Below are 55433 nucleotides of genomic sequence, written 5' to 3' on the forward strand. Positions count from 1 at the left end.
CGTTCGGCGTTGAGCTGATCGCGCCGATCGCGATGGAAAACGGCCTGCGCTTCGCGATCCGCGAAGGCGGCCGCACCGTCGGCGCCGGCGTTGTCTCGAAAATTATTGAATAATCACGGTAGGCCGGGCTTCAGCCCGGCACACCGTTGAACTAAAGAAGGCCGTCCCACAAAGGGGCGGCCTTTTTCCTACAATGGACAAGCAAAGTAGATTTGATGTTTGTCGAATCAAAAAACGTCGCTCGCGTACATGCAACTTATTCTAGAAGTGTTTCCTTGACACTCTGCTGCTCATGCTCGAATACTCCGACTACCTTGGATCAAGATATAGTGGTTCAGAGTCAAAGGATTACATTGGATGCTTCAGCACACGGGATGTTACACAAAGGTGTATAAACCGAACGCACTTTTTATTTGCAATTTGGACTTTGAGGGTTCAGTAACTAATTATAGTTACACGGCGAACTGAGATGTCATCACACGAAAAGCTTGTGAAGCGTCTCAAGACGCGACCAAAGGACTTTAAGTGGACGGAAATGAAAAGGCTTCTTTCCCAACTCGGATACGAGGAATATGAGGGGCGAGGTTCTCGAAAGTGTTTTAGAGGAAACGGGCTGCCACAAATTCGGCTCCACGAACCACATCCTCAACCCACAATGAAGCACTATGCCGTTAAAAGTGTCTGTAAACTGCTGGAAGAAGCGGGTCTGATATGAGCGATATGAAATACAAGGGATACTTGGGATCCACAGACGTGGAGGTTCAAGACAATGTTCTGCATGGCAAACTTCTCTTCATCAAAGACCTAGTTACTTATGAAGCGAGTACTCCGTCGGAGCTTAGAACGGCTTTTGAAGAAGCTGTTGATGACTATCTGGAGGATTGCGCGGAGCGGGGCATTGAGCCTGATTCACCTTTCAAAGGGCAATTCAATGTGCGTGTCGCACCAGAATTGCATCGTCAACTTGCAGTTTGTGCACGTTCACATGGTAAATCCATGAATGAGTATGTTGCTGATGTTTTGCGTTGTCATGAAGAAATGGGAGAAAACGGCCAACTTAAATCGAAGGGTGAGCAACAGTTTATTCTGCTAGCCGCGCCCAACGTAGATACTTCGGTAGCGGAGGTAAAAAGCCGCGCCGTTATTTCAACTGGCCGTTCGCACGGAGCATCAGGTTGGGTTTCATCAGGTATGACCAATGCCAAGCATTAAATTCTTATCTGCTGTTCTGTGCGAAGAAGTACGTAGAGAAGCTAACGGGAGAGCCATTTTAATCGGTGCTGGAATGATCGGTCCAGAGCTGTCTGTCGAGCAAGAAACTGAAATTCCACGCATCGCGTTTTACGTGGAATCTGAAATTGTGGATTTGGAGGAAGTTTGGTTCCGACTAATATGTCCCGACAACGGCGATACACCAATAGAAGTGGATATGAGTTTTCAACCGATGCATCGAATAAGGGAAGAAAACTCTGTGGATTCGCCGCCTGAGGGGGCGACTATTGCTGCGGCCTTAGTCTTCAATAATGAAAGAGTGAAGTTTAAAGGGCCCGGTGTCTATGAACTGCAATACAAGATTGCAGGCGAAGATTGGCATTCAGTGAAAGACTTCCCTTTTCCAGAGGCGAGCGCTGAAAACTAAGTTTGGTATCCCCCTTGCCAATCTCCTCCAACCCCGTTGATACGCGGGAGTTATCAATAAGAACGTCAAGGCGGGGTGATTTCCGCCTTTTGGGTTCGATTAGGGTTAGCGATGCGTGTTTGAGACGTAAGACAAGCTCAGGGTCAGGACACGCTTGCCTCAGCCGCTGCTCGAACGGCCCGGATGTTCTCACCGTATACCTCGGGTTGATCCACTGAACCGCCCTTGAAGACAGCCGACCCTGCGACCAGCACGTCGGCCCCCGCTGCGGCAACCAAAGGCGCGGTTTTCGGGTCAACACCACCGTCAATCTCGATATGCACCGGGCGGTCACCGATCATGTCACGCAGCTTGCGAATCTTGTTGGTCATGTCGATGAACTTCTGGCCGCCAAAGCCAGGGTTCACGGTCATGACGCAGACCAGATCGGTCAGATCCAGCAGATGCTCGACCGCCTCGGCAGGCGTGCCGGGGTTCAGAGCAACACCGGCTTTCATGCCCGCCGCGCGGATGGCCTGCAGGGTGCGGTGGGTGTGAGGTCCGGCCTCGACATGGGCGGTCAGGATATCGGCACCTGCATCGGCATAGGCCTGAATGTAGGGATCAACCGGCGTGATCATCAGGTGAACGTCCATCACCGTCTTCACATGCGGGCGGAACGCCTTCACCGCCGGGGGGCCGAAGGTCAGGTTCGGCACAAAATGGCCGTCCATTACGTCCACATGGACCCAGTCAGCGCCCTGGGCTTCAATGGCTTGGATCTCGGCGCCGAAATTGGCGAAATCGGCGGACAGGATCGACGGAGCGATCTTGATGGTACGGTCAAAGCTCATGGTGGCCTCGTAAAAGCTGGAGAGTCGCGGTCGCATATACCTGCGTGCCGCCGCAATGGATAGCCCCTGTGGCTCTCGCGCCGTTACAAAACTTTCACCGCCCTGACACATAGTCGTTGAGCAGCGTCTGTAGCTGATCGCCAACATGAACTGGGGGTGGCACGTGCTGCGGATCGAGAAACTGACCAAACGCTTTGGTGAAAATGTAGCTGTGGACGCGGCGACGCTGGATGTGGACAAACCTTGCATGATCGGGATTATCGGTCGGTCGGGCGCGGGCAAGTCGACCTTGCTGCGGATGATCAACCGCCTGACAGATTCCAGCGAAGGTCGGATCCTGTTCGAAGGGCGTAATGTGACCCAGTTGAAAGGTCGCGACAAACGCGTGTGGCAGGCCGATTGCGCGATGATCTTCCAACAGTTCAATCTGGTGCCACGCCTGGATGTGGTCTCGAACGTGCTGCACGGCACGCTGAACCGCCACTCGACCCTGGCGACCATGTTCAACCTGTTCCCGATGAATGAAATTCACCGCGCCATCGACATTCTGGACCGTCTGGGCATTGCGGAACACGCGCCCAAGCGGGCCGAGGCCCTGTCGGGCGGCCAGCAGCAGCGGGTCGCCATTGCGCGCGCCCTGATGCAAGACCCCAGGATCATTCTGGCGGATGAGCCCATCGCCTCGCTTGACCCGATGAACGCACAGGTGGTGATGCAGGCGCTGCGCCGTATTCATGAAGAGGACGGCCGCACCGTCATCGCCAACCTGCACACGCTGGACACCGCACGCCGGTACTGCGACCGTGTGGTCGGCATGCGCGACGGGCGTATCGTCTTTGATGGACTTCCCGAACAGCTGACCACCGGCGTTGCCCGTGAAATCTACGGTGCCGATGCCAGCTTCTCGGAAGAGGCGACATCGACCGAGATCGAAACTCTGGATGCCACCCAGAAGGCCCTGATGGAAGCGGAAGCCACCATCTGAGCCACTAACCCCCTTTCATCGCCCGGTCCGATGAAAGGCCGGGGCAATCAAACTGGAGAGAGACAGATGAAAAAACTGATTGCTGCCTTTGCGGCGACCACGGCGCTGGTTGCGCCGGCCATGGCTGAGGAAATCAGCGAGTTCCGCATTGGTATTCTGGGCGGTGAGAACGCTCAGGACCGCCTGAACAACAATGAATGCCTGCGTGAATACACCGAAGAGGCGCTGGGCGTAGAAACCAAGCTATTCGCACCTGCCGATTATAATGGCGTGATCCAGGGCCTGCTGGGCGGTACCATTGACATGGCGTGGCTGGGTGCTTCGGGCTATGCGAAGACTTACCTGTCCGACCCAGAAGCGGTTGAGCCGGTTCTGGTTAAGGTGAATGTTGATGGTGGCTATGGCTACTACTCGGTCGGTTTTGCCCGCAAGGACAGTGGTATCACTTCGCTGGACGACATGAAGGGCAAGGCATTTGGTTTCGGCGACCCGAACTCGACCTCGGGTTACCTGATCCCGTCGATCGAAATTCCCGTGGCGACTGGCGCGACCATGGAGTCGGGCGACTATTTTGGTGAAGTGAAGTTCACCGGCGGCCACGAACAGACAATCGTTGCCGTGAAAAATGGTGATGTTGATGGCGGCGTGACCTGGGCCGATGGTCTGGGCAACTGGGAAGACGGCTATAACTCGGGTGCCCTGCGCCGCGCTGTTGATGCCGGTCTTGTCGACATGAACGACATGGTCGAAATCTGGAAGTCGAAGCCGATCCCGGAAGGTCCGGTTGTACTGCGCACAGGGCTGCCAGCCGACGTCAAAGAGAAAATGACTGCCTTGATGGCTGGTCTGCATGAAAAAGACCGCGACTGCTTTTATGGCGTAGCCGCAGGTGAAGCCAAGGCGTTCGAGCCGATCACGCATGGCGCCTACGAAGTCATCATCGAAGCACGCAAGCTGAAGTCCAACTAAGCGCGCATATCCAAAGATCGGGGTCCGGTGCCAAACCGGGCCCCATTTTTCCACTCAGGAGCATTCCATGACAGACCTGACTGCTGGGCCCTCGATCGTCGATCAGATCCGCGACGACTATACCGCGATGGCACGTCGCAAGAGGGTCTATGGTGGCATCCTTCTGATCCTGTTCGTGGCCATGATGGCCGCAGGTTTCCGCACGGCCGACAGCCGCAATGCGGGCAGCTTCATCGAGGGCTGGCACAGGATATTTGACTACCCGGCTGAGGTTCTGTCGGAGGCGTGGGAAAAGATCGCCGAGATGCCTGAAAACCTTTTTGAGTTCTTTCCGGCGCTGATTGAGACATTGAATATCGCTGCCGCCGCGACGCTGGCCGGTACAATTGTTGGGATGTTCCTATCGCTGATGTCGACGCGCGGCATGGCCTACTGGCCCACACTGATCCCGCTGTTTCGACGTATCTCGGACATCTTCCGAGCGATCCCGGAAATCGTCATCGCCTTGGTCCTGATATTCATTCTGGGTGGTGGCCCTGTACCTGCGATGATCGCCATTGCAATCCACACGGCTGGCGCGTTGGGCAAGCTGTTCTCTGAGGTCAACGAAAACGCGTCGCTAAAGCCGGTCGAGGGGTTGCAGTCGGTCGGCGCCAACTGGTCGCAACGCATGTATCTGGGCGTAATCCCACAGGTCGGACCGAACTATGTCAGCTACGCCTTACTGCGGTTCGAGATCAATATCCGCGCCTCGGCCATCCTGGGTTTCGTAGGTGCCGGAGGTCTGGGCTATGAGCTGCGCAACGCGATGTCCTGGGGGCAGGGGCGTTATGACGAAGCGGCTGCCATTTTCATTTTGTTGTTCGTCACAATCGTCATCGTCGATCAGATCTCAGGCTACCTTCGCGACCGTCTGGCTCACGGTTCGGAAAAAGGAGCCTCGGCATGAGTACCTTTGCAACTAATCTGACCACCGCTGAGCTAAAGGCAGAGGCGGACCGCCTGTTCAGTCGCAAGCGGGTGGTGAACTTTGGCCTGCCTGCAATGGTTCTGGTCTACTTAATTTACGTGTTCTTTGCCTTCGATGTGCCGGGGTTGGCTGCTCGTGCGAATTGGGAAAACGGCAAGACGCTGGTATCGGATAGCTACAGCTACAAAACCCATATCACGCGCGATAACCGCTCGGGCGAAGTGTCTGCGGCCATCGAAGGTGAGCGTAAGGGACGGTACTCCGAAGGCAAAGCGCCCGATTGGGTGTTGCTGGGCGAGACCACAGTGATTGATTTGGAAGATGGTCACGTCGTGCGTTTTGGGCCGGAAACGATTGAGTATGACATACCGGGCTATGGCGTCGTAAGGGCAACCCCATCCCGCTCAGCTGGTGTGCAGGCGCAATTGCCGACAGACGAGGCTCCGGACTGGATCAACGTCTCCAAGAACAGATTGGCGATCACCACGGATGCTGGTCGCCTGACCGTGACCCGCAACCGGTCTGAAGTGTTCCGATATTTCACCGGGTGGGAGCTGTTCTGGTTCACGCTCGATAGCCCCTATTATGGCAAATCCTTCCCTGAATTGGTTGGGCGCGCGGCGCAAGGTGAGGGCGGTGCAATACTGAAAGATTTCTGGACCAATAAGATGTGGCGGCATCAGGATGTGGCTTGGGCGATCTTTGAAACTATCCTGATGGCGTTTCTCGGCACCTTGGGGGCGGCCATGGTGGCCCTGCCGCTGGCCTTCATGGCGACGCGTAATTTTAACCCAATGAAATCCGTACGTTTTGCGACCCGTCGCGTGTTCGACTTTGTTCGGGGGGTGGACGCGTTGATCTGGACCGTGGTTCTAGCCCGTGCTTTCGGCCCTGGCCCGCTGACCGGGGCATTGGCCATTCTGGTTACGGATACTGGCACATTCGGCAAGATTTTCTCGGAAGCGTTGGAGAATGTGGACCAGAAGCAGATCGAAGGGGTGCAATCGACAGGTGCCAACGCGCCGCAACGATACCGCTTTGGCGTGATCCCGCAAGTGACGCCGGTGCTGTTGAGCCAATTGCTCTATTTCCTCGAATCCAACACGCGCAGCGCCACCGTGATTGGCGCGATCACGGGCGGAGGGATCGGTCTGCTGTTAACGCAGGCGATCATCACGCAGAAGGACTGGGAAGAGGTCGCGTATTACATTGTCCTGATCATTCTCATGGTGATGCTGATGGACTGGTTCTCGGGTTGGCTACGCAAGCGCCTGATCCGCGGTGAGACGAGAAAACAGAGAAAGCTACGCGATCCCAAAGCAAAACCGCTTTTACTGCCCTGAGTGGCGAAAAAGGATAAAAACAATGGCACGCCTTCGTCCGGACCAGCCGTTCATACATTCCGATTGCCAGATCACTGGCAGCAGCTTTGGGGAGTATGTAGAGATTGGAGCAGGCAGTCGCATCGCCAATTCGGTCTGGGGCGATTACTCCTATTGCGATCGGACCTGCGATATTGCCAATGCCGAGATTGGAAAGTTTGCCAATATTGCCAGTTTCACCCGGATCGGGGCGACCGATCATCCTTTGGAGAAGGCGTCTTTACACCATTTCCTGTACCGCTCGGCCGACTATTGGGATGACGCACAGAATGATCCGGATTGGTTCGCACATCGCGCCAGCCGCACAGCGAAAATCGGGCATGACACGTGGATTGGGCATGCGGCAATTATCAAACCCGAAGTGACGATTGGGCACGGAGCCATTGTCGCGACTGGAGCGGTAGTTACCAAGGATGTTCCCCCTTACACCATTGTCGGTGGCGTTACGGCTCAACCTATCCGCCGTCGTTTCTCCGAAGTGATTACCGCGCGGATGCTGGCCTTGGAATGGTGGGATTGGGACAACCAGCGTCTGCGCTCAGCGTTACCCGATTTTCGGACATTGAGCGCTGAGGCTTTTCTCGAAAAGTACGAGTTGACCGTCGCCTCGGCAGTGTGAAGGCTCCCGCACTTGCGGGAGCATCTGCTACGCCCAACGGGATGAGACCTCCGGTAGGAAGTCGAAGACAGGCGGAAAACCCACGCTGCCTATTCGTCATTCACGGTCAAGGTAACGCGCTCTCCGGCGAAAACAGTGCGCCCGTATTCAACGGGTAACCCCTCCAGATTGGCGTTGATACCTGCCGAGAACAGCACGGGCGCACCCTGAGGTAACCGTAGATGCAGCGCCTGTGTTGCCGTTGCAGCCCTTGCCGTCAACCGAGTTGAGGTACGCGTATAGTCGGTGACGCCACAGCGGTGCAGCGCCTTGGTGACAGAATTCGTATCTTGTAGCGCTTCGAGGATATTGGGCAGGCGACCTGCTGGGAAAATGCTTTGAAACAGGGCAATGGGCTGCCCATCAGCAAGCGACAGCCCGTCATAGACGTGCACCGCATCGCCCTGAGCAATCTGCAGTGCGTCTGCCTCAGCTTCATCTGCCGCGCGCGTTGTCAGGGACAGGATCGTCTTGCCCGGTATCTTGCCACTGGCCGAGATGCTTTTGTGGTACCGGACCCGCTTGCCGATCGGATAGTCGGTTGGCTGCGTGGCCACGAATACTCCTGCGCCGCGCCTTGAGTGCACTAACCCTTGTTCTGCCATCTCTGACAAGGCGCGCCGGACCGTGTGCCGGTTGACCCCGTGCTGCGCCGCTAGCTGTGCCTCGGTCGGCAGCCGATCGCCAGTGCGAAATCGCCCTTCGGCTATGTCCGAGGTGAGGCTCAGCGCGATGCTTTTCCAGATCGGGGTTTTGCTCATGTCATCAAACTTTCACACACCCGCGATTGCGAGTCATTCCCTTGAGGTGTAACATTTGTCTAGTTGTATAGTTCACATGGACAACCCGGCCAAGAGGTTTTGATGGCGGATCAACGGAACATTGCGCAGACCGCGCGCAAGGAGTGGATGGGCTTACTGGCCCGAGCCCCGGAAGAGGCTCTTATGACGTTGTGGGGCGAATTCGAAACGCCCCCCAGATTTGACTGGCTTCGCAATCCAGAGGTGGGTGGTGTGATGGTCCGTGGACGGACTGGTGGCACTGGCACGCCGTTCAATCTGGGTGAAATGACGGTCACGCGGTGTTCGCTGGTATTGCAGGACGGCACAGTGGGGCATGGCTATGTGCAGGGGCGCTCCAAGGGTAAGGCTGAAGTTGCGGCGCTGATTGATGCCTTGATGCAAACCGAAGCCGCCACAGAGGTCCGAGCGCAGATTATCGCGCCGCTCAGCCAGCAGATGCAGGCATCCAAGACGGCGCGGGCGGCCAAGGCAGCGGCCACCAAGGTCGAATTCTTCACAATGGTTCGGGGAGAGGACTAATGAGCGCCCAAACCCGATTCTCTGGCGGTTTCCAGAACGCACCAGTCGATGCGGCCCACGCCTTTCGTGCTGCCATGACAGTTATGGCCCGTCCAGGTCAGATCCGCACGGTCGCCGGTAGTGTGCCGCCGGCCCCCTTGTCAGTGGCGGCTGGAACGTTGTTGCTGACGCTCTGTGACCCAGAGACCAAGGTGCATTTGGCTGGCAAAGCCAATACGGACGCAGTGCGACAGTGGCTGGCCTTTCACACCGGGGCTCTTCTGTCGGACGCGACCGAGGCGGATTTTGCAGTCGGAACCTGGCAAGATCTTGGTCCCTTGGATCAGTACCGCATTGGCGCGGCTGAATATCCCGACCGGTCGGCGACCTTGATCGTTGAATGCACCAAGCTGCAACAGGCGGGCGCTGCGCTGTCCGGACCGGGGATCAAGGGCACGGCTTTTCTCTCATTGCCGGATGTCCCGCGGTTTCAGCGCAACGCGGCGCTCTATCCGCTGGGGTGTGATTTTTTCTTCACCTGCGAGGACAAAATCGCGGCCCTGCCGCGCAGCACGCAGATTAAGTTGGAGGGCTAGGCCATGTACGTTGCTGTAAAAGGCGGTGAAAAGGCCATCGAGAACGCTCATGCCTGGCTGGCCGAAGAACGACGCGGATCGACCGACATTGCCGAGTTGAGCATCGCGCAAATCCGCGAACAGTTGAGCCTGGCTGTAAACCGGGTGATGGCCGAAGGGTCCTTGTTCGATCCCGATCTGGCGGCATTGGCGATCAAACAGGCGCGTGGTGATCTGATCGAAGCGATTTTTCTGATCCGCGCCTATCGCACGACTTTACCGCGGTTCGGTTATTCGAACCCGGTGGAAACGGGTCAGATGACCTGTGACCGCCGCATCTCGGCCACCTTCAAGGATGCGCCAGGTGGGCAGGTTCTGGGGCCGACCTTCGACTACACGCACCGATTGCTGGATTTCAAACTTGCGGCTGAAGGAGAGGTTCCCGATGCACCCGAAGGCCAACCTCGGACAGAGCCGACACCACACATAACCGAGTTTCTGCAAGGTGAAGACATTATTCAGGACGAACCGGTCAGCGACGCCATTCCGGGTGACCTGACCCGTGAACCGATGGAGTTTCCGGCCGGTCGGCCCTTGCGTTTGCAATCGCTGACGCGTGGGGATGAGGGTTTTGTTCTGGGCATGGCATATTCGACTCAGCGTGGCTATGCCCGCAACCATGCCTTTGTTGGCGAGTTGCGCATCGGCAAGGTTGCGGTTGAGATGGGCATCCCTGAACTGGGCTTCGCGATCGATATCGGCGAGGTTGAGCTGACCGAATGCGAAACGGTGAACCAGTTCACGGGCTCCAAGACCGAACCGCCGCAGTTCACGCGCGGCTATGGTCTGGTTTTCGGCCAATCAGAACGGAAGTCCATCGCCATGGCGCTGGTTGACCGCGCGCTGCGCTGGAAGGAACTGGGCGAGGACAATCTGGGTGCCCCCGCGCAGGATGAAGAATTTGTTCTCAGCCACGCGGACAACATCCAGGCCACCGGATTTCTCGAGCACATCAAACTGCCACATTACGTGGATTTCCAGTCTGAGCTGGAACTTGTCCGCAAGCTGCGCCGCGAAGCCGAGGAGCGGATTGCGCCAAAGGAGGCTGCGGAATGAGTTCAGTCGCCTTCGAGATAGTCCGTGCGCGCGCCGACGCCGTCCGATTCTGTCGTATTGCGGTTTGCTCTCTGCCGCGCCGTAGAGTCGTACTCCCCTCGGCGAAGCTTAATGAAAATGGAGATAAGTCTGGCGGACATCGCCACGAGGATGAGCATTGCGATTGCGACAACCCAGATCTCGGTACTCATTCAAAACCCTTACCTAGTTCACATTACAATAACGGGTATTTCTATGTCTGAGTACAACTTTGCATATTTAGACGAACAGACCAAGCGAATGATTCGTCGGGCCATTCTTAAAGGTTTGGCTGTGCCCGGTTATCAGGTGCCTTTCGCCAGCCGCGAGATGCCGATGCCTTATGGCTGGGGCACAGGCGGAGTGCAGGTTTCGGCCGCGACGCTGACACCGGAAGATACATTCAAAGTGATTGATCAGGGCGCGGATGACACGACGAACGCAGTCTCGATCCGCAAATTCTTTGAGAACACCGCAGGTGTTGAAACGACCGAGGAAACCGAAAAGGCAACGGTCATCCAGACCCGTCACCGCATCCCCGAGGCAAAGCTGAGCGAAGATCAGATACTCGTCTATCAGGTGCCGATCCCTGAACCTCTGCGCTTTCTGGAACCGCGCGAGACCGAGACGCGCAAGATGCATAGCCTCGAGGAATATGGGCTTATGCACGTGAAGCTGTACGAGGATATCAGCCAGCACGGTGCGATTTCGACGTCGTACGCCTATCCGGTGAAAGTGTCGGGGCGCTATGTGATGGACCCATCCCCGATCCCGAAATTCGACAACCCCAAATTGGAAATGGAAGCGATCCAGTTATTTGGGGCGGGGCGTGAGCAGCGGATTTATGCAGTGCCGCCGCATACGAAAGTGGTGAGCCTCGACTTCGAGGATTACCCGTTCGAGGCCACAAAGGCCGAACACCCCTGCGACCTATGTGGGGCCGAGGACAGCTATCTGGACGAGGTGATCATGGATGACGCGGGCAAACGGATGTTTGTCTGTTCGGATACCGATTACTGCCGGTCCCGCCGCACGGCGGGCCATGCGGGCCGATTGGCCGAGGAGGGCGCGGCATGACACCGCTGTTGCAAGTCAAAGGTATCGAGAAACGCTATGGTGCGCGGATCGGCTGCACGGATGTAAGCTTCGATCTCTACCCCGGTGAGGTGATGGGGATCGTCGGAGAAAGCGGGTCGGGCAAGTCGACCCTGCTGAATTGTATGGCGGGGCATCTGGAGCCTGATGCGGGTCAGGTTGTCTTTGACACCCGAGCTGGTGGGCCGATGGATACGGTGACTATGCCCGAACCGGAACGTCGGATGCTGGGGCGCACCGATTGGGCTTTTGTCCACCAGCACGCCCGAGATGGGCTGCGTATGTCAGTGAGCGCGGGCGGGAATATTGGTGAGCGCCTGATGGCTGTGGGCGACCGCCACTATGGCGGCATCCGTAACAAAGCGATCGACTGGCTGGACCGCGTCGAGATCGAAGAAGGCAGGGTGGATGATCGTCCCACAGCTTTCTCCGGTGGAATGCAACAGCGCCTGCAAATCGCGCGCAATCTGGTCACGGGACCTCGGCTGGTGTTCATGGACGAACCGACTGGAGGGCTGGATGTATCAGTTCAGGCACGGCTACTGGACCTGCTTCGCGGGTTGGTACGTGAAATGGGCTTGAGCGCCATTATCGTTACTCATGACCTGGCCGTGGTGCGCCTGTTGGCGGATCGGCTGATAGTGATGAAAAGCGGTCATGTGGTTGAGGCTGGTCTGACTGATCAGGTGCTGGACGATCCGCAACATGCCTACACGCAGTTGCTTGTGTCCAGCGTTCTGCAGGTTTGAGTATTTTTGAAAAGATGAAGTGCGATGATTGAGCTTAGAGACGTCAACAAGAGCTTTACCCTGCACAATCAGGGCAGTGCAGTGATCCCGGTGATGGAAGGGGCATCGCTGAAGGTTGCGCCCGGTGAATGTGTGGCCCTGACCGGGGCATCGGGGGCAGGTAAGTCCACCCTGATGCGCGTAATCTACGGAAACTACCTAGCGGCCTCGGGTCAGGTTTTGGTCGCCGGTCTGGATGTGGCACAGGCCGAGCCGCGCGAGATTCTGGCGCTGCGACGCGAGACTTTAGGCTATGTAAGTCAGTTCCTGCGCGTCGTGCCGCGTGTTCCTACGCTGGAGGTGGTGGCCGAACCGTTGTTGGCCGCTGGATGCGACAAGACTGAGGCACTGGACAAGGCGGCGTCCTTGTTGGCGCGGCTCAATATCCCTGAGCGTCTATGGAGGCTCAGCCCGACGACCTTTTCCGGGGGGGAGCAGCAACGGGTGAATATCGCCCGTGGCTTTGCGCATGAGTATCCGGCGGTGCTGCTTGATGAGCCTACGGCCTCGCTGGATGCGCAGAACCGCGAGACTGTCTTGTCGCTGATCGAAGAGGCCAAGACGCGCGGGACTGCGATCGTGGGTATCTTCCACGACGTCGGCGCGCTCGAACGGGTCTGCGACCGTGAGATCAACGTGTCGGAATTCACCCCCGGAGTGGAGGCATGACCCTTGCGCCAGTCATCGCAGTTGTTGGCCCTTCCGGCGTTGGCAAGGACAGTGTGATGGAAGCGCTCGCAGCGTCTTCGCCCGGTATTCATCGGGTGCGCCGGGTGATCACACGGCCCGAGGGGGAAGAGGGTGAAGATTTCGACCGGGTATCTGCTGAGCGTTTTCGGCAGTTGGTTGCCGAGGGTGCCTTTGCCCTGCACTGGCTCGCCCATGATCTGTTCTACGGGGTGCCCAAGCGTATCGAAGACCTCAGGCAACAAGCGGATGCGGTATTGGTGAATTTGTCCCGTTCGGTTCTGATGCACGCGCAGGAAGAGTTTGGTGATTTGATCGTGATTTCACTGATTGCGGATCCGGATATTCTGGCACGGCGCTTGTCGGCTCGTGCGCGAGAGAATGCGACCGAACAGGCGCGACGTCTGGCCCGCGCCAAGGCCCCTCTGCCTGACGGGTTGACCCGAGTGATCGAGATCGACAACTCGGGACCGCTGGACGCCACGATCAACGCAATCCTTACGCAGCTTCAGCCGGAGAGGGCGTAGCGATGGATCAGGTGAAACCGGCCATCCGCAGCCTCACCCACCAGAGCCAGATCTTTGATTTGAAACGGGGTGGGCAGCAGGGGTGCCAGTTGCGCTTGCAGCGCGTCCTGAGTCGCCACCAGCGTGGGTTTGTCCAGCTTGCCGCTGAGGGTAATGTGAAACCGAAAGGACCCAATCACATATGGATAGCCCCATTGCACAAGGTTGGCGTCCTGTTCCGCCGACAGCCCGTTGGCGCGACGACGGTCCAGCTCGGCCAGTGGCGCAGGGGCGCGAAAGCCGTCAAGATCGCGCACGCAGGCTGCGGCCAGGGTGTTCAAAGCGGTTTCATCTCCTACTGGGCGCAAGGCCAGAAAACGACCCAGGCGTGCAATCTGCAACCCGCCCAGCGTGACGGCGGGCTGCGTGGCCGCAAGCCGCGTGCAGGCCTCGGACAATGCCTCAATCGTTTGCCCTTCGTGCAGGCGGAAGGGCGGCTTCATCGTTGCATGCAGCCCATATTTTCGCGGCACATCGGTCACGGCTGCTACGTCCACGCCGTCGACCACTGGATGGTCGCAGGTCCTACCCGCCTCCATGTCCCAGCCCAGCCAGTTGGTGGTGAATTTCGTCCATTCCGCGTCTGCGGGTGGCGCAAAATAGATCGCGTATCGCGTGAATGTCACAGTGGCCTCCTATGTGTGGCCTTGCCAATAGCTCAAATCGTGTGAAGTTCAGATGACAGAAGAAACGATCCTTGCCAATGCCACGCTTGTTCTTCCGAATGAGACGGTGACCGGCAGCGTCCGCATTGTTGGAGAGACCATTGCCGAGGTTGACACCGGCCCGACGGTTCCAGCAGGCGCGGTCGATTGCGGGGGTGATTACGTCAGCCCCGGTCTGGTCGAATTGCACACGGATAACCTTGAGCGCCACATCCAGCCGCGCCCCAAGGTTGATTGGCCCCACGCTGCGGCGATTTTGGCTCATGATGCAGAACTGGCCAGCACCGGGATCACCACCGTGTTCGACGCGATGCGCATTGGCTCGATCCCTAGCGGCCAGCGCTACAAAAGGTACGCTCGCGATTTGTCGCGTGAGCTGTGGCAGTTGCGTGAACAGGATGCCCTGAAGATCAGCCACTTTCTGCACCTGCGGGCCGAAGTGTGCTCGGAGACGCTAGTGGATGAGCTGGACGAATTCAGCACTGAGGATCGCGTTGGTCTGGTTTCGTTGATGGATCACACGCCCGGGCAGCGGCAATTTCGGAATATGGCGCAGCTGGAGGCCTACATGAAAGGCAAGCACGGCATGAATGATGACGAGTACCTGCAGCATGTGGCGCACCTCAAAAAGCTGCGCGAGCGTAATGGTGACCGGCATGAAATTGAAACAGTGAAAGCCGCTAAGCGATTTGGCGCGATGCTGGCCAGCCATGATGATACCACGGCTGAACAGGTCGCGGTGTCGGCAGGTCACGGTATCAAACTGGCCGAGTTTCCAACCACGGTTGAAGCCGCCCGGACCTGCCATAACCACGGTATCAAGGTCATGATGGGGGCGCCCAACGTGATCCGCGGCGGATCGCATTCCGGCAACGTGGCCGCGCAGGAACTGGCCGAACTGGGCCATCTCGACATTCTGTCCTCGGACTATGTCCCTGCGGCGTTGCTGCTGTCAGCCGTGCGACTTGGAGAGGAGTGGCGAGATATGGCTAGGGGTTTGCGCACTGTAACGCAGGCCCCCGCACAAGTTGTCGGATTGCAGGACCGAGGTGAATTGCGTGCCGGTGCTCGCGCGGATGTGATCCGGTTCCGTCTGCGCGAAGGTGCGCCCGCGCTGAACGGCGTCTGGTCGCGCGGGCGGCGTGTGGCCTGATCAGGCCCGGTAGAACAGGTAACGGTCTGGCGCGATGGTGTCCGGGCCGCTTATCTGTTCGAACCCAACCAGAGGCTGACCCGAAATCAGCAACCCTCCGGGTCGCATCACCTGCTTGATCAGAGGGCTGAGGCGTGAGGCTTCGGCAACGTCCTCTTCCTTGATACCGCGCCCGAAATCGTAATGGGCCAGCGCGATGCTTGTGCCACCAGCGGCCAGTTTTTCCAGCATGGGTTCCGCTTCGCCCTGCAGAAAGTCCTCAGCCGGAGGGGTGCTGGACGGGTGGCACTGCAGCACCCGGTCCATCACCCATATGCGCCGGTTGGACAGGATTTCCCGCAGGTGGTCGTAGGTGCGGCCATTGCCCAATCCCATATCCAGAACATCGCCTTCCATATCGCTGATCTGCGCGACGGCCCAGTTCAGCCCGTCGCGTTGCGCCGTCAGGCGGCGTAGCATGGAATCCAGTCGGCTCATTCAGGTTCTCCGGTTGGTTCTGTTGGTGCGACCCAAGCAAAGCCGGGGCCGTTCAGAAGGCGGCGCAGCAATGCCTCGGTAAAGGTCCAGATGTCCTGATCATGGACCAGATGATGGGTCAAGACGCCGAAAGGTTCGGCGTTGTCGGTGCGTCCTTCGCGTCGTTCGCGCAGCAGGTTGGCAGTTTGAGCAATCAACCTGTCCGCAATGATCAGCCCTCGTGTGCCACGCCAGTCGATCGGGTCCAGATGGGTGTTGATCTGCTCCAGACCGGGCGCCGGATTTCTGACCTTGCGCGGTGTCGCGGTTGAAATAATGCGATAGCCCAAACCCGGCAGCTCCTGCACCACCTCGGGTGCGATACGGTTCCACGGTGGGACAAACATCGGGCAGAGCCTGTTTTCGAACTGAGATTGCAGCCGCTTAAGCCCGGCCCGTGCATCGTCAAGAATATCGTTCATCGGGCGGTGCAGGCGAAACTCGGATTTCTTCTCGTCCGGCAGTGCGTGGTTTTCATGCGCCCAGCCATGTACCACGGGAATAAGTGTTGCGTGGTGCGCGACGTGATCGATCAGCGATTCATTGGCATCGCGGGGAATGACTGCAAGGTGCACCGGTACACCTAAAACCTGTGAAAGCTCTGCCAATGTCTCAAGTTGCGGTGTCGCAGAAACTGCATCGTCGTCACGCCACCAGACAGGAAGGGTTAGCCCTTCGGCCATCCAAGCGTTCAATTCAGTATCCAGAGGGCGCCAATCCATTGTCATGCCTGCCCTCTAAGTTTCACTGCTATCTCAACCGTTCGGGCGGCTCCGTCAAAGCCCTGTGTGGGAACCGGGCGCGGGCCGCTGGACATGACTGCATCAACGGCGCGCGCCAGAACGTCTCCGTTAAGTTCCTTGCTGGGCAGCACGTCGATGGCAGGCAAGTTGGATAAGCTCTGCCCGCGCAAGCTCTGCTCAACTTCCTTGCCATCGTCAAATGGAATGAAAACTGCGGGTGTCCCTGACTGCAAAATATCCAGTGCGGTGTTGTAGCCGCACATACTGACCGAGGCCGCAGCAAGCGGTAGCATCTGGCGGAAATCGGGGCGCACAGGTTCCAATGTCACCGGGGCATCACCGATGAGCTTATTTAATTGGTCAATACGCATCCGCGCATCCTGCCCGCCGACCAACAAGCGCCAGCGCCTGTTGGGCATCTTTCTGGCGGCCTCGATGGCCGCGTGAAAGATCGGTTGACCTACCGATCCACCACCAGCGCTGACAAGAATTTCGTCCTTACCCACCAAATCACCATGAGGCACCGGGGCTTCGGGCGCTACAAAACCCGTATAGAGCAAACGCTGTCGTAAGTGGTTTGTAACTGGCCAACTGATGTCTAGGGGAACAACGCTTTGATCCGAATGAACGAGGATGCCGTCGTAGTATTGCTCGATAATCTCCGCCGTACGTTCCGCTTTTGAGGGTTTGGAAGGCGGCGCCAGAATGTCTCGGATCGAACCCAGAATAATCGGTGGACGTGGCAGGGTTTGTGCTGCCTCCAAAGCCGCGTTGAATTCGGCCGCCAGTGATCGGCGGCCAAAGGGAAACAGCTCTGTGATCAGAATGTCCGGCGCAAAGCTCTGAATGGCTTCGACCAAAGCCGTCTCACGCGCCTTCAGGTAATCTGCATCCGCGACCTCACCGCTTTGGCTTAAAAGCGTTGTGAAATCGGTGCCGTCCGAGCGGAGAGGCGGCAAGCCCAGCACCGTTATGCCCGCACTGTCCAATTGGGGTGCTGGCATCCCACCCGAGACGACAAAAGTCTCGTGGTCGTTGTGAACAAATGCCCGGCCCAGTGTCAGCGCACGGCTGAGATGGCCCGTACCCAGTAAATGAGTGACAACGATCATCACCTTCATTGGGATGCCCCGGTTTTGATTAGGCGGATAGGCTCCGGCAGAGGAGTAAGCGTTGTCATATCAACGATATAAAGTCGGTTGCGCTTGATCTTAAAGGGCGCAGGGCCGTCGAAATCCCACCCCCAGGCGCGTGCTAGAATGACGCGCATAATACCGATATGGCAGACGGCGACCGTGTCGCTTTTCAATCCGTCCAGCCAGGGTTTCAGTCGGTTCCAAACCTCGGCTGGGCTTTCACCGTTTGGCGGGCGGAAATTCCAGCTCCAGTCTTCAATATGCCGATAGCCGCTGTCCGGATCGGCAATAAGGTCCACTCCGCGCAGGCCTTCCCAATCGCCCCAGTTCATCTCGGTCAACGCGCTCTTGGTCTGCGGCTCTCGCCCGGCAACCAGACGCGCCGTTTCACTGGCGCGCAACAGAGGGCTGGACCAAAGGTCCGCGCTCTCCCACGGTTCGGGCAGGCGCGTAGCTGAAAGTTCTGTTCGGGCCTGATCATCCAAGGGAATATCGCTACGCCCCTGAATTCGTCCTGCGCGGTTCCAATGAGTGTGCCCATGTCGCAGCAGAGCCAATTGGGTCATCGAGTGGCCTCCACCAATGGTCGCACAGCTTGCCAGAACCTGTCGGTTGCAGCAGGCAGCAGGTGACGTTCCGCCACATGGGCGCGGGCCTTCGCCCCGATTGCCAGCCGAAGGGTGCGATCTTGCAGCAGGGTACGCAATCTGGCAGCCAGACCTTCAGCGCCATCATCGACCGACGGGTAATCCGATGGGGCCAGAACGTCCCGCACGCCTGGCCGGTCTTGGGCAACTACGGGCAGGCCGCTGGCTTGGGCTTCCAGATAGATCATCCCGTAAGCTTCATTCACACCGGGCCACACCAACAAAGAGGCCGCACCATAAAGTGCCTGCAACGTGTTGCGGTCGCATTGGCCCAGAAAGCGGACTTTGGCTCCGAAAGGGGCCATTAGTGCCTCGACATCAGCTCGCGCCGGACCATCACCTGCGATATCCAACGTCCAATCGCCATCCAGTTGGGCCAACGCGTCGGCGAGTAAGGTGTAAGAGGCCAATTTGTCGCCATGCCGCATCATTCCGACCGTCAGCATTGGACCTTCTGATGAGGAAGCAGACGGCAAGTCTGTCAGCGGCAGAAACGGGGGAAGCTCTACAAGCCGTTGGTCTCCGAACCGTTCCCGTTCCAAAGTGATCAGATCGTTGGCGGTGTGGTAAAAGATCACCTGAGCCGCGTCGCAGGCCTCATGAGCGGCCTGCGCAAACCCGGCCCAAGGGCCATTCAAACGGCTTGTTGCTCGGGTGCTTTCCAATTGGACATAAGGGATGTTCCGGGCCTTACACACAGTCGGTCCCAATAGATCGGGCGCTTTGTAATAGTTGTGATAAGTCACCCAGAGGGCAGTTTTCGATGGCAGTTCGGCAATCAGACGCTGGGCCTCTGCCGCGGCCTCTGTACGCAGTGCTGCCTGCACCTGGGCGTCCCCTGTCTTGTCATACACGCGCAGTCGAGACACCAGGTCGACCGCATCGCCCTGCGCTGAAATCGCCTGCATCAAGTTGCGGGCCATTTCCCGATCGCCAGATGGCACCGGATTGTCCGGGGCTTTCATCGGGGTGTAAAACGCGACCCTCGCCATCACTCTGTGTCCGAACCCAACGCGCGCAACCGCTCGGACAGGCGTGCGATGCCCGGGTCCATGCGAAATTCGGTAATCAGTCGGTCATAAGCGGCCGAGGCCATCGATGCGGTCTGATCCGGCGCTGCGGCAAGTCGGCTAATGGCAGTGGCCAAAGCGCCGGGGGCGTCATCGGACAGGACCCCATGCGTGCCGGTTTCAATGAATTCGGGGATGGCAGAAACCGGCGTCGACAGAATCGGCAGCAACTGAGACGCGGCCTCCATCAGAACGTTCGGCAGTCCGTCACGGTCTCCGTCCTCGGCAATACGGCTGGGAAGTACGAACAGGTCGGCCGCGCGCATGGCCGCGATGACTTCGGGCTGGTCGCAGGCACCTTTCCATGTAATCCGGTGCGATAGGCCAGCGGCCTCAGCCTGGTTTTTCAACGCATCACCTAGCGACCCGCCACCAATATGCGCCCAGTGCCAATCGAGCGTTTTCGGCAGTCGTGCGAAAGCATCGATCAATCGGTCAAAGCCCTTTTTCTCGACCAGACGCCCAACAGACAGCATGTGAAAAGGTCCGTCCGGTGCGCGTAAGGCACGGTTAGGCGGGGCAGGAAAGCGACCAAGGTCTAACCCGTGGTAGATCAGATCAACCCGAGATGGGTCATCTGCCAAGCTGCGCAGATGCTCGGCCCCGAAAGCAGTGCATGTTGCACCGAACGCCGCGCCGTGCGTGCTGGCTTGAAGCTTTTCGACCTTTTCCCATACGGGCGAGGTCCAAATGTCCTTGGCATGTGCAGAAAAGCTCCAAGGCAGGCCGCGCATGATCGCGGCATAGCGCGCGACCGAGGACGGCGTATGCATGAAATGCGCGTACATCACCTGCGTCACGTCGGGAAGTTCTGCGGCCAGAACGCAAGCCTGACCGAACCGGCGGATGCGGTTATGGGTCGGATCACGGCGCAAGTCGGCGCGCCAGATCCGGTAAGCTTCGGCATAACCCGGCAACGCCTGCGCTGCATGCCGTGCGGCCCAGACGCGTTGCGGTTCCTGATACAGATATTCGGGCAGGTAATGCACCTGACCCTGAAAGCGGTCGTGCAGTGGGTGGCGCTTTACATCTGTTGGATGGCGTAGAGACCAGATGTCAAAACTGTGCCCGGCTTCTTGCAGGGCGACTAGTTCTTGGGCGATAAACGTCTCGGACAGGCGCGGCCATCCTTTGACCAGCACCGCCAGTTTCGGCTGAGCTGTCGTCATCCGGTGGCCCGTTCCTGTTCCCGGTTCAGCAATGCGTCCACGCGATCGGTGACGTAGTCCAGCCCGTCCAAAAGCCCGTCTTGAATGGCCTGCGATGGCAACGGCTGCTGCGGCAGGTTGCGTATCGCCTCAATCATTGCATCCGGTGTCAGGCCGTCACGGGTTTCGTCGAGCATTCGGACAAGCCCCAGATCCTCGGCCTGCGAGGCGCGGATCCACTGCTCCAGCCGTGGTGTCGTGCGCGGCACTATGACGGCGCGTTTGTCGAACGAGAGCACCTCGCAAAACGTGTTGTAACCGCCCATGCAGACGACGCCGGCAGCCCCGGCAAACAACGTTTCGATTTGGGATTCGAATCCAACGGCGGTCACTCGTCCATTCAATGCAGCAACGCGGGTTTCGAATTCCTCGCGCAGCTCGCCGGACAGGAAGGGGCCATATACCAGCACCGCGCGGGGTGATAGTGTCGGATCTTTCTCATAGGCCGACAGGACAAGGTTCACCATCGCCTTGCCATCGCCGCCGCCGCCAGGTGTGATCAGGATATAAGGCTGTTCCGGAGGCTCGCCCACTGGACCCAGATCGCGGCGCAGATATCCGGTCCAGTGAATACGCGATTGTGCTGCGTGGCTGAGCGGCAGGCCCTTGGTCGGGTCGTAGATCGAGCGCAGACCATAGACCCAGATTTCGTGGTAGAACCGTTCGGTTGCTGTCAGCGCTTCCTTGCGCTCCCATTCAGCGGCTAGAACTTCGGGCTCGTCCAGCACGTCGCGCAAGCCCAGAACCAGTTTGGTGCGTTGCGAATGCAACAGGTGTTCCAGCGTCGGGAAAAGCTCTCCGCGAAAGCCGGTTGGCTCTTTGTCGACGACCAGCATATCGGGATCGAATTGCTGAACGGCGGTCTGGATCAGACCGGCACGCAGTTCGGTCACCTCTTCGATTCCCATGCCGATGGTCCGCGCCGCGTAAGAGCCATCGGCGCGTTTGGTTACGCCTGGCAGGCGCACGTGATCGACCCGGCGTGGAAAGGTAAACCTGCCAGCTACGGGCGATCCCGTCAGGATCAAGGCCGAGGCTTCTGGGTTGGCCTGTGTAATGGCCGCAGCCAAGGCCCGCGACCGGCGCAGATGCCCCAATCCGAATGTATCGTGGCTGTAGAACAGAATGCGCGGCGCGCGGCCGGTTATGGTATTTTGTATTCCTAGGCTCATGCCTTCGCCTGTCGTGTTTCTGTGTCCAAATCCGCGCGTTTATCCCGTTACCGTATTATCTTTGGTGCCGCTTGCCAAAGGGGGTGTCAAGATTGTGCAAATTCGTCAAACATGGCGAAATGGCAACATCTGGTGCGCCCGGGGGGCGTCACCCACTGTGCCTGACGTTGATCTTACTATTCCACCCATATTACAGCATCGGTCATATTCAGTTTTTTCAAGGTTGGAAACACTCTTGTCGCACCCCTTGCAGCGTGAACACGAAATGACACGATCTCAGGACGCGAAAGGCTGAATATTTGAATATACTCAGGCGCTTCTGTACCCTGCTGTGCAACTTGCGAATTGGATAGGCTGTTCGATGAAATTCAAACTCATAGCTGGAATTGCCCTGGTTTTGTGGGCATTCGCAGCGGTCTTCGTCACCGCAGCAGCGGCGCAGACGCCATTTATCCCTGGATACAACACGGGTTCCGATACTGAGGCTGATTCAGCCCAGGAAGGAGATCTAGCCGCCGCGATCAAAGCTGCGACCGAAGCCGGTGCCAGCGTGATCGTCATCGACAGCACCGGACAGGTTGTGTCCTCGGGCAGTCAGACCGGTGCTGCGGATGCAGGACCGCACGATCCAATGGCGGACGGTTCACAGCTCATGAAGGCGCAAGAGAAGTTTTCGGATTTCCGCGCATCGATGGAATCGCGCCTGCAAGCCTTGCCCTATTCGATATTCGAAGTTCAGTACATATTACGTCAGACCAGCCCTGACGGACGAATCCAGACCTATGTCGAGGTGCTGTTCTGGAACATCCTGTTCCTTTTGTTGGGGCGCTGGTTGTCGACCGAGATATACGGCAAGCGTATGGCCAAAAAGCTTGTCGTGGCGCGGTCCAAGGAAAACCCGCAGGGCTATCGGGAAAAGATGCCGTTTTTGGTGTTCCGATTTTTTATGGGCGTCGGAGCTACGATTTTTGCGATGCTCATGGCCCTTATCGTTGGGTACCTGTTCTTTGGCGAGGCTGAAAATATCTCGATCCAGTTCACGGTGACGGCGATTTTCACCGCCTTTTTCCTGTCGCGCACGGTGTCCGACCTGTGGCGCATGGTGTTGTCGCCATACCTCAGCCAATATCGTCTGCCGCCCTTTTCTGACAGGGACGCGAAAATTCTGTATTTCTGGGCCTCTGCGCTTGCGACCTATGATATATCGGTCGTTCTGTTTTCGACTTGGGTTGCCGATTTCGGCTTGAACTACAACGTCTATGCGATGGTCTATGGCAGCCTGACCATGTTCGGTGCATTGGGCAATGTGCTGATGATCCTGTTCAACGCCCGCGCCATTTCCAACGCCATCCGCGGGGGGCGGGCACCGGATCAGGTTTCTTGGATCTCGCGTTTCATCTCATTCGCCTGGGCGCCCGTGCTGATCGTGTATATCGTCTTCAGCTGGTTCAAACTGGCGGTTGATCTGGTGCTGGAGAATGAGAACTCGCTGCCGATCGTGGCCAGCAGTTATTTGATATTCATGTCGGTGGTCGTGGCTTATGGGGCGATGAACTACCTGTTGGAGCGGTATTTCGACCGCAATCGTCAGATGGAGGACCTGAACGCGGCGGTTGAGGAAGAGGTCGAAGAGCCCACCGAGACACCCGAGGCAGAAATGCGCCAACATTCGATCCTGACATACGAGGATCTGGCCCGTCGCGTTGCGGGTATTCTGGCCTTTGTCGTTGGCCTATATGCGCTGGTGGTGATCTGGAACCCCGAAACCAGTTGGAGCGAAGACCTGCCAATTGACCGGGCGCTGGATGTGATGATCATCCTGTTTATCGGATATATCCTGTTCAATTTTTTCCGCATTTGGATCGACTCGAAAATTGCCGAAGAGGTCGACGATGGCAGCGAAGAGGCCGAATTGGGTGATGAGGGCGGTGAAGGCGGGCAAAGCCGTCTGGCCACGTTGCTTCCCCTGTTCCGCGGGGCGATTCTGGCCGTTGTTGTAGTCACCATTGTTCTGATCGTGTTGATGGAGTTGGGTATCAACGTCAGCCCGCTGTTCGCTGGCGCTGGTGTGGTAGGTCTTGCTGTTGGTTTCGGCTCGCAGACACTGGTGCGCGACATCTTTTCCGGGGCGTTCTTCCTGATGGACGACGCTTTCCGCAAAGGGGAATACATTGACATCGGTGACGTGAAGGGGACTGTCGAAAAGATTTCGGTTCGTTCCTTCCAATTGCGGCACCATCTCGGGGCACTGAACACGATCCCCTTTGGCGAGATCAAGGTGCTGACCAACTATTCCCGCGATTGGGTGATCATGAAACTCCCGTTGCGTGTGACCTATGACACCGATGTCGAGAAAGTGCGAAAGCTGATCAAGAAACTTGGCCAGCAATTGCTGAGCGATCCGGTGATCGGTGAGAACTTCATCCAACCGTTGAAATCGCAGGGCGTGATCGAAATGCAGGATTCTGCGATGATCATCCGAGTTAAGTTCATGACCAAACCGGGGGATCAGTGGCTGGTGCGCAAGAAGGTCTACCAGGAAATCCGTGAGCTATTCGCGCGAGAAGGTATCAAGTTCGCCCACCGCGAAGTGACCGTGCGGTTGGCCGAGGGCAAAGAGCCCGAGGAACTGACACCAAAGCAGCGCGAGGCCGTGACCGGCGCAGTTCAGGCAGCGATTGACGAGGATTATCTGGATGATATTGGCCCCGGCGGGGGCGACGACCGATAGGTGCAGCTCCCGCCCCTTTTTGCTGGCGTCTCTGGCGAGACGCCACCCAAAGCGTTGGGCCAGGCCGCGCGTTCCGCGCGGTGGTCGGTTCAGGTGGACAGCGATGGCCAGGCCGGTTGAGCCGTGCCCAGTTTCGCGGCAGGCAAGGACCAGGACATTTTGGCAGAGCCGACTGTCAGGGCCGGTTTTAGGCGGTGGCCTTCTCCCCAACCTGACGTTTCTATCTGTTGCGTATAGTCGGCAGTGGTTGCGTCGGTAATCTTTTGGTCCGTCTCTGATTTGGCCAAGGCGGCCAGCAGTTCCGCGGTACGGGCCAGTGACAACTGGGCAAGCATGATGGAGTTTCCAGACGCTGCCTCGGCCATAACTGACAATACGGCGGCGGCCATCAGATAGCCTGTTGCGTGATCCAGTGCCTGTACAGGAAGTGGCGTGGGTGTGTCAGCCTTGGCCCATGCACGACCGGCATCCGCGATACCAGCACTCATCTGTACGAGGCTGTCAAAGCCGCGTCTGGCCGACCAGGGACCTTGCCAGCCATATGCGTTCAAGGTGACCTCAATCCGGTTAGGCGCCAGTTCATCCCGTTTGAGCTTGGTCAGGCCAAGCGCATCCAGAGCACCGGGGCGGTAGCCGTGGACGAAGACATCAGACTGTGACAGAAGCGCTTGCAATGTCATCAGACCGCCCGGGGATTTCAAGTTCAGATAGGCACAATGCTTGCCCAATGAGATGTCGGGGATAACGCCCGGCTCATCCCACCCGAGGGGGTCAATTCGCAGAACCTCGGCCCCGAAGCCGGCCAGTGTCCGGGTTGAGACCGGCCCGGCCAGAATGCGGGTGAGGTCGAGAACGCGTAAACCTGCCAATGGACGCTGCGCCGTCGCCTCGGGGCGGTCCCGCAAGGTGACGCGCCTTGGGCTGTGCCAGCCGATCAGAGGATCGCGCGACACGGCCCGCCCCTGAGGATGGTCGAGCCATTCCGAGCGGCTGCGCATTGCTGCGGCAACACCGCCCTCGGCCACGATGGCGGTTTCCAGGTCGGCGATGGACCACGTCTTGAGAGCCTGAGCGACGGCGTCCCGGTCGGCCTTGGCACCCAAAACCTTCGGTGCCGCCGCCCTATGGTGCGGCAGGTTGGTATGCAACCTGATCCAGCCGTCGGACGCCTGATAGTCGCCGGCGATGGCATCCCAAAGGCTGGGCATCTGCCACCCTTTTGGTTTGAAAGAAAATCCGTACCAGAGCGAGGCCAGCCGGTGATCGACCGATACCTCTGGTAGTTTGGGGGCCAGATTCAACGCGGCCACCAGACGGGCCAGTTCCTGACCCACCGCGCCAAAGCTGGCAGTCGCCAGTTCTGACACGGCAAAGGCGCTAGGCCGTGAACCCTTGCCGCTGGATTTATAGCTGTCCGAGGCGGGAAGGGCGGAAATCAGGGTCATTGCTGATAAGGATCGAGGCTGTCGCGCAGACCATCACCTAGGAAGTTGAAGGCCAGCACCACGACGATGATCGGGAGCATCGGAATTGCCGTCCACGGATAAATCTCGATCGAAGCGAGGTTCTGCGCATCGTTCAGCATCACGCCCCAACTCACCGCAGGAGCCCGCAGGCCCAGGCCAAGGAAGCTGAGCGCGGTTTCCCCAAGGATCATAGCCGGGATCGACAGGGTGGCCGATGCGATCAGGTGCGACATGAAGTTGGGCAACAGGTGTTTGCGGATCACCCTTCCGGAACTTGCGCCCATCATTTCGGCTGCACGCACATATTCCTCTTCACGCAGCGACAGGAACTTGGCGCGCACGGAACGGGCCAGACCCGGCCAATCGAGGATGCCGAGGATGATCGAGATGATGAAGAACACCGCGACGGGGCTCCAGTTCGATGGCACCGCAGCGGAAAGCGCCAGCCAGAGCGGCAGTTCCGGTAATGATCGGAGGATTTCGATCACCCGGTTAATGACCCAGTCGATCTTGCCGCCGAAATACCCGGCCATCGAACCAAATATGATGCCAAGGAAGAAGGATACTGAAATGCCGATCAGACCCACTGTCAGAGACAATTGCGCGCCGTAGAGGATGCGGCTGAACACATCGCGGCCCAGACGATCCGACCCCCACAGGAACAGAGTGGCCCCTTCTGGGGCGCAGAACAAATGGGTGTCGGATTTGATCAGACCCGCCAGTTTGTATTCGGAGCCTTCGCAAAAGAACTTGATCGGGCGGGGGTCTTCCAGGTCGGGGACGAACTTCCATTGGAAGGTCTCAAGATCGGCCTCTGCAATGATGGGGAAAACATGTGGGCCGATGAATTTCCCCTCATAGAACCAATTCACGCTTTGTGGCGGAGCATAGAGGTGCTCTCCGTTCCGTTCATTGGGGCCGTAGGGTGCGATGAAGCCTGCGAAGGGCAGCATCAGATAGCAAAGCAGCAGGAAAATGCCCGAAATCAGGCCCAGCTTGTGGGTTCTGAATTTGCGCCAGACCAGCACCCAGTTGGGCGCATCCAGATCGGCGCGCTCTAGCTGTTGCAGCGCGGCGTCCGGGTCGAAGGGGGCGTCGTCGACAAAGCGACCATCGGGGTGTTGGGTCATGCTTCACGCCCCTCATACCGGATACGCGGGTCGAGCATGACCAGCAGAATGTCAGAGATCATGGTGCCGATCAGGGTCAACAGGGCCACGAACATCAAGATGAAGGCGGACAGAAACTGATCCTGTGTCTTCAGCGCCGTCAGCAAGGTCGGGCCGATGGTCTGCAGGCCCAGAACGACCGAAACCAGAACCGAGCCGGACACCATCGATGGCAGCAGGTTGCCGATATCGGCCACAAAAGGGTTAAAGGCCACGCGGAGCGGGTACTTGGTCAGCATCCGTGACGGCGCCATTCCCTTCGCGATGGCGGTTTCTACATAGGGTTTGCCAAGCTCATCCAGCATATTGGCGCGCAGACGCTGCATCATGGCAGAGGCACCGGATGTGCCGATGACAAAGGTCGGGACGATCAGGTGAACGAGGATGGATTTCATCTTGTCCCAGCTCATCGGTAGACCTTCGAACCTGGGGTCCATCAGGCCGCCGATAGGCAGGTTGAAATAGCGGTGGCCGTAATAGAACAGGATCAGTGCCAGCAAAAAGTTCGGGGTGGCCAGTCCGAGGTAGCCGACGAAGGCCGAAGTATAGTCGATCCACGTCCGTGATCGTGCCGCAGCGATGACGCCCAGGGGCAGGGCAACGGCGTAGACGAACAGAATCGCGGCCAGATTGACCACAACGGTCAGCCAGAGCGTGTCACCCACAATCTCGGCCACGGGGCGGTCGAATTCGAAGGACCAGCCGTAGTTGCCCTGTATCAGACCCTCGAACCCGTGCGGGCCGGGCCAGAAGCCCATCCAGATCAGGTATTGTTCCCAGATCGGTCGGTCCAGTGCGTATTCTGTGCGCAGGAACTCGGCCTTAGCCACACCTGCAGATTGGCCCGATGCCTGTAGTTCTGCAATCTGGTTGCTGAGATAGTCGCCGGGCGGCAGGTTGATGATCACAAAGATCAGTACCGACACCACCAACAGCGTCAGCAGCATCGTGAAAAAGCGATAGACTGCATAGCGCAGCATAACCATTTAGCTGCTCCTGATCAGTCGGCGAAGAAGAATTCGTCCGGCCGGTGAATGCCGAAATGTGCGCCGGGCTCCCATGCCCACATGGCCTGTTCGGGTACGTTGCGCAGGCGGTTCGACACCACAACGGGCTGCGGCGCGCCGTTCAGGATGCCGATAGCGTACAGTTGATCCGCATGGATGTTCAGCATCTCGGTCCAGATCGCCTTGCGCTCGTCATCATTGGTTGCGACCTCCCAATCATAGGCTAATTGCATCAGGCGCTCGGCTTCTGGCATGTCGGGGGCTTCGCCCACATCTCCGCCGGTCTGGTAATGCTGACCCCATTTGGGCCAGGCGAGAAAAACCTGATCGGTCGGTGCCAGATAGGCTGGCGAAGTGTGAGCCTGCGGAATGCCGTCATCCCACCCAAACCAGACCGACGCCATTGTGTTACCGGCAAAAACACGGTTGCGCAGGATGTCCCGGTCCAAGGGGCGCATCACCAAATTTACACCGATATCACGCCAGTTATCGGTAACGATCTGAAGGGCGTTCTCGACCTCTTGCCGTTCCCCGGCGGTTTCGATGATTAGTTCCATCGGCCGGCCGTCAGGCAGCAGTCGAACGCCGTTCTTATTACGTTCGGTCAGGCCTGCTTCATCCAGCAACGCATTGGCCGCATCGACGTCGTACTGCGCCCACGCTTGCGCATTTTCTTCGCTATAGAACGGGGACGCAGGCAGAACCGACATCGCGCCCGGTTGAGCAAGCTTGAAATACAGCGCTTGATTGATTGTCTGGCGATCAATGGCCAGCGACAGGGCGCGGCGCACACGCACATCGCGCAGAACCTTGCGCCATCCTTCATCGGCAAAATTCAAATTCGGGTATATCGCAATCTGCGACGCGACACCGGTTTTCCATAGCCGCGTTTTATAGTTCCCAACCTCTTCACCCTTTTTCAGGATTGAGGCATCGCGGAACGCCAGCCCGCGCCCTTGCAGGTCGGTCTCACCAGCGTTGGCCTTGGCGGCCACCAAGCCGGGAGCGACGATCTCCATTTCGACGACGTCAATATAGGGAAGCTGCACGCCTTTGCTGTCGATGCGGTGGTAATAGGGGTTTCGCACAAAATTGTGCCGGATCTTCTTACCCGAGCTGGCATTCAGCCAAGGCTGCAGCGTGGGTAGCTCGTGGTTGTCGTATTTGTACAGGTTGTCCAACTTGTTATGCAGCGCTGCCCAGCTTTTGACGCGGGCATCTTCGACCAGAAAGGCGAGTTCCTCGGCGTCAGCATATTTGTCATGGTATTGCTTTAGAAATGCCGCAGGGCGGTAGATGAAGGGAGGGCGGGCCTGCGCCAGCGACTGTAGAAAGTCGGGGTTAGGGTCTTCCCACTCAAAAATGACAGTGGTCTCGTCAGGGAAGGAGACTGTCGGCAACTTGCCATCGACGATCAGGAAATCCGGTGGACCCGAGGGGCTGAGCAGTTCGTTATTCGCCACATCCTCCCACCAATATCGGAAATCTTCCGAAGTGAACGGCGAGCCGTCCGACCATTTGTGGCCTTCGCGCAGGTTCAGAGTGTATTTACGGTTGCCATCGCTTTCGTACGATTCCAACAGGTCCGGCACGATTTCATAGTTTTCGTTGAACCCAACCAGCCGCGCATATCCATAGACAACCATCTGACGAATGTCCTTGGACCGGGTTACCATGGTGCGCAACGTCCCGCCGGGGGCGCCGAATTCACGCCCTTTGGCAGCAAGATCGACGACCAAAGGCTCGGTCGGAAGGCGTTCTTCGATGGGGGGAAGGTTGCCCGCATTCACTTCGGTGGACCAGAATTCACCTTCCTGAGGGGTAGGCGTGTTTGCTGTGGCGGGCAGCATCCATGCAGCAGCCAGCGTAGCGGCCAGAAACAGGGGGCGAGTGGTCTTAAACATGGCATCGTACCTTATGGCCGGGCTCCATTTCTACCAGTGAAGGTATCACGGAGTCGGTAAATCGGAAGGCGTCATCCCAACTGTCTGGCGAACCTGCGCCCAAAGCAACCAATTTCAGGTCGATGGGTCGGTTGATGTCAGGTTCTGGCTGAGCGGCAATTAGCGCCTTAGTGTAAGGGTGGCGGGGATTGTAGAAAAGGGTTTCGGGCGGGGCTTGTTCAACGACCAGACCGCGGCGCATCACCGCTACTTCGTCGGCGATGCGCGCCACAACAGCAAGGTCGTGAGAGATAAAGAAATAGGACAGGTTCAGGCTGTCCTGCAGGTTTTCCAAAAGCGTCAGAATCTGTTCTTGAACAGAGACATCCAAGGCCGAGGTCGGCTCGTCACAAACGATTAGCTGAGGGTCCAGCATCATTGCCCGCGCGATCGACAGGCGCTGTCGCTGACCGCCTGAAAAGGCATGCGGATATCGTTTCAGCATGTCGGCATTCAGGCCGACCCGCTGCAGCATCTCGGCTGCTTTGTCCCGTTGTTCCGCCACATTGCCGATATTGTGAATCTCCAACGGCTCGGTCATGGCGTCCTGAATGCGCATCCGGGGGCTGAGCGAGCTGTAGGGGTCCTGAAATACCATCTGTGCCTTGCGCTGAAACGCAGTGCGCTGCGCGCGGGTCATGCGATGCACGGTAATCGGATCTTCGGTCGCCGAGGTCCGGAACAACACTTCACCGCCGGGGTCGGGTGGCTCGGCCCCCAGCGCAATGCGCGCGGCTGTGGTCTTGCCCGAGCCGCTTTCACCGACGACGGCCAACGTCTTGCCGCGGGCAAGATTTAAGTCCACGCCACGGCAGGCATGGATCAGACGCTCACCCTGCCAACCCTTGCTGGAGCGCATGGTGTAAGTTTTGGACACACCCTTCATCTGTAGAATCAGGTCTTCGCCGGGCATCGGAATCCCAACTGCTTCCTTGTCGGGGATCTCAGGAGCCGCGTCGAACAGTTGCTGGGTGTAGGGGTGCGCAGGAGCGGTCAGGATCGGGGCAGCGGCACCAGCTTCCATGACGCGGCCCTTGTGCATGACGACGACTTGCTCGGCCATATTGGCGACCACGCCCAGATCGTGCGTTACAAGGATGAGCGCCATACCGGTTTCGCGCTGCAACTCTTTGATCAGTCCCAGCACCTGCGCCTGCGTCGTTACGTCAAGCGCGGTTGTGGGTTCATCTGCAATCAGCAAATCCGGCTTGGACACCATCGCCATCGCGATCATTGCACGCTGGCGCATGCCGCCGGACAACTCAAACGGGTAGGAATCATAGGCGCGCTGAGGATCAGGAAAGCCCACGCGTTCAAACTGGGTCAGAACCTCTTTGCGGGCCTGCGCCTCGGATGCGCCTCGGTGCAACCAAAGAACTTCACTGACCTGATTGCCGATTTTGTGCAGGGGCGACAGGGACCGCATCGGCTCTTGAAAGATCATCGAGATACGGTTGCCGCGAATGTCGCGCATTTGCCGCTCGCTGATCTCTGTCAGTTTCTCGGTGCCCTTGGAATCATTCAGAATAATCGTGCCGCTGCGAATCTGTGCCGTGCGCGGTAGAATCCGCAAGGCCGCCCGGCACGATATGGTCTTGCCCGAGCCAGACTCGCCCACCAGCGCCAGTGTCTGGCCGGCTTCAACGTCGAAATTGACGCCTTTGACAACGGACTCTCCTGCACCAAAACCGATGCTCAGGTCCCGGACAGACAACAATGCTGTCATGCAGGCGTCCCACCTGTAAGGCCGTGGTGCGGCATTGGCTAAATCAACCCCCCGTGTTTTTTGGCGCAGTTTCGCGCGCTAGGTGCAGGCTAGTCAAACCCGTTCTTAGTCCGAAATGTCTCGGAAACGTGAAACTGTCTCCATTTTATCTACACAAAGTCTTGAAGATTTGCCATCAAAGACCCTGTCGGCCCCACTATATAAGCCGATTGATATCAAGGAGAGATTTCCCCGTGCCCGACGACCAAAGCCGACTGGATCTGTTCATTGACCGCATGGTGTCTCAGCGGGCCTGTCTGGATTACGCCATTGCCCAGACACAGGGAATGCCGGGGCCGGTGTTTGAATTGGGGCTGGGGAACGGGCGTACTTATCACCATATGGTGCAATACGTTAAAAACCGCTCGGTCTACGTCTTCGAACGCGCCGTGGCCTCGCACCCGGATTCGACCCCGCCCGAAGATCGAGTGATTCTGGGCGACGTGCGCGAGACGCTGCCCGCCGCTTTGGATCGATTCGGTGCGACCGCCAGTCTGATCCACGCAGATCTGGGGGGGCATAACCGCGAAAAGAACGACGCGTTTGCCAGGTTCGTTTCGCCCCTAATCGAGCCGCTTCTGGCAGAGGGCGGGCTGATGGTGTCCAGCGACAGGATGTATTTCGAAGGGTTAATCGAACTGCCGCTCCCACCCGGTGCCGTTGAGGGGCGCTGTTTTGTCTATCGCCGTTAAGTTCACCTAACGATGTTGTTCTACGATTGCTCTACGGCCCCGAACCCGCGTCGCGCCCGCATGTTCATTGCGGAAAAGGGGCTGCAGATCGAGACACGTGAGATTTCGATCGCCAAAGGCGAACAATCAGGCGATGCATTTAAGGCCGTCAATCCAAACGCGACGCTTCCAGTGTTGGTCACTGATGAGGGCGTGGCTTTGACCGAAAACCTGGGCATTGCAGCGTATCTTGAGGCTCGCTTTCCCGAACCGCCTTTGATGGGGAGTACCCCCGATGAGAAGGGGCTGGTTCTGATGTGGAACAGTATTGTCGAGCAGCAAGGTGGATTACCCATCGCCGAGACATTGCGCAACACACATCCCGCCTTTGCCGACAGGGCGATTCCTGGTCCGGTCAATTACGCTCAGATTCCCGAATTGGGTCAGCGCGGCGCGGCGCGGGTAGAGCATTTCTTTGATCTGCTGGAAACTCGGTTGGCGAAAAGCCCCTACATCGCTTGTGCAGAATTCACGCTGGCCGATATTTCGGCTTATGTCTTTGTCGATTTTGCCCGTGTGATCAAGAAGCGGATTCCACAGGGAAACTCTGCCACGCTTGCGTGGTTCGAAAAGGTTGGAGCACGGCCCAGCGCTCAGCTTTAAATCGAATATTTCGGTCGCAGGGTGTCTGCGAGAAGAACTGTACATAAATGTCTAGACAGAAGTGAACAGTGGGGCTAGCGTCCTGTCCAAGCCAAGTAGGGAGGGCAGGATGAAATCTCAGTATCGCGTTGTGGTCATCGGAGGTGGCGTTGTTGGTGCCTCGGTTCTGTATCACCTGGCCAAGTTCGGTTGGTCGGATGTAGTGATGCTCGAACGGCGGCGGCTGGCGTCGGGCTCGTCCTGGCATGCGGCGGGCGGTATCCATGCGCTGAACGCCGACCCGAACATGGCTTCGCTGCAGGCCTACACCATCGACCTGCTCAGCGAGATCGAGAAGGAATCCGGTCAAAACATCGGTCTGCACATGACAGGCGGTCTGACACTGGCGGGTACACCGGAACGTTGGGAGTGGCTGCAGGCAAACTATCGCATCTTTCAGTCCATTGGTATTGACGATTGTGAATTACTGTCCCCGGAAGAGGCGCAGAAACGCTGCCCGATCATGTCGACCGACGGCGTTCTGGGTGCGATGTGGGCAGACCGCGAAGGCTATATCGATACGACGGGCACGGTGCAGGCCTATGCGACGGCGGCCAAGAAACGCGGCGCGGAATACTACGAGGAAACTAAGGTCGAGGAACTGATCCAGACTGCGGATGGCTGGCAAGTGGTGACCGACCGGGGAACGATCACATGCGAACATGTGGTCAACGCGGCGGGTCTTTGGGCAAAGCAGGTGGGCCGTATGGCGGGCGTTGAACTGCCGGTCTCTCCGCTGAAACACCATTATCTGATCACCGACACGGTGCCCGAAGTGGCCGAGGCCGATTTCGAGATGCCGATGACCGTGGACCTCGAAGGGTTCACCTACATGCGGCAGGATCAGAAGGGCGTTCTGGTTGGTATCTACGAGGTCGATCACGAACACTGGGCCATGGACGGCGCGCCGTGGAACTATGGCGAAGAGCTGTTTCAGGAACAGCTAGATCGGATTGAGAATGAACTGACGCTCGGCTTCGAGCGGTATCCTTCGATCCAGAATGTGGGCATCAAGACGTGGGTCAACGGCGCGTTTACATTCTCACCCGATGGCAACCCTCTGGTCGGCCCGGTGCCGGGCAAGCGTGGATACTGGTCGGCCTGTGCAGTGATGGCGGGCTTCCTGCAGGGTGGTGGTGTCGGCAAGACACTGGCCGAGTGGATGATCCATGGCGAGCCCGAGGCGGATGCATGGCCGATGGACGTGGCGCGGTATGGGGATTTCGCGCAGAACAAGAGGTACATCCGCGAGACGACAGGGCAGTTCTATTCCCGCCGTTTTGTGATGACCTATCCGAACGAGCAACTGCCCGCAGGGCGTCCGCTGAAAATGGCCCCTGCCCATGACGCAATGACCGAAGCCGGGTGTAAATGGGGCGTTAGCTGGGATTTGGAGGTACCGCTCTATTTCGCGCCGAAAGGGTTTGAGGAAACCCCGACACTCAAGCGCTCGAACGCCCACGACATCGTGGCCGAGGAATGCAAGGTGATCCGCGAAGGCGTGGGCCTGCTGGATATTTCGGGCTTCTCGCGGTTCGAAGTCACTGGTCCGAACACCGAGATTTGGCTGGACAAGGTGATGGCCTCGAAACTGCCCGCGCCGGGCCGCGCCAAGCTGGCCCCGATGCTGGGTGAGAACGGGCGGCTCAAGGGCGATCTGACTGTGCTCAACTGGGGCGATGGCACGTGGTGGATCATGGGCAGCTACTACCTGCGTGCCTGGCACATGCGGTGGTTCGACGACCACATGATAGACGGCGTCGATATCCGTGATCTGGGCGAGGAATATTGCGGTTTTGCCGTGGTCGGCCCGAAATCGCAGGCTGTAGTCGAGAAGCTGGCGGAACAGGACATCTCGGGCCTCAAATTCATGGGGTGCGGTGATTTCGATATCGGTCTTGTCCGCGCCCGCGTGGCGCGCATGTCAGTGACCGGCGAGAAGGGCTTTGAGATCAACTGCCGCTATGGTGATCACATCAAGCTGCGGCGGATGCTGCTCGAGGCCGGGGCTGCCGAGGGTATCCTTGAGTGTGGCTTTAACGCGATGCTCTCGACCCGTTTGGAGAAGAGCTTTGGCATCTGGTCGGCGGAATTCACACAGCTTTATACTCCGGGCATGACCGGGATGGATCGCTGGATCGACTGGGACAAGAATTTCGTCGGCAAGGACGCCGCCTTGGCCGAACGAGAGGGCAACGGCCCCGCGCAAGTTCAGGTGACGATTGAGGTGGACGCGCTGGATGCGGACGCCAGCGGGTATGAGCCGATCTGGGCCGATGGTGAGCGCGTGGGTTTTGTCACTTCGGGCGGTTACGGGCACTACACGGGTAAGTCGCTGGCAATGGCTCTGGTCAATCGGGATAAGGCCGAACCGGGCACGGAACTTACCGTGCATGTGGTTGGGGTTGAACGTCCCGCGCGGGTGATTGAACCGTCGCCGTATGATCCGCAAGGCAAGGCGATGAGGGGCTAATGGTGATCTCACAAACGTCAGAGCACGGCCGGCGACGACGCGGGCGCGCGGCCGACGCTGCTCCTCCGCCCAGTCGCGATGTGAACTATCGCCAACTGAAGAACCCGTTCCCGCAGATGGAGGTTTTCTCGGCGGATCAGATCGCGGACATGCATGAAACATCCCTGCGGACGCTTGAGGAACTGGGGGTGAAGGTCCTGCTGCCCGAAGCCCGCCGGATTTTTGCTGCAGGTGGCGCGCGCGTGGATGAAGACACCGAGAGGGTTTTCATCGGGCGCGACATGGTCGACGCGGCTGTTGCATCCGCCCCAAAGTCGATCGCTTGCCGTGCGGGCGCGCGTCATCGGGATTTCACTCTGGAACTAGGAAGTTTGGTGTTTCAGCCGGGGGCCGGGGCTCCGAATGCGACCGATCTGGAGCGTGGCCGTCGCCCCGCGACCGGGCAGGATTATCTGGAGTTCCTGAAACTCACGCATCATTTCGACGTGTTTCAGATGATCTCGCCGCAGGTCGAGCCGCAGGACGTGCCGACCCATCTGCGCCACTATTTCACGACGCAGGCGCAGATCGAGCTGACGGACAAGTTCCCGTTCTTCTACTCGCGCGGGACGCCGCAGGTGATGGATTGCTTTGAGATGCTGTCCACCGCGCGCGGCCTGTCGGATGAAGAATTCCGCAGTAACGCGCATTGCTACACGATCATCAACACCAACAGCCCGCGCACGCTGGACATACCCATGGCGCAGGGTCTGATCGACTTTGCGCGCCACGGTCAGATGTCGATTATCACGCCCTTTACCCTGATGGGGGCTATGGCACCGATCACCGTGGCCGGCGCGATCACGCTGTCCCATGCCGAGGCATTGGCCGCGTTGACATTGACGCAGCTTACCAAACCCGGCGCGCCGGTTTGCTATGGTACATTCACCAGCAATGTAGACATGAAGTCAGGCGCACCTGCCTTCGGGACACCCTCGCATTTTCAGGCGTCGCTGGCGGCAGGGCAACTGGCGCGGCATCTGGGATTGCCCTGGCGTTCTGCGGCCGGGTCTGCGTCGAATATTAACGACGTACAGGCGGCGAACGAGAACCAGTTCGGCCTTTGGGGTTGTCTGATGGCCGGGGCAACCGTGATCATTCACTCGGCCGGTTGGCTCGAAGGCGGGCTGACCGTGTCCTTCGAAAAGCTGGTCTGCGACGCCGAGGTGCTGAACATGGTCGCCGAGCTTTGCGCGGGTGCTCAGGCGGGAACCTCTGAAATCGGTTATGACACCGCCCTGCGCGAGGTTGAACCCAGCGGGCACTTCTTCGCCACAAGTCAGACGATGGAACGCTACAACACCGAATTCTATCAACCGCACGTCCACGACTACGCCAATTTTGGCACCTGGACCGAGCGCGGCTCGGTCGATGCCAACCACCGCGCGACCGACGTTTGGAAAGGCATTCTGAACGACTTCAAACTGCCCACCAGTGACAGTGACCGTCTGGGTGCATTGCAGGACTTTATCACGCGTCGAACTGCCGAGGGCGGTGCGCCACCGGAGAGTTGAATGAACACTAAACCTATTTTGCACAGGGACGACCCCGAAGCCGAACCTCTGGTCGGCAACATCAAGGTCACACGTGACGACTGGCTGAACGTGGCGATGGATGTGCTGATCTCGGATGGGGTGGACCAGATCAAGGTGCTGAGCCTCGCCGAGCGGATGGCCGTGTCGCGATCCTCGTTCTATTGGTACTTCAAGTCTCGGCAGGAGCTGCTGGACGCTTTGCTTTCCCGCTGGCAGGCCACCAATACAGCCGGATTGATCGCCCAAGCTGAGGCCCCGGCAGACACTATCACAGCGGCGGTCTGCAATGTGCATCGCTGCGTGGTGAACGCAGACCTGTTCGATACGGCGCTGGATTTTGCCGTGCGGGACTGGGCGCGCAAGTCGGGCAAGGTACGGCGTGCGCTGGATCAGTCGGACGCCCGGCGGCTTGAGGCGTTGCACGCCATGTTCGCACGATATGGCTATGCCGAAGTTGAGGCGGAAACCCGTGCCCGCGTCCTGTACTACATGCAGATCGGATATGATCTAGCCCAGCTGAACGAGCCAAAGGAAGTGCGGTTGTCGATGGCACCCCACTACCTTTATGTCTTTACAGGCGTCGAGCCGAAGCCTGAGGAAATCGAAGAATTCTATGCTTATTCAAAGCGCTATTGGGAAGGAGACACAGAATGAGCCAACCAGACGCAATCATCATCGGCACCGGCGTTATCGGCGCCGCCATCGCGTTCGAGATGGCCAAGGCTGGGTGGAAGACCCTGTCGCTGGACCGTAATTCTCAGGCTGGCCATGGCTCGACCGCGGGGTCTTGCGCGATCATCCGGATGCATTACTCGACCTTCGATGGCACTGCTTTTGCGTGGGAGGGGTATCACTATTGGCGCGATTGGGCCGAATATCTGAGCCTGCCTGCAGATGCCAATCTGGCGCAGTTCCGCGAAACAGGGTGTCTGGTGATGAAGACAGACGCCAACGGAATGCTTGAGAAGCACATGAAGAACAGTGCCGATCTGGACTGCCCGTTCGAGGAGTGGTCACCCGAGAAGATCACCGAACGCCTGCCAGTTTATTCGCTGGACAGCTTTACACCGCCGAAACGCATGGATGACCCCGAGTTTGGCCAGCCCAATGGCCGCAAAATGCAAGGCGGTGTGTTCTGGCCACAGGCGGGCTATGTCACCGACCCGGCGCTTTCGGCGCAGAACCTGATTAATGCCGCCAAACAGCATGGGGCCGAGGTTCGGGCCGGGGCCGAAGTGGTCGAGATCCTGACAGAGGGCGGTCGCGTAGCCGGGGTCAAGCTGGATTCGGGTGAGGAAATCCGCGCCAAGGTGGTGGTGAACGTCGCCGGGCCCGGGTCGGCCATCATCAACAAGATGGCGGGCGTACTGGATGACATGACCATCGAAACCCGCCCCCTGCGGCAGGAAGTGGTACACGTCCCCGCGCCCGAAGGGTTCGACTTTGAAAACGACGGCACCATCGTATCAGACAGCGATATCGCCTGCTATTGCCGCCCCGAGCACGGCAATCACATTCTGGTCGGGTCGGAAGACCCGGAATGCGATCCGCATCAGTGGTGCGAGGACGACGTGCATTATAACCGCGACTTCACCGATCAGTGGACGACGCAGGCGATGCGCTATGCACAGCGGGTGCCCAGCCTTGGCATCCCGTCAAAAACGCGCGGAGTTGTGGATTTATATGACGCCTCGACCGACTGGATTCCGATCTATGACAAATCCAGCTTGCCCGGGTTCTATATGGCCTGCGGTACCAGCGGGAACCAGTATAAGAACGCTCCGATCGCGGGTAAGATGATGACCGCCCTGATAGACTATTGCGAAGGCGGTTCCGATCACGACGCGCAGCCATTGCAGTTCGAATTGCCGTACATCAAGCGCATGATTGATGTCGGGTTCTATTCCCGCAAACGCCCGATCAATGAAGAAAGCAGTTTCTCCGTTCTGGGGTAGCCTACGGGCCAAATCGCTCTAACTTTCCTGGGAACCAAATGAGGGGCCCAGGATGGCCGATCCAACGAATCGAGTTCTGATACTGGGCAGCGCCCCAGATGCGGTTGCTGCGCAAGATTGGGCGCGCGGCCGCTTTTCACACATCGTGGCCATCAATAACGCTTGGCGCATCAGGCCAGATTGGGACGTTTTGATCCATCCCGAGGATTTCCCGGCGGAAAACCATCCTGACAGTATCGGCCCACAACAGCGGATCGTGACCGCGCAGGACTACGTTCCGGCACAAAATAAATTTGGCGGTTTTGTTTATGCTGGGGGAACGATGGCCTTTACCGCGGGCTATTGGGCGCTCTCCGCTTTGAACCCCGCAGTACTGGCATTTTTCGGGTGCGATATGATTTATCCCCGCACTGGGAGAACGCATTTCTACGGGACCGGAATGGCAGATCCCTTGAGAGCTGACATCTCTCTGCGATCGCTTGAGGCCAAATCCGCGCGCCTTGCTTTGTTTGGGGCGACGCAAAGCAGTCGGGTAGTCCGGCTGTCCCAAGGGGAAAGCAGGTTGCTGTTTCCATCCGTCACGCTCGATGATTTGGAAACATGTGAACTACCAGCCACAGATAGCATGCCGACGCTGTTACAGGTGGAGAAAGAGCTGGGCTACCGTGTTCCTTCAGGCCGCTATTGGGAAGTTGCAGACAGATTCGATGCAACCGAAATTGATGCACTGGATCGGCAATGGCTGGCTGCATATCGGCCATTTTTTCTTAAACATGTCGCCTGAGGTGACGGCGGTTCAGGTGGCGAACTTAACCCAAGCCCAAACCATTGCGATATAGGTCAGGTTGTGCATGCACTGATCCAGCCCCGCTGCGCGCCAGAATGCCGCCTGCGACGGCACCAGTTGCTTTTTGTCGGAGTAGCTGGCTTTGAAGTAATCAATGTTGAAATGGACGATCCATTCCAGCACAGCAATGATCAGAATGAATAACCAAGGCGTGCCAAACAGCACGAAGACGATAATTGAACCAATAGCGTGTACGCCCGCGTGCTGAGTCCGGCCCCAGTGGAGGTACTCACCGCGACCGGACAGCATTTTGGGAGTCTGAAGGTAATAGTCCGCAAACATATGTTTGATCTGCAATAAGCAGAGCATCACAAACACCGCGCCTATATTGGCAGTCAAAGTGTTCCTCCCGATATCGTCCGATCAAAGTTTAGGCGCTAAACCGTTGTGGCGCAAATGAACTAGTTCACACAGGGCGGAATAATGTTCAAATTGGAAACCATTTGCGTGATCAGCCACGATTACGGTAACTTTAGGGTGTTGGATGTGCGACACTTTCTTCAAGATGGGATCGGTGATCCAAAGTGGGGGCAGACTCAATAGAACGTTCAATTTTCCGGTTCATTTGGAAATACTCGAAACGCGATCAGTTAATCCTGCTGGCCGTGACGTCCACTCTTTTCCCGCTTCTGTATCTTACGTTGGAATTGCCCAAGCGTATCATCAACGACGCAATCGGTGCGGCCAACCCTGTCGTGGATGTCCTTGGGTATGAACTGTCTCAGACCACTTTTCTGATCCTTCTTTGCTGCGCATTTCTGCTGGCGGTTCTGGCGCATGGTCTGATGAAGATGCGTATCAACACCATGAAAGGTGTGCTGAGCGAACGAATGCTGCGCCGTTTTCGTTATCAGCTGATCAATCGCGCCCTGCGTTTCCCGCAACCCTATTTCGAGAGGGTCAGCCAGGGCGAGATGGTGTCTATGATCACCGCCGAAAGCGAACCGATGGGCGGGTTGATGGGCGATGCGATCAGCCAACCGGTGCTGCAGGCCGGGCAGATGATCACCATCCTGTCCTTTCTGTTCCTGCAGAGCGTGTGGTTCGGTCTGGCGGCCGTTGCGCTGATCCCGTTGCAGGCCTGGCTGATCCCTAAACTGCAACGCCAAATCAACTTGCTGAACAAAAAGCGCATTCAGGAAGTGCGGGTGCTGGCGGCTCAGATCGGCGAGAACGCTGCTGGTGCCTCGACCCTTCGGGCCAACGGTGGCTGGCGTTATCGCCGCGCAATGATTTCGGAACAGCTGGGGCGGCTGTTTGGTATTCGGTTCGAGATCTACCAGAAAAAGTTCTTTATGAAGTTTATCAATAACTTCATCTCCCAACTGACGCCCTTCATGTTCTATCTGGTCGGGGGTCTGCTGGTTCTGCAGGGCTCGGTCTCACTGGGTGCGCTGGTTGCGGCATTGGCTGCCTACAAAGACCTGAGCTCGCCATGGAAAGAGCTGCTGACCTACTACAACCAAACACAGGATATGTCGCTGCGCTGGGATGTGGTGATCGAACGCTTTGCGCCACCCGGAATGACGGATGAAAAGCTGTTCGAGGGCGAACCTGAATCCAATCCCCGCCTGAATGGCGACATTGTTCTAGACAGGGTTTCTGTCCGGGATATGGATGGTAACCAGGTATTGGATGACCTGAACCTCACCTTTTCAGGCGGGCAAACCATCGGGATTGCGGCCCCCAGCGAAGAGGACCGGCGCGCCGTGGCCGAATTGCTGACACGCGACATCCTGCCCAGTGCAGGTCGGCTTGAGATTGGGGGTGAAAGCATGGCGGCTCTGCATCAGAGCGTAGTGGCCGCACGCATCGGCTATGCCTCGTCGCGCCCGGTCATGTTCAAGGGTACGTTGGGTGATAACGTCATGATGCCGATGCGTCAGAAACCGTTGACGACGCAGACTGACGATCCCGACTTTGCTGAAACCCAACGCGCTGGCAATAGCGCTGATCCATTTGAAGGTGATTGGCTGGACCCGTCGCTGGCCGGGTTGAACAGCCCGAAAGAGCTGCGAGACTGGTGGCTGCATCTGATCGACGGAATGGGGTCGGGCGCGGCTTTGTTCCAGCGCGGGGCCGAACAGGTTTTTAACGCCGCCGATCACCCTGATCTTGCGCGAAAACTGATCGAACTGCGCCCTCTGGTACAGCAAGCAGTACAAAAAGCCGGGTTGGAACAACAGGCGCTCGTCTTCGACTGGTGTGCCTACAACTCGGCTTTGCCAGTCGTGGAAAACCTGTTGTTCGCCACGCCTCGGGTGCCAGTCACACAAGAGCTGTTGGCGCGTCAAACTATCTTCCTTGGGCAGTTGCGCGAGTTGGGGCTGGACGAAACGTTGGTCTCACTGACCCGAGACGTGATTGAGATGCTGCGCCAAATCTTCGGTCTCGACGGGACAGATCACCCGCTGTTCCGCAAGCTTGGGTTAGAGGCGCAGACCTATGAAGCTGCGCTGGAACTGGTCGAGCGTACAAGGAATGAGGGTGTCTCGGGACTGGATGACGAACAACTTGCCAATCTGCTGGCAGTACCCTTCGTCATTTCAGCCGAGCAGATCGGGCCAGCCTTCACCGATGAGCTTAAGAACCGCATCCTCGAACTGCGCCACAGCCATTCTGAGAAGTTGATGGAGCGGCTGCATGATGTCTTTGTTCCGCTGAATAAAGAGGAATTCGCGCCAGGCCTGACCGTCTTGGAGAATGCGTTGTTTGGCAAGGTAAGCCAGATTGGCGGCGGCCGATCGGATGAGGCACGCAAGTTGATAGTCGATGTGTTGGGCGAACACGGCGCGCGTCCGTTAGTGGTGGAACTGATCTATGATGTTCCGGTTGCGATTGGGGGGCAGAATCTGCCTGCGATCTTTGCAGAACCGCTGGCCTTTACTCGTGCAACTATCAAGAAGCCGGATATTCTGATTCTGGAAAATGCCTTGGCCAGTTACGATATGGCGACCAAGATCGCGGTTTACAAAAACCTGCGTGAGCTTCTACCGGACACGACGGTCATCTATTTGAACGACCAGTTCGACAACCCGGATGTATTCGACATGTTTGTTGAAATCCGGCAAGGTCGGGTGGTTTCGGATGAAGGGCAAGCCACTGTGGAAGAGGACAGCGCCGCCTCGGCAGATCTGGCGCGCAAGCTGCGCGCATTGGAGCAGACACCGCTGTTTTCCGGTCTCGACCGCAGACAGCTGCGCCTGCTGGCTTTTGGTGCGCGCTGGTTCGACGCCAAACCGGGCGAGGTGGTGTTTCTGAAGGACGACCAACCCACCGACGGTGCTTATGTGGTGCTGGAAGGTGAGGCGGGTTTGTACCTTCCGCAAATGGAAGGCCCGGATCAGTTGATCACAAAAGTCGGACCCGGTGCATTGGTAGGAGAACTGGGGCTGATCCGCAAGGAGCCTCGTGCGCTGAGTATGATTGCCGAGACAGAGCTGTCCTGTCTGCGGATCGGCGAGGAAGAATTCCTGGCCGTGGTCGAGAACGACGCAGCGACTGCGTTCAAGCTGATGCAGGTGATTGCAGGCTACGTCTCGAACTAGGTTTCGGGCTTGCAGAACAAATCGTACAGCAGCCCAATGACCTGCGCGACATTGCCGTCTTGCAGTGAGTAATAGATCGTTTTGCCATCCCTACGGGTTGAGACCAACCGTTCTTGCCGCAATCGGGCCAGCATCTGGCTCACGGCAGCCTGACGGATTTGCAGCAATTCCTCCAACTGACCGACCGATTTCTCACCTTCGCCCAGATGGCAGAGGATCATCAGGCGCCCTTCATGTGCCAGCGTTTTCAAAAATGCGGCGGCCCGCGCGGCGCTTTCCTTCATGTCCGCGGGGTTTTCAGGATGTGCGCCCTTGGTATCTGTATCTGTAGTACTCACGCGCGGCCTGTTTCGAAATGTGGTTGACCCAATATGCCCCGAATTGGGATTGCTTGTCACCCCTCGGTGACTGGCGCGCCGCCCTGAAAAGCGTTTCCATTCACATAGTCACAAGGCTCCTCCTGCATTTGCAGGTGCAGGCCGTCCCCTGTGTAGGGGTGCGCGCGGGCCAAGTCTTCGTCTACCTCGATCCCCAGGCCGGGCGCGATCGGGGAGGGTACAAAGCCTTCTTCCACACGCAGCGATCCCTTGATCAGTTGGTCGTGGAAGGAGGTCTCGATGGTTTCCAGCAACAGCAGGTTCGGAATCGAAGCTGCCAGATGGATATTGGCCGCCCATTCTATCGGCCCGGCATATAGGTGTGGGGCCATCTGCGCGTTGAATACCTCGGCCATGGCAGCGACTTTCTTCATCTCCCAGATGCCGCCGGCGCGGCCCAGCGCGGGTTGTAGTATCTCGGCAGCGCCTGCCCGCAGAACGGCTCCGAACTCGGCTTTGGTGGTCATACGTTCTCCGGTTGCGACGGGGATGCGCACGTTACGGGCAACGCGGGCCATGTCCTCGATCATGTCGGGGGGGGTGGGTTCTTCGAACCACAGCGGAGAGTATGGTTCCAGCGCCTGTCCCAGCCGGATCGCGCCAGCGGTATTGAACTGACCGTGCGTGCCAAACAGCAGATCGGCCTTGTCGCCGACAGCCTCGCGGATCGCTTTGCAGAAAGCTACGGACATCGAGATATCCGACATTGCGGGCATATGCCCGCCACGGATTGTATAGGGACCTGCCGGGTCGAACTTCACAGCCGTGAACCCACGCCGCACCATTTCCGCCGCGCATTCTCCGGCTTGCTCGGGAGAGGTCCAGAAATCAGTCAGGTTATGGTGAGGCAGGGGATAAAGATAGGTATAGGCCCGAATGCTTTCGTTCATCGACCCGCCCAACAGGGCATAGACCGGTCGGTCGCGATCCTTGCCCAAAATGTCCCAGCAGGCAATCTCTAGCCCCGAAAATGCCCCCATTACGGTCAGGTCGGGGCGTTGGCTGAACCCACTGGAATAGGCGCGGCGGAACATCAGTTCGATATTCTCGGGGTTTTCGCCCAGCATATGCCGTTCGAACACATCCCGGATGACATGACGCATCGCTTCGGGACCGACGGACGACGCATAGCATTCACCCCAGCCGGTGAGCCCGGTGTCTGTGGTGACTTTGACCAATATCCAATAGCGTCCTCCCCAGCCTGGCGCGGGCGGGGCGGTAACGATGATGTCGAGGTCCTGTAGTTTCATCCGGTGTCCTCCGCTTTGGATGGCATCAGTCTCTGTTGAACAGGATCACGTTGCGTTTGGCAGATCCCGTTTTGGTGTCCGCGATTGCCTCGTTTATCTGATCCAGAGACCAACGGCCCGAGATCAGCTCGTCCAGCTTTAGCCGCCCTTGTTCATACAGGTCGATCATCCACGGAATATCGCGTTGAATGACCACATCCCCCATTTTTGAGCCGACTACGCCTTGCCCCAGCGCGGCCAATACAACCGGCTCGTACCTGGACATATCACCCGAATGCGGCATGCCGATCATAATTGCTTTGCCGCCCCGCCCCAGATAGCGCGGGGCCTGATCATAGGCCGGGATTGCGCCGACGGTGATCAGAACCACATCGGCGCCACGCCCACCAAGCGCCTTGAACGCGGCCTTCCAAGGTCGGTCGAGGCTGGCCAAAACGCCATGCGTTGCTCCGAACTCCTTGGCGATTTCCAGTTTCTCTTCGGTCATATCGACCGCCACGATCCGGCGTGCGCCAGCAAGGCGAGCACCCTGAATGGCGTTCAGCCCGACACCCCCGGCACCGATCACAACCACATCCTGACCGGGCCGCAACTTTGCGGCATTCACAGCAGCACCGACCCCGGTGATCACACCGCAGGACAGCAGGCTGGCCACGTCTTTCGGCATGGTTTCCGGAATTTTCACGATCTGCCGATGGGTGACGACAACCTTTTCCGCGAAGGCGCCGCAGGCCATCGCCTGCTCCAGTGGTCCACCATCTGCTGTTTGTAAGGGTCCCTTAACAGTGTCGTAAGGCGTTTCGCAGATCGTGGGTTTCCCGCTCGCGCAGGATGGACAAGAGCCGCAGGCGCGGATCAATGTGACGACGACTGTGTCGCCGACATCAAAACCCCCGACAGCATCACCGGTTGCGGTGATTACCCCTGCGGCCTCATGTCCGTAGACGGCCGGCAAATGCCCACCCCAGGCGCCGCTGGCGAAGGTAATGTCGGAATGGCAGATCGCCACCGCGTCCAGTGTGACCTCGACTTCGCCCGTGCCCGGCGGCGCAAGCAATACATCTTCGATGACCAGAGGTTCATTGAACGCCCGGCAAACGGCGGCTTTGATGGTTTGCATATGTCCCTCACTCCCTTTCGTTCACGGTGGCGCGGGAAAACGCATGTCGCAAGACGGAATCCGTCATCAGGGTGTCGTAGTTACGCCACGACAGGGCGCGATCGCAAAAACAGGGCGAAGCCAATGCACATTAATACCAAAGCAAGAAGGAAAGGTGCCCCCGGCAAGTATACAGCAGCATCGGGTTTTATGAATTGAGCGAACACGCTGGTCATCACCAGCGGAGAGATCACCATCGAAAGCGCGTGGAGTGAGGTGAGAACGCCCTGCAACTCTCCTTGTTGCGAATCCGGAGTTGCGCGTGAGGTCAAAGCCTGAAGGGCAGGGGTGACAACCGCCCCAAGCGCGGTGATCGGGATCAGCATCCGTGCGATGAACCCGTTGGTTAAAAAGGCCAGTAGCAAGAAGCTGGCGACCTCAAAGCCCATGCCGTAAATTATCGTGACCCGCTCACCCAGAAATCGGGTCGCTGGGCGGATCAGGCCGCCTTGCACTGCGGCCATGCCAATCCCGTAGACACCCAGTGACAAACCGATCATTTGCGGAGACCAGCCGAAACGCTCGGTGGTGAAATAAGCCCAGATCGCGGGGTAGACGTAGATCGACACCGAATACAGGAAATAGACCCACAGCATCGGGCGGATGCCCGGAAGGGATGCAATGGCGAGCAGTGAGTTCACTGGGTTGGCGCGACGCAGGCTGAAGGCCCGGCGGTTTTTGTCGGTAACAGTTTCAGGCATGACCAGTAAGCCAGCCAGACAGGTCAAGGCCGACAGGCCGGCCGCTGCCCAGAATGGCGCACGGGTGCCGTATTCGCTTAGCAATCCTCCAATGACCGGACCCAGCACGAAACCCACACCGAAGGCCGCTCCAAGCAGGCCGAAATTCGCGGCTTTTTCGTGGGGTCTGGAAACATCCGCCATGAACGCCGCCGCCGTGGCATGCGTGGCGGCGGTGATGCCGCCCACAATGCGCCCGGCCAGCAGCAACTAAATGCTGCCTGCAATTGCCATTACCACGTAATCCAATGACATGACGAACAGTGACACCAGCAGAACCGCGCGCCTTCCATAGGCATCTGAGAGATTGCCCAAGATCGGGCCAAAGACGAACTGCATAGCCGCAAAGGCGGTGCTCAGAACACCGCCCCAGATTGCCGCGTCGGCTAGCGTGCCGCCCTGAACCTCGACAATCAATTCCGGCATGATGGGAAGAACCAGACCGATGCCCATCGCGTCGATCATGACTGTTCCGAGAACGAATAGAAAGGGTAGGCGCATGGGAACCGTTCGTGAGTTTCACCCGGACCCTATCACGCTTGGTTCACATGTGAAGCGCCTGTCACGTCGGGTTATGCCTTCGGTAATTTTTGTTCCAAGTCGTCGAGAATTTCAGCCAGATGGCGAGGCTGCGCGAAGAACGGAGAATGAGAGCTTTTAATCGTCGCCCGCAATTCTTCAGGGGCAACATGGCTCATCTGTTCTTCGTACTCCGTTGGGATCGTATGGTCATCTGTCGCGCGGATATAGGCTTTGGGAACACGGGCGAAATTGTCGGACAGGGGCAGAGGAGTGTCCTGCGGAGCGATGGCCTGGGGGCAGAGCCGCGCAAAGGCGTAAGGCACGGTTTCAGGGGGGCAGTCGTGGTAAAACAGGTCCTGCACCATATCGGGTTTGACCGTATACGACAGGCCATCTGTCGATTTTTCGACCGCATCGACGATCAGTTGACGGGGTGCGCGCTTGCGCATCTCAACCATCGACAATCCGTCCTGCGGAACATAGGCGCACAGATAGATCAGGGCGCGCATCGCGCTCGGGGCAGCCTCGGCGGCAGCGCTGGTTGGGTAGCCGCCCCAGGAATGACCGACCACTATGGTTTCAGGTGTGCAGGCCGACAAAACCGCATCGCGGCAGGCGTCCAAAGTGACATTTGCTATGGGTGTCGGGTCTGCGCCGTGGCTGGGCAGATCTACAGCGCGCGCCGAGTGACCCAACGCCTGAAGCGCGGGGATCAGATCACGCCAACACCAGGCGCCGTGACAGGAACCATGAATCAACAGAAAATCTGCCACGGGTCCGCTCCTTCAAATATGTCCGATTTCGGTCAGAAAACCGTGCAGTAGGGCTGCATATTCTGCCGGTTGCTCGACACACGGTAAATGACCGGCCCTGCGCATCAGTTCGAATTTGGAACCGGGGATCAGTTCGATCGTTTCACGTACAAGATCGGGCGGGGTTGAGCCGTCCTCGCTGCCTGCAATACCCAATGTGGGCAGGCGCAGACCGCTGGTCGGGGTGTAGAAATCCGTGCCCGAGATGGCGGCGCAGCAGCCCAGATATCCGTCAACAGGCTGCCGCACCATCATGTTGCGCCACAGAAGATGATCCGGTGAAGCTTGGAACTTTTTCGAGAACCATCGCTCCATTGTCGCGTCGGCCAGCGCTTCGATACCGCCCCGCCGTACCGCATCCATCCGATCTTGCCAGATTGAGGGGATGCCAATTTTCGCAGCGGTATTGGACAGGACCAGCGCGCGGACCTGATCCATGCGCTTTACCGCCAGCCCCTGCGCGATCAACCCGCCAATAGACAGGCCGACAAAGACGCAATCCCGTACTTCCAGGTAATCCAGCAGAGCTTCGGCATCGCGAACCAGGGCACCCATGGAATAGGGCGCAGGAGGTTGCGACGAAAGGCCATGCCCGCGCTTGTCATAGCGGATAATCCGAAGGCCCGAGGGAAGGTGGGTCAGCATCGCATCCCATAAGCGCAGATCGGTGCCAAGTGAGTTGGCAAACACAATCGGCGCGCCGTTCGGGTCACCATCAACGCGATAGTGTAGCTGCACGTCTCCAAAATCTGCAATCTGCATGACTCAATCCCCTGTGGTCAAACGTTACGGTGTCAAAATGGCCCAACTCTTGATTTATGTCAGGTCAGGAATTCCAGTGCTTTTCCAAAGACTTCGGGATCTGCATTCCCCCCCGACGCCACAACGATTACCGCGTCACCTTCAATTTCATCTTTTCGGAATAGGGCCGAGGCCAGAGATACCGCTCCGCCCGGCTCCAACACGACTTTCAGACGCAGAAATGCCAGTGCCATAGCACGCATCGCTTCTTCTTCGGTAACAGACAAGCCCGGACCACATAGGCGTTTCAGGATTGGAAACGTGATTTGCCCCGGTTGCGGTGTCAGAATCGCGTCGCAAATATTGCCCGAGGCGGCGTTGTTGTTTTGTATTTCGCCCGTGGCCAGAGATCGTTTGACGTCATCGAAGCCTTCGGGCTCACATGGGCGGGCACGCAGGCCGGGCGCGTGGCCCTCAAGCGCCAATGCAATCCCCGAGGTCAGCCCGCCGCCGCCGCAGCAGACCAGAACATCCGCCTTTGCCACTTCCAAAGCAGTGGCCTGTCGGGCGATCTCCAGCCCCGCCGTACCCTGACCGGCAATCACCTGCGGCTCATCATAGGGGCGGATCAGGGTCAGACTACGTTCAGTCGACAGCGCTTCGCCGATCTCTTCCCGGCTTTCATTGGCGCGGTCGTACAGTACTACTTCGGCCCCCAGCGCGCGGGTGTTGTTGATCTTCAACTGGGGCGCGTCCGAAGGCATTACGATTACCGACGAAATCCCGTGCTGCGCGGCGGCATAGGCCACGCCTTGTGCGTGATTGCCCGAGGAAAACGCGATCACGCCGCGTTTCCGGTCTGCCTCGTTAAGGGCGGAAATCGCAGACCACGCGCCTCGGAATTTGAAGCTGCCGGTGTGTTGCAGGCATTCCGGTTTCACCAGCACGCGCCGCCCTGCCAACTCATCCAAAAATGGAGAGGTCAGAAGCGGCGTTTCCCGAACGTGGCCCCGCAGCCGTTCGGCGGCGGCTTCGATCATGCCCAGTGTGCTCATGCGGTGTCCAATACTTTGCGGATCAGGTCCAGTGACTGTGGTTCGTCCAGAAATGGCACATGGCCGCGATCCGGTATTTCTGCCGATATAAGGCCGGGGTGGCGTTTGTGCATTTCGATCAGCGTGTCCTTGCCGAGAACGTCTGAGTTCGCGCCGCGAATAACGCCGGTGGGAATGTCCCGCAGGGATTCGAAGAACATCCATAGATCCGGCGTCGCGCCTGCCGCAGCCTGATCCAACAGCGCCGTGCGCAGGGCCGGATCATAACGAAACGCCAGACCTGCATCGGTTTGCTCGTACTGGATTTCCACTTGTTGCTGCCACCGCTCTAACGACACGTCAGGGAACTGATGCTGCATTGCGTTTTGCATAGCCAGCGCTGCGTCATCATACGTGGCCGACATTGGAGGTTTGCCGACATAGTCCATGATCTTGGCGATACCCGCAGGTTCGATCACCGGGCCAACATCATTCAGGATTACGCCAGCCAACCGATCAGGGTGGCTGGCGGCCAGCGCCATAGCGATCAGACCACCGCGCGAAGTGCCCAGAACTACCACGCGGTCCAGCCCGAGATAATCCAGCAATTCGATCACGTCGTGGGATTCGCGAAGGACGTTGTAGTTCATGTAGTCAGGGTCATGATCCGATTTTCCACGCCCCCTGTAATCCATCGTGATCATCCGCAGATCGGTGACATGCGGCGCGAGGTATGAGAAATCCCGGCTGCAACGGGTCAGCCCCGCAAGGCACAGCAGAGGAATTCCAGACCCGGAGTCTGTATAATAAATGCGCTTATCATCGGAGGTGGTGAAAAAAGTCATTCAAGTCCGGCCAGTTGAGGGATCGTCGTCAGGTCGGACAGTACATGCGCGGGCTTCCATGGCAAGCGGTCCATGGGCTCGCCAGCCCGATTAACCCACGCGGTCACAAAGCCGTATCCGCTGGCGCCTGCTGCGTCCCAGCCGTTGGAGCTGACAAATAACACCTCGTCTCGGTTGCCGCCGAAACGCTGTTGCACCAGATCGTAAACGCTGGAATGCGGTTTGAAGACGCCAACGCTTTCGACCGACAGCACGTCGTCCAGCACGTCGCCAATTCCTGCCGATTGCACAGCGCCATCCAGCATCGGAAGCGATCCGTTGGATAGAATTGCGGTCTTCAGTCCTCCGGCCTTCAGGTGAGCCAGCATTTGAGGGACCTCCGGGTAGGCCTGAAGCTCCCAATACAGATCCAGTAGGCGCTGGCGCAGTTGCGGGTTTCCTTCAAGCCCCGATGCCTCAAGCGCCCAGTCCAACCCGTCCTGAGTCACATCCCAGAAGTCAGCATGGGCATCGGTGATTGCGCGCAACCAGGTGTATTGTAACTGCTTTAGTCGCCAGTGATTGGCCAGTTCCGGCCATTTCTGCTGTAACTTCTCGAAACTGGGTTCGGCTGCGGCCTGCCGCGCGGCAGCGGCCACATCGAACAGCGTGCCATAGGCGTCGAATACGCAGGTGGTGATTGGCATCAGGTCGTCTCCCTTAGTCGGGTGCAGGTTGGCACAAGAGTTGCAGCCGCAAAAGGGGGGAAAGGGTTTACAATACCGTGTTAGCCCCTAGGTTTGGGCGCTCAATTTCCTAACGGCCGGAGGCCACCCATGATCGAGATCAAACAAGGCGACACGGTTCGCATCCACTACAAAGGAACGCTGTTGGATGGCAATGTGTTTGACAGCTCCGAAGGGCGCGATCCGCTGGAATTCGAAGTTGGCTCAGGTCACATCATCCCCGGCCTTGATACAGCGATGCCGGGCCTGACGGTGGGTGAGAAAAAACGCGTTGAGATCGCTTGCGTCGACGCCTATGGCCCCATCAACCCTGCAATGCGACAACAAATTCCGCGCGAGGGTATCCCGGATGATGTGCCGCTGGACCTTGGTACGCAGCTACAGATGCAGACGCCCGACGGGCAAGCTTTGCCCGTGACAGTGGTCGAGGTGGATGAGGCCACAGTGACTCTGGACGCCAACCACCCGCTGGCGGGGCAGGATTTGATTTTCGACATCGAAGTTGTCTCAATCAACTGACCGCTCTGGATCAGAATGTTGGATCAGCCTGATAGCAGGCTGGCCCAAGAAGCAAATGTTGCACGCACATCTGGCTGGGTGAAGTACACAAACAGCATGAGCAGCGCGATCAGGGTCAGTAGGGCTATTCGGCCTCGTTGACCCAGAAAGCCCTGTTTGCTTCGTGAAACCCGCGTGTTGTTGGCAATGATTTGTTCTGCTTTGCTCATGCAGCTATCCGTGCCCGTGAAAGATGGTCAAATCTTGGCACGGGCAGGGAAAGATCAGGTCACATGTGATCGGGTTGAGGCATTCCAAGGACGTGGAATCCGCCGTCCACCTTGATAATTTCGCCCGTGGTGCAGGCTCCGGCATCCGAAGTCAGGTAAACAGCAGTGCCACCGACCGCTTCCAGCGTCGCGTTCGAACGCATCGGGGCATTCTGATCGCAGAATTTGTATGTTTTACGCGCGCCGCCGATGGCTGCCCCGGCGAGTGTTTTCATAGGGCCGGGAGAAATTGCGTTCACGCGGATACCATCCGGGCCCAGATCGTTGGCCAAATAGCGCGTAGCTGATTCCAACGCAGCTTTGGCAACGCCCATCACGTTGTAGTTCGGAACGACGCGGTTTGAACCCTGATAGGTCAGCGTGATCAGTGAACCGCCATTTTCCTTCATCAACGGATAAGCACGGCGCGCGACCTCGATAAAGGAATAGGCCGAGACATCCATGGAGTGCTTGAAGTTCGCACGCGTGGTGTTCAGGAACCGGCCTGTCAATTCGGATTTGTCCGAATAGGCAATCGCGTGAACCACGAAGTCGATGCTTGGCCAGCGTTCGCCCAGCTCGTTGAACGCGCGGTCCAGCGAGGCGTCGTCGGTGACATCCGCGTCCACCATGAAATCGCTGCCTAGGCTCTGGGCCAAAGGCTCAAGCCGTTTGCCGAATGCCTCACCTTGATAGGTGAAGGCCAGTTCTGCGCCAGCCTCATGCATAGCCTTGGCAATGCCCCATGCAATCGACCGGTCATTCGCCACGCCCATGATCAGGCCGCGTTTGCCCTTAAGAAGATCCGACATCATTTTCACCCGTTATACTTTGACAGAATCATGGAGCCGTTTGTGCCGCCAAAGCCGAAGCTGTTGGTCATGACACTGTCCAGACCTGCGTTTTCAACTACTTGAGTAGCAATTTCACCGGGCATGATGCCTTCGGAAAGTGTGTCGACGTTGATCGACGGAGTAATAAAGTCATTGTCCAGCATCAGCAGACAAAAGATCGCTTCCAACGCGCCGGCCGCGCCCTGAGCGTGCCCTGTCATCGACTTGGTCGATGAAATCGGCGGCACGTTGCCCTCGCCAAAAATGCGGCGTACGGCTTCGACCTCTCCCACATCACCGACCGGGGTCGAAGTGCCGTGGGCGTTGATGTAGCCGACTTTGCGGCCTTCGGGCAATGTTGCCAAGGCCAGGCGCATCGCGCGTTCGCCACCTTCGCCGGAAGGGGCAACCATGTCATGCCCGTCAGAGGTGGCGGCAAAGCCGGTTACTTCGGCATAAATCTTGGCACCACGGGCCAGCGCGTGCTCCAGATCCTCAAGCACGACGATACCGCCGCCGCCTGAGATCACGAACCCGTCGCGGTCCTGATCAAACGCGCGCGAGGCTTTCTCGGGCGTGTCATTGTATTTCGAGGACATCGCGCCCATCGCGTCGAACAGGCAGGACAGGGTCCAGTCCAGTTCCTCGCCGCCGCCGGCGAACATCACGTCCTGCTTGCCCATCATAATCTGCTCTGCCGCGTTGCCGATGCAATGCAGCGAAGTCGAGCAGGCCGAGGTGATCGAATAGTTGATGCCCTTGATCTTGAACGCCGTCGCAAGGTTCGCAGATATCGTCGAACACATGCATTTTGGCACTGCAAAAGGACCGATCCGCTTGGTCGCACCATTTTTCAACACAGTCTGATGTGCTGTCAGCATGGCGCTGGTGGACGGACCGCCTGATCCGGCAACCAGACCGGTGCGGGGGTTCACAACCTGATCTTCGGTCAGGCCGGAATCGGCAATAGCCTGGGCCATGGCGATATGGGCATAGGCCGCGCCGGGGCCCATAAACCGCAGGGTACGCTTGTCCACATGCTCGGCCACATCAATCTTGAGCGTTCCGGCGATCTGACTGCGAAAGCCATGTTCAACCATCTGTTCGTTGGCTTCGATGCCGGACTTGCCAGCCTTGAGTGAGGCCAAAACCTCTTCGGCATTGTTCCCGATGGAGGAGACAACCCCCAAACCGGTGACAACTACTCGACGCATGTGCGTGCTCCTTATTTCGGGCCAGTCAGGCTCAGGCTTCGGACAGAACGACTTTCATGTCTTTGACATCGTAAATCATTTCGCCGTCTGCTTCGACGATTCCATCCGCCACACCCATGGTCAGGCGGCGGGTTTGGATCGCCTTTTTGAAATCAATTTTGTAAGTCAGCATCTTGCGGTCCGGGCGCACCATGCCGGTCAGCTTGACCTCACCTACGCCCACAGCCATGCCGCGCCCTTGCCAGCCGCGCCAGCCCAAATTGAAACCGGTCAGCTGCCAAAGCCCATCAAGGCCCAGACAGCCGGGCATGATCGGGTTGCCGGGAAAGTGACAGTCAAAGAACCACAGGTCGGGGGTGATATCGAATTCGGCAAGAACATGGCCTTTGCCGTGCGCGCCGCCATCTTCCGAAATCTCGGTGATGCGATCCATCATCAGCATCGGCGGAGCAGGTAGCTGCGCGTTGCCGGGGCCGAATAACTCGCCGCGGGCGCATTTCAGCAGATCGTCCTTGTCAAAGCTGCTCGGGAATTGGGCCATTCTGCCGCCTCTCCTGCCAAGTGTTCGTTCGTCTTATCTGGCCTCACCTAGCACCCGTATGCAAGGTCCTGCAAGAGCGCTCGCCCACATCATGTTGTGTTCAGTGCATTCTTTGCGAATGAATTTCATT

The 55433-nt window shown here is 58.1% G+C and carries 56 protein-coding genes and 1 pseudogene; 27 read left to right on the forward strand and 30 right to left on the reverse strand.

Annotated features, from left to right (window positions below; all coding sequences use genetic code 11):
* From ACR0D7_RS07910 to ACR0D7_RS07925, 4 genes are all read left to right on the forward strand, one after another.
* The coding region (locus tag ACR0D7_RS07910; protein ID WP_480428719.1) for an EF-Tu C-terminal domain-related protein at positions 1-113 on the forward strand (113 nt) is incomplete at its 5' end.
* 422 nt (positions 114-535) lie between these two features.
* Positions 536-715 carry a type II toxin-antitoxin system HicA family toxin gene (locus ACR0D7_RS07915; RefSeq protein ID WP_480678544.1) on the forward strand — a complete coding sequence of 60 codons (180 nt, stop codon included), beginning with the start codon at positions 536-538 and terminating at the stop codon, positions 713-715.
* Complete coding sequence (locus tag ACR0D7_RS07920) at positions 712-1212, forward strand: type II toxin-antitoxin system HicB family antitoxin (protein ID WP_480678545.1); 501 nt, start codon at positions 712-714, stop codon at positions 1210-1212. The genes ACR0D7_RS07915 and ACR0D7_RS07920 overlap by 4 nt, the downstream gene beginning before the upstream one ends.
* The gene (locus ACR0D7_RS07925; RefSeq protein ID WP_480678546.1) at positions 1199-1639 is read left to right on the forward strand and encodes a hypothetical protein; all 441 of its coding nucleotides are present in this window, start codon (positions 1199-1201) and stop codon (positions 1637-1639) included. The genes ACR0D7_RS07920 and ACR0D7_RS07925 overlap by 14 nt, the downstream gene beginning before the upstream one ends.
* Positions 1640-1782: 143 nt before the next feature.
* On the opposite strand, the gene rpe is transcribed toward ACR0D7_RS07925, so the two are convergent.
* Complete coding sequence (gene rpe / locus ACR0D7_RS07930) at positions 1783-2472, reverse strand: ribulose-phosphate 3-epimerase (RefSeq protein WP_480678547.1); 690 nt, start codon at positions 2470-2472, stop codon at positions 1783-1785.
* Between the two features lie 163 nt (positions 2473-2635).
* Between rpe and phnC the strand changes: the two genes are divergently transcribed.
* The 5 genes from phnC (at position 2636) to ACR0D7_RS07955 (ending at position 7397) form a co-directional block, all read left to right on the forward strand.
* On the forward strand, positions 2636-3457 hold the full coding sequence (phnC, locus tag ACR0D7_RS07935) for a phosphonate ABC transporter ATP-binding protein (protein ID WP_480678747.1): 822 nt from the start codon (positions 2636-2638) through the stop codon (positions 3455-3457).
* A gap of 66 nt (positions 3458-3523) precedes the next feature.
* Entirely contained in the window at positions 3524-4426 is a 903-nt protein-coding gene (gene phnD / locus ACR0D7_RS07940; protein WP_480678548.1) for a phosphonate ABC transporter substrate-binding protein, read from the forward strand.
* A gap of 67 nt (positions 4427-4493) precedes the next feature.
* Positions 4494-5375 carry a phosphonate ABC transporter, permease protein PhnE gene (gene phnE / locus ACR0D7_RS07945; protein WP_480678549.1) on the forward strand — a complete coding sequence of 294 codons (882 nt, stop codon included), beginning with the start codon at positions 4494-4496 and terminating at the stop codon, positions 5373-5375.
* Positions 5372-6739, forward strand: coding sequence for a phosphonate ABC transporter, permease protein PhnE (phnE, locus tag ACR0D7_RS07950; RefSeq protein WP_480678550.1), 1368 nt, complete (start codon positions 5372-5374; stop codon positions 6737-6739). Before phnE (ACR0D7_RS07945) ends, phnE (ACR0D7_RS07950) begins: the two co-directional genes overlap by 4 nt.
* Positions 6740-6761: 22 nt before the next feature.
* A complete protein-coding gene (locus ACR0D7_RS07955; RefSeq protein ID WP_480678551.1) occupies positions 6762-7397 on the forward strand; it encodes an LbetaH domain-containing protein in 636 nt (211 codons plus the stop codon).
* An 89-nt stretch (positions 7398-7486) separates the two neighbouring features.
* Here the strand turns inward: ACR0D7_RS07955 and phnF are convergent, their stop codons facing one another.
* Positions 7487-8197: a phosphonate metabolism transcriptional regulator PhnF gene (gene phnF / locus ACR0D7_RS07960; protein ID WP_480678552.1), complete on the reverse strand. Its 711-nt coding sequence runs from the start codon at positions 8195-8197 to the stop codon at positions 7487-7489.
* A 102-nt stretch (positions 8198-8299) separates the two neighbouring features.
* Here phnF and phnG point away from each other — a divergent pair, with 102 nt between their 5' ends.
* Genes phnG through ACR0D7_RS07975 form a run of 3 tightly spaced genes read left to right on the forward strand, consistent with a single transcriptional unit; the run spans position 8300 to position 10428 of the window.
* On the forward strand, positions 8300-8758 hold the full coding sequence (gene phnG / locus ACR0D7_RS07965; RefSeq protein ID WP_480678553.1) for a phosphonate C-P lyase system protein PhnG: 459 nt from the start codon (positions 8300-8302) through the stop codon (positions 8756-8758).
* Positions 8758-9333 carry a phosphonate C-P lyase system protein PhnH gene (gene phnH, locus ACR0D7_RS07970; RefSeq protein WP_480678554.1) on the forward strand — a complete coding sequence of 192 codons (576 nt, stop codon included), beginning with the start codon at positions 8758-8760 and terminating at the stop codon, positions 9331-9333. Before phnG ends, phnH begins: the two co-directional genes overlap by 1 nt.
* 3 nt (positions 9334-9336) lie before the next feature.
* Positions 9337-10428 (forward strand): carbon-phosphorus lyase complex subunit, encoded by a 1092-nt coding sequence (locus ACR0D7_RS07975; RefSeq protein ID WP_480678555.1) that lies wholly within the window; start codon positions 9337-9339, stop codon positions 10426-10428.
* Positions 10429-10430: 2 nt separating this feature from the next.
* On the opposite strand, the gene ACR0D7_RS07980 is transcribed toward ACR0D7_RS07975, so the two are convergent.
* On the reverse strand, positions 10431-10619 hold the full coding sequence (locus ACR0D7_RS07980; protein ID WP_480678556.1) for a hypothetical protein: 189 nt from the start codon (positions 10617-10619) through the stop codon (positions 10431-10433).
* A gap of 43 nt (positions 10620-10662) precedes the next feature.
* On the opposite strand from ACR0D7_RS07980, the gene ACR0D7_RS07985 reads away from it, so the two are divergent.
* From ACR0D7_RS07985 to ACR0D7_RS08000, 4 genes are read left to right on the forward strand one after another with little or no spacing between them, the layout of a single operon-like run.
* The gene (locus ACR0D7_RS07985) at positions 10663-11523 is read left to right on the forward strand and encodes an alpha-D-ribose 1-methylphosphonate 5-phosphate C-P-lyase PhnJ (protein ID WP_480678557.1); all 861 of its coding nucleotides are present in this window, start codon (positions 10663-10665) and stop codon (positions 11521-11523) included.
* On the forward strand, positions 11520-12290 hold the full coding sequence (gene phnK / locus ACR0D7_RS07990) for a phosphonate C-P lyase system protein PhnK (RefSeq protein WP_480678558.1): 771 nt from the start codon (positions 11520-11522) through the stop codon (positions 12288-12290). The genes ACR0D7_RS07985 and phnK overlap by 4 nt, the downstream gene beginning before the upstream one ends.
* 24 nt (positions 12291-12314) lie before the next feature.
* Entirely contained in the window at positions 12315-12998 is a 684-nt protein-coding gene (phnL, locus tag ACR0D7_RS07995; RefSeq protein WP_480678559.1) for a phosphonate C-P lyase system protein PhnL, read from the forward strand.
* Positions 12995-13543 (forward strand): phosphonate metabolism protein/1,5-bisphosphokinase (PRPP-forming) PhnN, encoded by a 549-nt coding sequence (locus ACR0D7_RS08000; protein WP_480678560.1) that lies wholly within the window; start codon positions 12995-12997, stop codon positions 13541-13543. Before phnL ends, ACR0D7_RS08000 begins: the two co-directional genes overlap by 4 nt.
* On the opposite strand, the gene ACR0D7_RS08005 is transcribed toward ACR0D7_RS08000, so the two are convergent.
* On the reverse strand, positions 13525-14208 hold the full coding sequence (locus tag ACR0D7_RS08005) for a DUF1045 domain-containing protein (RefSeq protein ID WP_480678561.1): 684 nt from the start codon (positions 14206-14208) through the stop codon (positions 13525-13527). The genes ACR0D7_RS08000 and ACR0D7_RS08005 overlap by 19 nt on opposite strands.
* 52 nt (positions 14209-14260) lie before the next feature.
* Between ACR0D7_RS08005 and ACR0D7_RS08010 the strand changes: the two genes are divergently transcribed.
* On the forward strand, positions 14261-15400 hold the full coding sequence (locus tag ACR0D7_RS08010) for an alpha-D-ribose 1-methylphosphonate 5-triphosphate diphosphatase (protein WP_480678562.1): 1140 nt from the start codon (positions 14261-14263) through the stop codon (positions 15398-15400).
* On the opposite strand, the gene ACR0D7_RS08015 is transcribed toward ACR0D7_RS08010, so the two are convergent.
* The 7 genes from ACR0D7_RS08015 to ACR0D7_RS08045 are packed head-to-tail and all read right to left on the reverse strand — an operon-like array spanning position 15401 to position 21892.
* Entirely contained in the window at positions 15401-15877 is a 477-nt protein-coding gene (locus ACR0D7_RS08015; protein WP_480678563.1) for a class I SAM-dependent methyltransferase, read from the reverse strand.
* Positions 15874-16644: a polysaccharide deacetylase family protein gene (locus ACR0D7_RS08020; RefSeq protein WP_480678564.1), complete on the reverse strand. Its 771-nt coding sequence runs from the start codon at positions 16642-16644 to the stop codon at positions 15874-15876. The genes ACR0D7_RS08015 and ACR0D7_RS08020 overlap by 4 nt, the downstream gene beginning before the upstream one ends.
* Complete coding sequence (locus ACR0D7_RS08025; protein ID WP_480678565.1) at positions 16641-17780, reverse strand: glycosyltransferase family protein; 1140 nt, start codon at positions 17778-17780, stop codon at positions 16641-16643. Before ACR0D7_RS08025 ends, ACR0D7_RS08020 begins: the two co-directional genes overlap by 4 nt.
* A complete protein-coding gene (locus tag ACR0D7_RS08030) occupies positions 17777-18361 on the reverse strand; it encodes a histidine phosphatase family protein (protein ID WP_480678566.1) in 585 nt (194 codons plus the stop codon). Before ACR0D7_RS08030 ends, ACR0D7_RS08025 begins: the two co-directional genes overlap by 4 nt.
* Positions 18358-19434, reverse strand: a complete 1077-nt coding sequence (locus ACR0D7_RS08035) for a glycosyltransferase family 4 protein (RefSeq protein ID WP_480678567.1) — start codon at positions 19432-19434, stop codon at positions 18358-18360. Before ACR0D7_RS08035 ends, ACR0D7_RS08030 begins: the two co-directional genes overlap by 4 nt.
* Positions 19434-20681, reverse strand: coding sequence for a glycosyltransferase (locus tag ACR0D7_RS08040; protein ID WP_480678568.1), 1248 nt, complete (start codon positions 20679-20681; stop codon positions 19434-19436). Before ACR0D7_RS08040 ends, ACR0D7_RS08035 begins: the two co-directional genes overlap by 1 nt.
* Positions 20678-21892 (reverse strand): glycosyltransferase family protein, encoded by a 1215-nt coding sequence (locus ACR0D7_RS08045; RefSeq protein ID WP_480678569.1) that lies wholly within the window; start codon positions 21890-21892, stop codon positions 20678-20680. Before ACR0D7_RS08045 ends, ACR0D7_RS08040 begins: the two co-directional genes overlap by 4 nt.
* A gap of 361 nt (positions 21893-22253) precedes the next feature.
* On the opposite strand from ACR0D7_RS08045, the gene ACR0D7_RS08050 reads away from it, so the two are divergent.
* On the forward strand, positions 22254-24623 hold the full coding sequence (locus ACR0D7_RS08050) for a mechanosensitive ion channel domain-containing protein (protein ID WP_480678570.1): 2370 nt from the start codon (positions 22254-22256) through the stop codon (positions 24621-24623).
* 89 nt (positions 24624-24712) lie between these two features.
* On the opposite strand, the gene ACR0D7_RS08055 is transcribed toward ACR0D7_RS08050, so the two are convergent.
* Genes ACR0D7_RS08055 through ACR0D7_RS08075 form a run of 5 tightly spaced genes read right to left on the reverse strand, consistent with a single transcriptional unit; the run spans position 24713 to position 31934 of the window.
* A complete protein-coding gene (locus ACR0D7_RS08055; RefSeq protein WP_480678571.1) occupies positions 24713-26068 on the reverse strand; it encodes a CoA transferase in 1356 nt (451 codons plus the stop codon).
* Complete coding sequence (locus ACR0D7_RS08060) at positions 26065-27219, reverse strand: ABC transporter permease (RefSeq protein ID WP_480678572.1); 1155 nt, start codon at positions 27217-27219, stop codon at positions 26065-26067. Before ACR0D7_RS08060 ends, ACR0D7_RS08055 begins: the two co-directional genes overlap by 4 nt.
* Positions 27216-28244: an ABC transporter permease gene (locus ACR0D7_RS08065; RefSeq protein WP_480678573.1), complete on the reverse strand. Its 1029-nt coding sequence runs from the start codon at positions 28242-28244 to the stop codon at positions 27216-27218. The genes ACR0D7_RS08060 and ACR0D7_RS08065 overlap by 4 nt, the downstream gene beginning before the upstream one ends.
* 14 nt (positions 28245-28258) lie before the next feature.
* Complete coding sequence (locus tag ACR0D7_RS08070) at positions 28259-30169, reverse strand: ABC transporter substrate-binding protein (protein ID WP_480678574.1); 1911 nt, start codon at positions 30167-30169, stop codon at positions 28259-28261.
* Entirely contained in the window at positions 30162-31934 is a 1773-nt protein-coding gene (locus ACR0D7_RS08075; RefSeq protein WP_480678575.1) for an ABC transporter ATP-binding protein, read from the reverse strand. Before ACR0D7_RS08075 ends, ACR0D7_RS08070 begins: the two co-directional genes overlap by 8 nt.
* Before the next feature lie 233 nt (positions 31935-32167).
* Between ACR0D7_RS08075 and ACR0D7_RS08080 the strand changes: the two genes are divergently transcribed.
* From ACR0D7_RS08080 to ACR0D7_RS08110, 7 genes are all read left to right on the forward strand, one after another.
* Positions 32168-32665: a class I SAM-dependent methyltransferase gene (locus ACR0D7_RS08080; protein ID WP_480678576.1), complete on the forward strand. Its 498-nt coding sequence runs from the start codon at positions 32168-32170 to the stop codon at positions 32663-32665.
* A 12-nt stretch (positions 32666-32677) separates the two neighbouring features.
* On the forward strand, positions 32678-33307 hold the full coding sequence (locus tag ACR0D7_RS08085; protein ID WP_480678577.1) for a glutathione S-transferase: 630 nt from the start codon (positions 32678-32680) through the stop codon (positions 33305-33307).
* Between the two features lie 109 nt (positions 33308-33416).
* Entirely contained in the window at positions 33417-35819 is a 2403-nt protein-coding gene (locus ACR0D7_RS08090) for a GcvT family protein (RefSeq protein ID WP_480678578.1), read from the forward strand.
* Positions 35819-37372, forward strand: a complete 1554-nt coding sequence (locus ACR0D7_RS08095; RefSeq protein WP_480678579.1) for a trimethylamine methyltransferase family protein — start codon at positions 35819-35821, stop codon at positions 37370-37372. Before ACR0D7_RS08090 ends, ACR0D7_RS08095 begins: the two co-directional genes overlap by 1 nt.
* Positions 37373-38047 (forward strand): TetR/AcrR family transcriptional regulator, encoded by a 675-nt coding sequence (locus ACR0D7_RS08100; protein ID WP_480678580.1) that lies wholly within the window; start codon positions 37373-37375, stop codon positions 38045-38047. It begins immediately after the preceding gene.
* Positions 38044-39348, forward strand: a complete 1305-nt coding sequence (locus tag ACR0D7_RS08105) for an NAD(P)/FAD-dependent oxidoreductase (RefSeq protein ID WP_480678581.1) — start codon at positions 38044-38046, stop codon at positions 39346-39348. Before ACR0D7_RS08100 ends, ACR0D7_RS08105 begins: the two co-directional genes overlap by 4 nt.
* 52 nt (positions 39349-39400) lie before the next feature.
* The gene (locus ACR0D7_RS08110; RefSeq protein ID WP_480678582.1) at positions 39401-40132 is read left to right on the forward strand and encodes a hypothetical protein; all 732 of its coding nucleotides are present in this window, start codon (positions 39401-39403) and stop codon (positions 40130-40132) included.
* A gap of 12 nt (positions 40133-40144) precedes the next feature.
* Here ACR0D7_RS08110 and ACR0D7_RS08115 read toward each other — a convergent pair whose 3' ends face one another.
* The gene (locus tag ACR0D7_RS08115; protein WP_480678748.1) at positions 40145-40504 is read right to left on the reverse strand and encodes a DUF3307 domain-containing protein; all 360 of its coding nucleotides are present in this window, start codon (positions 40502-40504) and stop codon (positions 40145-40147) included.
* Between the two features lie 215 nt (positions 40505-40719).
* Between ACR0D7_RS08115 and ACR0D7_RS08120 the strand changes: the two genes are divergently transcribed.
* Complete coding sequence (locus ACR0D7_RS08120) at positions 40720-43743, forward strand: ABC transporter transmembrane domain-containing protein (RefSeq protein ID WP_480678583.1); 3024 nt, start codon at positions 40720-40722, stop codon at positions 43741-43743.
* Here the strand turns inward: ACR0D7_RS08120 and ACR0D7_RS08125 are convergent.
* The 9 genes and pseudogenes from ACR0D7_RS08125 to ACR0D7_RS08165 all read right to left on the reverse strand — a co-directional run bounded on the left by ACR0D7_RS08125 (position 43740) and on the right by ACR0D7_RS08165 (position 51909).
* On the reverse strand, positions 43740-44027 hold the full coding sequence (locus ACR0D7_RS08125) for an ArsR/SmtB family transcription factor (protein ID WP_170385441.1): 288 nt from the start codon (positions 44025-44027) through the stop codon (positions 43740-43742). The two genes, ACR0D7_RS08120 and ACR0D7_RS08125, sit on opposite strands and share 4 nt — an antisense overlap.
* A 110-nt stretch (positions 44028-44137) precedes the next feature.
* Entirely contained in the window at positions 44138-45370 is a 1233-nt protein-coding gene (locus ACR0D7_RS08130) for a mandelate racemase/muconate lactonizing enzyme family protein (RefSeq protein WP_480678584.1), read from the reverse strand.
* 25 nt (positions 45371-45395) lie between these two features.
* On the reverse strand, positions 45396-46490 hold the full coding sequence (locus ACR0D7_RS08135) for a Zn-dependent alcohol dehydrogenase (protein WP_480678585.1): 1095 nt from the start codon (positions 46488-46490) through the stop codon (positions 45396-45398).
* An 80-nt stretch (positions 46491-46570) separates the two neighbouring features.
* Positions 46571-47770: pseudogene (locus tag ACR0D7_RS08140) on the reverse strand (TCR/Tet family MFS transporter).
* Positions 47771-47841: 71 nt separating this feature from the next.
* Positions 47842-48564 carry an alpha/beta fold hydrolase gene (locus tag ACR0D7_RS08145; protein WP_480678586.1) on the reverse strand — a complete coding sequence of 241 codons (723 nt, stop codon included), beginning with the start codon at positions 48562-48564 and terminating at the stop codon, positions 47842-47844.
* Positions 48565-48576: 12 nt separating this feature from the next.
* Positions 48577-49365 (reverse strand): 3-oxoadipate enol-lactonase, encoded by a 789-nt coding sequence (pcaD, locus tag ACR0D7_RS08150; RefSeq protein WP_480678587.1) that lies wholly within the window; start codon positions 49363-49365, stop codon positions 48577-48579.
* A gap of 59 nt (positions 49366-49424) precedes the next feature.
* The gene (locus ACR0D7_RS08155) at positions 49425-50399 is read right to left on the reverse strand and encodes a threonine ammonia-lyase (RefSeq protein WP_480678588.1); all 975 of its coding nucleotides are present in this window, start codon (positions 50397-50399) and stop codon (positions 49425-49427) included.
* On the reverse strand, positions 50396-51223 hold the full coding sequence (locus ACR0D7_RS08160; RefSeq protein ID WP_480678589.1) for an alpha/beta fold hydrolase: 828 nt from the start codon (positions 51221-51223) through the stop codon (positions 50396-50398). The genes ACR0D7_RS08155 and ACR0D7_RS08160 overlap by 4 nt, the downstream gene beginning before the upstream one ends.
* Positions 51220-51909 (reverse strand): haloacid dehalogenase type II, encoded by a 690-nt coding sequence (locus ACR0D7_RS08165; protein WP_480678590.1) that lies wholly within the window; start codon positions 51907-51909, stop codon positions 51220-51222. The genes ACR0D7_RS08160 and ACR0D7_RS08165 overlap by 4 nt, the downstream gene beginning before the upstream one ends.
* Before the next feature lie 129 nt (positions 51910-52038).
* On the opposite strand from ACR0D7_RS08165, the gene ACR0D7_RS08170 reads away from it, so the two are divergent.
* Positions 52039-52467 (forward strand): FKBP-type peptidyl-prolyl cis-trans isomerase, encoded by a 429-nt coding sequence (locus tag ACR0D7_RS08170; RefSeq protein WP_480678591.1) that lies wholly within the window; start codon positions 52039-52041, stop codon positions 52465-52467.
* A 23-nt stretch (positions 52468-52490) separates the two neighbouring features.
* On the opposite strand, the gene ACR0D7_RS08175 is transcribed toward ACR0D7_RS08170, so the two are convergent.
* The 4 genes from ACR0D7_RS08175 to fabA are packed head-to-tail and all read right to left on the reverse strand — an operon-like array spanning position 52491 to position 55303.
* Positions 52491-52676 carry a hypothetical protein gene (locus ACR0D7_RS08175; protein WP_480678592.1) on the reverse strand — a complete coding sequence of 62 codons (186 nt, stop codon included), beginning with the start codon at positions 52674-52676 and terminating at the stop codon, positions 52491-52493.
* Positions 52677-52735: 59 nt separating this feature from the next.
* Positions 52736-53527 carry an enoyl-ACP reductase FabI gene (locus ACR0D7_RS08180; RefSeq protein WP_480678593.1) on the reverse strand — a complete coding sequence of 264 codons (792 nt, stop codon included), beginning with the start codon at positions 53525-53527 and terminating at the stop codon, positions 52736-52738.
* Positions 53528-53532: 5 nt separating this feature from the next.
* Positions 53533-54762 carry a beta-ketoacyl-ACP synthase I gene (fabB, locus tag ACR0D7_RS08185; protein ID WP_480678594.1) on the reverse strand — a complete coding sequence of 410 codons (1230 nt, stop codon included), beginning with the start codon at positions 54760-54762 and terminating at the stop codon, positions 53533-53535.
* Between the two features lie 31 nt (positions 54763-54793).
* Entirely contained in the window at positions 54794-55303 is a 510-nt protein-coding gene (gene fabA / locus ACR0D7_RS08190; protein ID WP_170385261.1) for a bifunctional 3-hydroxydecanoyl-ACP dehydratase/trans-2-decenoyl-ACP isomerase, read from the reverse strand.
* Positions 55304-55433 lie beyond the last annotated feature (130 nt).

The sequence above is a fragment of the Ruegeria sp. BB7 genome, from assembly GCF_056539365.1.

Excerpts from the sequence above, each read along its gene's own strand:
- ACR0D7_RS07915 (WP_480678544.1), top strand. The coding sequence starts at position 536 with ATGAAAAGGCTTCTTTCCCAACTCGGATACGAGGAATATGAGGGGCGA.
- ACR0D7_RS07920 (WP_480678545.1), top strand. The coding sequence starts at position 712 with ATGAGCGATATGAAATACAAGGGATACTTGGGATCCACAGACGTGGAG.
- ACR0D7_RS07925 (WP_480678546.1), top strand. The coding sequence starts at position 1,199 with ATGCCAAGCATTAAATTCTTATCTGCTGTTCTGTGCGAAGAAGTACGT.
- rpe (WP_480678547.1), bottom strand. The coding sequence starts at position 2,472 with ATGAGCTTTGACCGTACCATCAAGATCGCTCCGTCGATCCTGTCCGCC.
- phnD (WP_480678548.1), top strand. The coding sequence starts at position 3,524 with ATGAAAAAACTGATTGCTGCCTTTGCGGCGACCACGGCGCTGGTTGCG.
- phnE (WP_480678549.1), top strand. The coding sequence starts at position 4,494 with ATGACAGACCTGACTGCTGGGCCCTCGATCGTCGATCAGATCCGCGAC.
- phnE (WP_480678550.1), top strand. The coding sequence starts at position 5,372 with ATGAGTACCTTTGCAACTAATCTGACCACCGCTGAGCTAAAGGCAGAG.
- ACR0D7_RS07955 (WP_480678551.1), top strand. The coding sequence starts at position 6,762 with ATGGCACGCCTTCGTCCGGACCAGCCGTTCATACATTCCGATTGCCAG.
- phnF (WP_480678552.1), bottom strand. The coding sequence starts at position 8,197 with ATGAGCAAAACCCCGATCTGGAAAAGCATCGCGCTGAGCCTCACCTCG.
- phnG (WP_480678553.1), top strand. The coding sequence starts at position 8,300 with ATGGCGGATCAACGGAACATTGCGCAGACCGCGCGCAAGGAGTGGATG.
- phnH (WP_480678554.1), top strand. The coding sequence starts at position 8,758 with ATGAGCGCCCAAACCCGATTCTCTGGCGGTTTCCAGAACGCACCAGTC.
- ACR0D7_RS07975 (WP_480678555.1), top strand. The coding sequence starts at position 9,337 with ATGTACGTTGCTGTAAAAGGCGGTGAAAAGGCCATCGAGAACGCTCAT.
- ACR0D7_RS07980 (WP_480678556.1), bottom strand. The coding sequence starts at position 10,619 with ATGAGTACCGAGATCTGGGTTGTCGCAATCGCAATGCTCATCCTCGTG.
- ACR0D7_RS07985 (WP_480678557.1), top strand. The coding sequence starts at position 10,663 with ATGTCTGAGTACAACTTTGCATATTTAGACGAACAGACCAAGCGAATG.
- phnK (WP_480678558.1), top strand. The coding sequence starts at position 11,520 with ATGACACCGCTGTTGCAAGTCAAAGGTATCGAGAAACGCTATGGTGCG.
- phnL (WP_480678559.1), top strand. The coding sequence starts at position 12,315 with ATGATTGAGCTTAGAGACGTCAACAAGAGCTTTACCCTGCACAATCAG.
- ACR0D7_RS08000 (WP_480678560.1), top strand. The coding sequence starts at position 12,995 with ATGACCCTTGCGCCAGTCATCGCAGTTGTTGGCCCTTCCGGCGTTGGC.
- ACR0D7_RS08010 (WP_480678562.1), top strand. The coding sequence starts at position 14,261 with ATGACAGAAGAAACGATCCTTGCCAATGCCACGCTTGTTCTTCCGAAT.
- ACR0D7_RS08015 (WP_480678563.1), bottom strand. The coding sequence starts at position 15,877 with ATGAGCCGACTGGATTCCATGCTACGCCGCCTGACGGCGCAACGCGAC.
- ACR0D7_RS08020 (WP_480678564.1), bottom strand. The coding sequence starts at position 16,644 with ATGACAATGGATTGGCGCCCTCTGGATACTGAATTGAACGCTTGGATG.
- ACR0D7_RS08025 (WP_480678565.1), bottom strand. The coding sequence starts at position 17,780 with ATGAAGGTGATGATCGTTGTCACTCATTTACTGGGTACGGGCCATCTC.
- ACR0D7_RS08030 (WP_480678566.1), bottom strand. The coding sequence starts at position 18,361 with ATGACCCAATTGGCTCTGCTGCGACATGGGCACACTCATTGGAACCGC.
- ACR0D7_RS08035 (WP_480678567.1), bottom strand. The coding sequence starts at position 19,434 with ATGGCGAGGGTCGCGTTTTACACCCCGATGAAAGCCCCGGACAATCCG.
- ACR0D7_RS08040 (WP_480678568.1), bottom strand. The coding sequence starts at position 20,681 with ATGACGACAGCTCAGCCGAAACTGGCGGTGCTGGTCAAAGGATGGCCG.
- ACR0D7_RS08045 (WP_480678569.1), bottom strand. The coding sequence starts at position 21,892 with ATGAGCCTAGGAATACAAAATACCATAACCGGCCGCGCGCCGCGCATT.
- ACR0D7_RS08050 (WP_480678570.1), top strand. The coding sequence starts at position 22,254 with ATGAAATTCAAACTCATAGCTGGAATTGCCCTGGTTTTGTGGGCATTC.
- ACR0D7_RS08055 (WP_480678571.1), bottom strand. The coding sequence starts at position 26,068 with ATGACCCTGATTTCCGCCCTTCCCGCCTCGGACAGCTATAAATCCAGC.
- ACR0D7_RS08060 (WP_480678572.1), bottom strand. The coding sequence starts at position 27,219 with ATGACCCAACACCCCGATGGTCGCTTTGTCGACGACGCCCCCTTCGAC.
- ACR0D7_RS08065 (WP_480678573.1), bottom strand. The coding sequence starts at position 28,244 with ATGGTTATGCTGCGCTATGCAGTCTATCGCTTTTTCACGATGCTGCTG.
- ACR0D7_RS08070 (WP_480678574.1), bottom strand. The coding sequence starts at position 30,169 with ATGTTTAAGACCACTCGCCCCCTGTTTCTGGCCGCTACGCTGGCTGCT.
- ACR0D7_RS08075 (WP_480678575.1), bottom strand. The coding sequence starts at position 31,934 with ATGACAGCATTGTTGTCTGTCCGGGACCTGAGCATCGGTTTTGGTGCA.
- ACR0D7_RS08085 (WP_480678577.1), top strand. The coding sequence starts at position 32,678 with ATGTTGTTCTACGATTGCTCTACGGCCCCGAACCCGCGTCGCGCCCGC.
- ACR0D7_RS08090 (WP_480678578.1), top strand. The coding sequence starts at position 33,417 with ATGAAATCTCAGTATCGCGTTGTGGTCATCGGAGGTGGCGTTGTTGGT.
- ACR0D7_RS08095 (WP_480678579.1), top strand. The coding sequence starts at position 35,819 with ATGGTGATCTCACAAACGTCAGAGCACGGCCGGCGACGACGCGGGCGC.
- ACR0D7_RS08100 (WP_480678580.1), top strand. The coding sequence starts at position 37,373 with ATGAACACTAAACCTATTTTGCACAGGGACGACCCCGAAGCCGAACCT.
- ACR0D7_RS08105 (WP_480678581.1), top strand. The coding sequence starts at position 38,044 with ATGAGCCAACCAGACGCAATCATCATCGGCACCGGCGTTATCGGCGCC.
- ACR0D7_RS08110 (WP_480678582.1), top strand. The coding sequence starts at position 39,401 with ATGGCCGATCCAACGAATCGAGTTCTGATACTGGGCAGCGCCCCAGAT.
- ACR0D7_RS08115 (WP_480678748.1), bottom strand. The coding sequence starts at position 40,504 with ATGCTCTGCTTATTGCAGATCAAACATATGTTTGCGGACTATTACCTT.
- ACR0D7_RS08125 (WP_170385441.1), bottom strand. The coding sequence starts at position 44,027 with ATGAAGGAAAGCGCCGCGCGGGCCGCCGCATTTTTGAAAACGCTGGCA.
- ACR0D7_RS08130 (WP_480678584.1), bottom strand. The coding sequence starts at position 45,370 with ATGAAACTACAGGACCTCGACATCATCGTTACCGCCCCGCCCGCGCCA.
- ACR0D7_RS08135 (WP_480678585.1), bottom strand. The coding sequence starts at position 46,490 with ATGCAAACCATCAAAGCCGCCGTTTGCCGGGCGTTCAATGAACCTCTG.
- pcaD (WP_480678587.1), bottom strand. The coding sequence starts at position 49,365 with ATGCAGATTGCAGATTTTGGAGACGTGCAGCTACACTATCGCGTTGAT.
- ACR0D7_RS08155 (WP_480678588.1), bottom strand. The coding sequence starts at position 50,399 with ATGAGCACACTGGGCATGATCGAAGCCGCCGCCGAACGGCTGCGGGGC.
- ACR0D7_RS08160 (WP_480678589.1), bottom strand. The coding sequence starts at position 51,223 with ATGACTTTTTTCACCACCTCCGATGATAAGCGCATTTATTATACAGAC.
- ACR0D7_RS08165 (WP_480678590.1), bottom strand. The coding sequence starts at position 51,909 with ATGCCAATCACCACCTGCGTATTCGACGCCTATGGCACGCTGTTCGAT.
- ACR0D7_RS08170 (WP_480678591.1), top strand. The coding sequence starts at position 52,039 with ATGATCGAGATCAAACAAGGCGACACGGTTCGCATCCACTACAAAGGA.
- ACR0D7_RS08175 (WP_480678592.1), bottom strand. The coding sequence starts at position 52,676 with ATGAGCAAAGCAGAACAAATCATTGCCAACAACACGCGGGTTTCACGA.
- ACR0D7_RS08180 (WP_480678593.1), bottom strand. The coding sequence starts at position 53,527 with ATGTCGGATCTTCTTAAGGGCAAACGCGGCCTGATCATGGGCGTGGCG.
- fabB (WP_480678594.1), bottom strand. The coding sequence starts at position 54,762 with ATGCGTCGAGTAGTTGTCACCGGTTTGGGGGTTGTCTCCTCCATCGGG.
- fabA (WP_170385261.1), bottom strand. The coding sequence starts at position 55,303 with ATGGCCCAATTCCCGAGCAGCTTTGACAAGGACGATCTGCTGAAATGC.